Genomic DNA, 52,314 nt, shown 5'->3' on the forward strand with positions numbered 1-52,314 from the left:
GAGCAGGTAGTGCAGCGGCTCGGCGCTCCTGGGCAACGGCGGCTTGCTGGTCTCGATGAGTTCCTCCAGCAACGCCTGTTCGGCGAGGTTGTCCACCAGCTGCAGGGTCGCCACCTGCTCCTGGCTCTCCACCAGGCGCACCAGGCGGCCACGCAGGGGCCCGATGTGTTGCGGGCCCTGGCAGGTCGTCCAGATATCCATGTCCAGCCTTCCTTCGTTGTTGTTGTGAGGGGCGATCAGATCTTGCCGCGTATGGCGTCCAGGTACTCCACCACCCTCACCAGACCCTGCACCTGGCCCATCAGTTCGAGGGGAACGGCGCCCAGGTGGCGGTTCTCGGTGCGCAGGAAGTGGCGCATGTCGTCGAGGTTGCCGCCGAACAGGGCGAACAATGCGCGGTAGGCGCGGATCAGCAGCAGCGCGAGCTCGCCGGTCTTGCTCTGCGGACGGATGCCGCCGCTGTCCGCCCAGCGGGTGATGGCGGTGCGGTGCACACCGACGATGTCGGCCAGTTGCTGCTGGGTCAGCCCGAGTTGCTCGCGGGTATTGAGCAGGGCCTTGGCCAGGACGGCATCGGGATCGAGAGTGGGACGGCTGAGGGCGCTCATGGATTTCCTCCGTGCGTTTGCATCAATATAAAGCAAATATGATGCAAACACACAAATTACAATCCTCTCCTCTTCCGGTGACTCCACCCGTAGAATGCGGCCTTTGCCACCAGGGTCCTCGCCATGGACAAAGCCCGTATCCAGCATCTGATCATCGCCAAGCTCTCGGACGACCTGGAGCTGCTGCAACGTGCGGCGCAGACGGCCTACGAAGCGGCGACCCATGAAGAGAACGTCGCCGAGAACAAGTACGACACGCTGGGACTGGAGGCATCCTACCTGGCGACCGGACAGGCCCGCCGCGCCGCCGAGATCAAGCAGGCGATCAGCCTGTTCCAGGGCCTGGCGCTGCGTGATCACGACCCGGCTCTGGGTATCCAGCTCAGCGCCCTGGTGCGGCTGGGCGCGGAAAACGGTGGCGAGCAGCTACTCTTTCTCGGCCCGGAAGCCGCCGGCCTGAAGGTTGCGACCGAGGATGGGGACATCACCGTGATCACCCCGCGCTCCCCCCTCGGCCAGGCTCTGCTGGGCAAGGGCGCCGGCGCCGAGATCACCCTGGCGATCGGCGGCACCGAGCAATGGTACGAGGTGATCGACGCCCACTGAGGGCGAACGCGCCACGTCCTGATCGGCCCATCGACCCTGTGAGGAGGTTCCATGCCCGCTCGAAAACGCACGCTTCACATCAGCCTCGACCCGGTGAAATTGTTGCTGTGCATCGCCTTGGGCATCTGGCTCGGCTGCCTCGCCGTCGCCGCCACGGCCTGGTTCGGTTATCGGCATCTGGTGGGCGCTGCCTGGGGGCAGGTCGGCCAGGGCACCACGGCGCCCCTGGGCTCGCCGATAGGCCCTCAGCCTGCCCCTGTCCCTCAGGACAATGCGCAGATGTTCGAGCGCTACCAGCAGAACCAGAGCGCGACCCAACAGCGCGACAATGCCCGTATCGAAGAGGCTGAACGCCTGGCCAGCCCCAAATGCCAGTTCTGGACCGCCCAGCTGCGCAACGCTCCCAACGAGAAGGCGCGGCAGAACGTGGAGCGCTTCTGCAACTGAACCCGCCCTGACCGCACGTCATCCGATCAGCACTTTATGCCGCTCGCGCTGCCGAAGTTTTCAAGCACCTGCGCATCCCGTCCGATGAAGAAGCCGGCCAGCCGACCGAAGGCGGGGCCTGTCAGGGAAGCGTCACGGATGCCGGACTAAACTCCAGTTGTGTGCCCATTTGCGGGCACCGAGGCGGTTAGCGATGAGTCCTGAAGCCTTTATCGTGTTGTTGATCCTGGGTTGGCTGCTGGTAGCCGTTGCGATGCTCTGGGCCATGCTCAGAATCACCCACCACCACCATCACCCCACGACCCGAGCGCCTCGCCAGCCCGTGGAACGCCCGGTGAACGAGCACAAGGCCAGGCAGGCGACCGCTCCTCATCACTAAGCCCCTATCTGCTCGCACCCGCGTCATGCCAGTGGTTGCCAGCGCTCCGGACGGCGGAAGCTGTGGGTGACGACACCCCGGATCATCCAGTCCTGCCCGGGCGACAGCCTCAGCGCCGGATAGCGGGCGTTCTCCGCCACGAGCACGCGCTGGCCGTCTTCTTCGTGACGCAGGCGGCGTATGTAGAAATCCCCATCGATCACCGCCACCACCAGGCTGCCATCGGTCGCTACGCGTGCGCGATCGGCCAGCAGCAGGTCCCCTGGGGCGAGGCCGATGCCCTCCATGCTGTCGTCTTCCAGACGGACGGTTAGGGTCTGTGGGATATCGATGCCCAGCAGCTCGTCCAGGCTCAGGCAGCCGTCGAGGCGCAGGCGAACCGGGCCTTTCGCATCGTTTTCATCGATGCCGAGGGTGTAGAGCGGGAGCTTGCTGAATGACGGCCCCAGACGGCCGATGATGCGGACATTACCCATGACGGCGCCTCCTGATACTGTTTTTATATACAGTATTTGTGCGCCCGGTTTTCGTCAACGGGAAGCTTGCGCCGGCGGGCCGGCGCAAGACCCGTCAGGCGTTACTTGATGTAGGCATCACCCCAGCGTTCGACGTTGCGCACGCTGGCTTTGCGCAGCGTGGTGCCCTGGGCTTTCTTCGCAGCGGCGATCTCGTCGTCGATGATCTTGGTCGAGATCGACAGCCAACTGGTGGCGAAGGCCATGGCGTCGCCGTTGATCTCCAGCGCGTCCAGATCGATGTTCGCCGTGTTGTCGCAAGCGTTGTGGTAGCAGGGATCGAAGGGCTGGCCCGCCGCACCGCCATATTTCTGCGCCTGCTCCTCGGTCTTGATGTCCTCGGCGCCGGTGAACAGGCCACCGAAGGCGATGCCATCCTCGAAGAACTGCGCATAGTCGGAGCGGAAGTCGATCTCGGTCCCCTCGAACTGCGCGCGACGCAGCTTGAAGTAGGCCTCGAACAGGTGCTCGATCGCGGCCGAACCGGGCGGGCCCTGCAGACCGAAGGACGAACCGTCGCCGTCATAGATGAAGTTCGCGTAGTTCGGCGAACCGATCATGTCGAAGTTCAGGTAGGCCTTGATCTTCTTCTTCTCCTCGGGAGTGAGGTTGTTGACGTAGTAGGTCGAGCCCACCAGCCCGGACTCCTCGGCGCCCCACCAGGCGAAGCGGATCTTGTTCAACGGATAGGCCTTGCGCAGCAGCACGGCCATCTCCAGCAGCGCGGCACTGCCGGAACCGTTGTCGTTGATGCCGGGGCCCTCGAATACCGAGTCCAGGTGCGCGCCCACCATCACGACGTTCTTCGGATTGCCGTAGCGGGTCTCGGCGACCAGGTTGTAGGTCTGGGTCTTCGAGCGCACCACGTCGACGACCATGCGCAGCTGCAGGCCTGCCGTGCCGGCCCAGGCCGCACCGTTGTCGTAGGTGGCGAAGATCACCGGGATGCCACCTTCGTAGCCATCGCCCAGGGTCACGTTCTCCAGGCCCTTGCGGTCATCCGTGTTGCCCTGGTTGAAGATGATCACCCCCGCTGCACCAGCCGCCGCGGCGTTCTCGGCCTTGATCTCGAAGTTGCAGGTACCGCGCTGGATCAGTGCGATGGAACCGCTGGGGAAGTTGGCGAAGTCCTCCGCCTCGCACCCGCTGGAGGAGGTGTTGCCCGCCCCCAGCGCCACGTCCACGGGCACCACCGGTGCACTCACATCACCGGCCTCGCTCTGCGAGAGGTAGGTGAAGTCGGTCTCCCAGACATAGCTGCCGGGGGTCGGCGTGATCGCATTCAGGGTGCCCGGCCCTTTGGGGTAGTAGGCGGTGAAGGGGAACGGCTGCACCGTCACCTTGTAGCCGGCCTTCTGCAGGGTCTTCTTCACGTAGTCGATGGACGCCTGGTAGCCCGGCTGACCGGCAGCCCGATTGCCGTCGTTGAGGCTGGCGATGTCCTGCAGCGCCTGGAGCCGGGTGAAGACGTTGCTCGCCTGCAGGCAGCGCGGCAGCCCGAGCGGCGTGCCCACCAGCAGCGGCGAATTGCAGATGGAGGGGTTGGGTTTGCCGGGACTCCAGAATTCCTTGAATTCGGCATCTGCGGCGGGGCTTGCAAGGGATGCCGTGGAAACGGCGAACGCGAGGGAACCGACAACACGTCTGAAATTATTTTTCATGCTGACTCCAATCCTTTTGAAGTGGTTGTAGGCAGGCCTGAAATGGCATTGCGCCACTGTCCGGTACTTCCTTCGGACGGCCTAAAACCTAGACTGGAGGGTGTAGCCGGGGTTCTTCGCGCGTGACGGGAAAAACGTGCGCCTTGTCGCTTTTTCGATACAAAAAGGCGCAAGTTGCGACGAACGCGCCGGCAGCTGACTTCAATTTGATATCAGAAAATATTGTGTAGCCGTCATTTCCGAAGCGAGGCGGAATGAGTGACGCGGAAACGGATCCGATGGATGAATGGAGCACTGAATAAGATTTTATGGGCCTCGCTTAGCGAGCCACCGATCTGGGGAGATGTTTACTCACTAACCAGAAATTCACATGAATGGAGTATCTGGTCGGATCCCGCAATATCTCGGTCATCAACGTAGCGAAACGTCGTGACAACCTCTGATGTCCGTGACCGTTGCGGGTAACCAGAAGTCCTGAACGGGGCTTTTGTCATCGCCCGCCGAGCTGCTGGACTAACGCAGTGACTCGTTAACTGCATCCTTGCAGGCGCGATAAGCAATCGCCTGGGACCTTTCGTCAGGTCTAATCGGAGCTCCTGCTTCCACCCCGTCGTATCCCAACTCACCTAAGGTGCAAACGCCCCATAGGGATTCTGTTTTACCGCCTCCATTGTCGAGTTTGATCACCAACTGGGAGTCGGCTACCAGCTCAACCGAGACCACTTTCATAGCGCCGCCGACAAGGTCGAGTGCAGGCGCAGTCAAAGGTACCAAGAGAAACCAGGAAGGAGCCCAAGAGAAAAGCACGCGTTATTTACCTTCCATGGTTTCGCGGAACAAATGTAGCAGAGCACCATGACCGACATCTGGCGGGGCCAGGCACAGGCGTTATGCAAAGGTGGCCGCTTGGCAACTCCCCCACAATGTCCCCAAACGAAAAGGCCCCAGAGGCGTGATCCTCTGGAGCCCTTGTATATGGCGGGAAGAAGGTATTTGAATCCTTGATGGTAGAGCGACTCAATGTGTCTCGTGGCGAGGTCAGAGCAGATTGCAGTCGCGGGACATCGGGGTCTTGGCAACGTCGCCGCGGCCGGTGCAGACCAGGGTCACCTTCATGCCTTTGCGCAGCTCGGCCAAGTCATCCACCTGGTCCTTGTCGAAGGCGAACTGTGGTTCCATGAATTGGTTCACCCCGCCCCTCAGGCTCACGTAGGGTTTGCCGAGGAAATCGGTGTTAATCGCATCCACAGTACCCGTCACCTTGAAGCGCTTGCCCTTGAACTCCTGGTCGGCGGCGACGGTGTTGTCCGCGTAGGCGCGGGCCAGTTCCGAGGCTTTGTAAAGCGGCAGCGCCTCGATTTCGCGGGCTTCCTGCTCGGCTTTCAGTTGGGCGCGTTGCTGGGCAGCCGCGACCGGATCAAAGTCTGGGGATTTGGTGTGAGGCACCTTGTTGACCATAAGGCCCAGCAGACCGATAAACATCCAAGAGAAGCCAACCACACGGGCGGAGCGCGAGTACCCTTTACGCAGCAAGAACCAGGCGAAGATGTACGGCATAAAGAGCACGCCAATGACCATCCAGAAGCCCATGGTGCGCTGGGGCACGGCTGCCACCACGGCAGGCGCGTGCTGTTGGACAGGCGCGCCGCAGCCGGGGCATGCGGCGGCGGCGGAGCTGACGGGTTTTTTACATTCGAAGCACTGGAGCAGAGCCATAAGGTGGTCCTTCACAAATGATTGCAAGTAGCCATTACTAGGCCACGCAGGATATAGACGTACGTCCCAATTTCCAACCCTTCGTCACTGGCAGACACCTTAGAGAGGTTTGGTAAGGTGAAGGTCTTTCCCTCCAATGCTCCACTCACCGCGCTACCATCCCGGTAAACCGCCTTGGACCGCCAGCAGAAAGCCCATGAGCAGCACCCCGGACATCAACCTTCACACCTCCCCGGTAGCCGATTCGGACCTCGACTTCGTGTTCACCTTCGAGCGGCGGCAGGTAGTGGAGCGGGTCATTCGCTTGCAGGCGGGCCGCGCGGTGGAAAGCGCCGATCCCTTCATCGACGATTGGTCCCCGGCCGAACGCCAGGAAGTGAAGGACACGCTGCGGGCTGCACTGGCCAACGGCGGCATGGTCTGCCTGGCGACCCGCCTGGGGCGGGTCGTCGGCTTCGCTTGTGTGGACGGCGCGCCTATAGAACCCACCGGGCGCTACCGGCCATTGAAGGAGTTCCATGTCGAGGCCACCGAGCGTGGCAGGGGCATCGGGCGCCTGCTGTTTGCCCGCTGTCTCGAAGAGGCCCGCCACAAGGGCATCCAGCGCCTGTATGTCTCGTCCCACTCGGCGAGGGAGACGGTGCGGTTCTACCAGCGTCAGGGTTGTGTGGATGCGCAGTGGCTATGGCCGGAGCAGGCTGAGCGGGAGCCTTGCGACTATCCGATGGAGTACGAGGTGGGGCGATGAGCAGCCCTGCCTGTCTGGCATCCCCTTGCCCATGAACCTGGCGAGGCATGGCATCCGCCATTCAGGGATGCCCTGGCGTTCGTCCGGTCCCAACTGGTGGGGAGCACGGCTGGAGAAGCCAGGCGCCCAGGCAGAAGCGATGCAGCGCTCGGCGGAAAGCTGCGGGACACAGCCAGTGGTCACTCGGCGCTGGATGGCGATAAATCTGGATGGGTGTCGTCATAGGCCGGGCTTGTCTGCCCGATCTCGGGTGCAATCTGGCCGCAAGCCAGCCAGAACGCGTACTGGGGATAAGCCTTCACAAGCACGTCGATCTCTTCCGTGCTGACTCTCACCGCGCCTTTGCTGACGCTTCGCCAACGGTCGTGGTTGCCTCCACCCAGTTCGCTGGCCTTTTCCGGTCCCAGCCGCTTGATGAACGCTCGTGCTCTATCGCCCGCTGTCTGCATAAAACGTCTTTAACGTCACCGTCTCAAAACTCAATACCAATAGAGGCTGCGTCTTCCCAGCTCGCCTTGTAGCCCGCTTCAGACAGCTCTTGCAGGACGCTTGGGCGCGCAGCTGGACAGGCATTCTCAGTTTGAATTGGGGGTCTTCTCTGCTCATCCGCAGGAGGATGGACCACCGTGACATTGACGGCAACGGCGCCACCACAATGCCCTTCTGCCAGCCGGAGTCATTCTTCCGATCGCACCAGGAAAGCGCGAGACCATTCAGGAGCTGGGAACACCGTCGTTGCTACTCAGTGCTGGACGACGGCATCTCTGAATGAGCTTCGTCATAGGCCGGGCTCGTTTGCCCGAGCTCGGGCATGACCTCACCAGTCAGCAACCACCACCGGTACTGCGGAAACAACTCGGCGATAGCGAGGATCTCGCTCTCTTTGATTTCCCTATTTCGGGAGGGGTTCTTGAGGTTGTTCCACGTGTAGCGATTGATGCCCGTACGCTCCTCCAACTCCGGGAGGCGCATCTCTGAGCTTTTCAATATTTCAATGACACGCGATTTGATCATGATTATTAGATCGAAAATTGATCTATCCATTTCGGATTCAATGTGAGATTATCCAAATTGCATTTATCCAATTTGGATTTATGCGTGATGGATAATTGCGTAACCGCGAATAGTGATGGAATGAGCATGGAACTGGAAGACCTTGCCCAGGCCACCCTGGCCACCCCTCAGCAGAATGTTGGAGCTGCACCCACCTTCGCAGACTTCATTGATGCTGCCCGCAACACCATCCATAACCGAACGGATCGCAGAGGCATTCCCTCCGACAAACTTCGCGTACTACCGCGACATTGGGAGTGGAAAGCATGAGCGGGCGACCTGTGGACACCAGAACGGCCCTGGCAAACCTGGGACAGACGGTAGTCATGGAGCTGCACTGGGAAGAGGTGCCGCACCCCCTGTTCTGCTGCTGCCACATCGTGGGCGTGGTGGTGCCGGTGGAGGGGATTTGCGAGGAGGGCTACTTCCTGGTGAAGAACGCGCTGGCGCCGGGGCCGTTCCCGGATGAGCTGTTCTGGTCGGACATCCGCCGGATGAAGGTGCTGGTGCAGCGCACCCTGCCAGCGCCAGGCGCGCGCGGGCATGCCTGAAAGCACAAAGCCCCTGGCTCTCGCGAACCAGGGGCTTTGCTGTGTATGGCGGGAAGATAGGGATTTGAACCCTAGGTGCCATTGCTGACACAACGGATTTCGAATCCGTCCCGTTCGGCCACTCCGGCATCTTCCCGAACGGCGCGCATGATACCAGCTGAAAAGCGATTGGCGAAGCCCGCCGTGGCAATTTTTTCGCGTGCATTCAGATGCTTGCGTATTGCCCCGGCCGGCAGCGCCACCGCCGGGGTCAGGCGGTGAGCTTGGTCAGGGCCTCGCGGTACTTGTCGGCGGTCTTCTGTGCGACGTCGGCAGGTACGGCGGGGGCTGGCGGCTCCTTGTTCCAGCCTGTGGACTCGAGCCAGTCGCGGACGAACTGCTTGTCGAAGCTGGGCGGGTTGGTGCCTTCGACATAGCTTTCAACCGGCCAGAAGCGGCTGGAGTCAGGGGTCAGCACTTCGTCCATCAGGGTCAGGGTGCCGTCTTCGTCGATGCCGAATTCGAATTTGGTGTCGGCGATGATGATGCCGCGAGTGGCGGCGTACTCGACAGCAGTGCTGTAGAGGGCGATGGCGGTATCGCGGACCTTGGCGGCCAGTTCCTTGCCGATGATGGCTTCGCACTGCTCGAAGGAGATGTTCTCGTCATGGTCGCCGACAGCGGCCTTGGTCGAGGGGGTGAAGATCGGCTGGGGCAGCTTGGAGGCTTCCTTGAGGCCGGAGGGCAGCTGGATGCCGCAGACGGTGCCGGTCTTCTGGTATTCCTTCCAGCCCGAACCGACGATGTAGCCGCGCACGATGGCTTCGACGGCCACCGGCTTGAGGCGCTTGGCGACCACGGCGCGGCCTTCCACGAGCGGCAGCTCGGCGGCGGGCACCACGTCCTCGACCTTGTCGCCGGTGAAGTGATTGGGCACCACGTCGGCCAGCTTGTCGAACCAGAAGTTGGAGATGGCGGTAAGGATCTTGCCCTTGTCCGGGATCGGCTGCTCGAGGATGACGTCGAAGGCCGAGAGCCTGTCGGTGGCGACCATGAGCATGCGCTTGGCATCGATCTCATAGAGGTCGCGGACTTTGCCGGAGTAGATCTTCTTCAGGCTCAGGGTGCTGGGAGTGGTCATGTCGATTTTCCGCCTCTGTTAAACGAAACAGGCGAAACCTGAGGGGTTTCGCCTATTGTCTCGCCGCCGCGCCCTGCGGCGCGTCGGCTGGAGCCGGGTGGAGGTCAACCGCCACCCGGTCGGTCCGGCCTCAGCCGAGGTTTTCCTGGATCAGGCCCAGCACGCGGCGCGCCACATCGGCGGGTGCCACGGTGTTGATGTCCTTCTCCACGGTGACCTGGACGCTGTCACCGACGCGGGTCAGGCGAACCTGGTAGCGCTCGGCACGGGCCTCGATCTCTTCCTTGCTCGGTGCGCTGCCCCACAGGCGGCTGAAGAAGCCAGGCTCCTGGTCCTTCTCCGCGCCCTCGGCGAGGTTGATGTAGTACACGCCCAAGCTGCGGTTGATGTCGTCGACGCGGACGTCCGCCACTTCCAGGGCACGACCGACGCTGGACCAGGAACGGTCGAAGTCGGCACCCAGGTTGAGGATCGGGTTGCCACTGCCGTCCTCGGACAGGGTCACGCGGCTCGGCGCATCGAAGTCGCGGGCCGCCAGCAGGGAAACGGAACCACCCTGCTCGGCGCTGCGCGCCATGCTGGCGAGCATTTCGTCCATCAGCGCAGCCTCGAGGCTGGGGCTGTCGGAGCGGCTCGGCCAACCGGTATCGGCGCTGCTGCCTGCCGGACGGGTGGTGGTGAGGACGAAGATCTCGCTGGTGTTGCGCTGCACGCCCGGCTCGATACGCACACGGGCACGCACTTCGCTGTCGGGCTCGACACCACTCACACGGCTGCCGAGGCGGCGTGCGAGGGGCGCGGAGAGCTGGTCGAGGCGCTGCCAGGCGGTGCTGAACTCGCCGGTCTGCGGACGCTCGTCGACGACCTTGAAGCCACCGTCCTCGAAGAACTGGCGAGCCACCGGCCAGACCTCGGCCGGGATGCGCTGGGCAACCACCCAGCGCGAGTCGCCGCTCTTCTGCAGGCTGTAGTCGCTGACCTCACCCTTGACTTGCAGGGGCTGCGGGCGTGGGACTTCGTAGTCGGCGTCGCTGCGGCTGTCGGCGACGTTCATCGGCACCGGCAGCAACGGGTCAAGGCGTTTGGATTGGGCATCCGGAGGCAACTGCATGGGCGCGGTCTGGCGCGCTTCCAGGTAGTCGTTGCCGCGGTCGCGGAAGTAGCCATTTTCGCCCCAGAGCCAGCCGCAGCCGCTGGTGCTGGAGATCATCAGGGCGAGAGCGGAGAGTCCGGCCAGTCGCTTCATGCGTAGTAATTCCTCGGATTAAGCCAATACACCGGACTGGCGGAGCGCCTGACGCAGCGGTTCGTGGCAACGCGGGCTGAGCCAGGTCAGCGGCAGGCGGATGCCGTCGGGCATCAGGCCCATCTCGTGCAGGGCCCACTTCACCGGGATCGGGTTCGATTCGATGAACAGCGCCTTGTGCAGCGGCATCAGCTTGTCGTTGATCGCGCGAGCGGTCTCGGCATCGCCACGCATGGCAGCGGCGCAGAGGTCGGCCATCTCGCGGGGCGCGACGTTGGCGGTCACGGAAATGTTGCCCTTGCCGCCCATGAGCATCAGCTCGACGGCGGTGGCATCGTCACCGGAGTAGACGAGGAAGTCCTTGCTCACGCGATCCAGGACTTCCTGGCCGCGCTTGAGATCGCCCGTGGCTTCCTTGATACCGATGATGTTGGAGATCTTCGCCAGGCGCTCGACGGTCTCGGGCAGCATGTCGCAGACGGTGCGGCCAGGGACGTTGTAGAGGATCTGCGGAATCGCGACGGATTCGGCGATGTGGCGGAAATGCTGGTACAGGCCTTCCTGGGTCGGCTTGTTGTAGTACGGGGTCACCAGCAGGCAGGCATCGGCGCCCACGTTCTTGGCGGCGGCGGTGAGGTCGACGGACTCGCGGGTGGAGTTTCCACCGGTGCCGGCGATGACCGGGATGCGGCCATTGACCTGATCCACCACGCGGCGGATGACTTCGATGTGTTCGTTCACATCCAGCGTCGCGGATTCACCCGTGGTGCCGACTGCGACTATGGCGTTGGTGCCTTCCTGCAGGTGGAAATCCACCAGCTTGGTCAGACTCGCCCAGTCCAGTTGACCTTGTGCATCCATGGGCGTGACCAGTGCCACCATACTGCCCGCAATCATGCAACCGCTCCTGCCGGAAAAAGAGAGCCGTAATGGTACTGGTGCCCATTGCCCAGCACAAGCTGACGAGGGTGCCTCAAGCATTCCCCTCGGCAGCGCTTTTCGCTAACCTCTCCGCTTTGATCGACGCGGCTTTGGCCGCCCTCCCCTCGCTTTAGGAATGCTGCATGTCCACCACCCCGCCCCGCGAACAATTCCTTGTGATCAGCGCCCTCGGCGTGAACCCCATGGAGCTGACCAACGTGCTGTGCCGAGCCAGCCAGGAAAACCGCTGCGCCGTGGTCAGCAGCCGCCTGACTCGCCACGGCGAGTACAGCGCACTGGTGCTGCAGGTATCCGGTAGCTGGGATGCACTGGCCCGCCTGGAGGCTGGCCTGCCGGCCCTGGCCAAGCGCCACGAATTCACCACCCAGGTAACCCGCAGCGGCGCCCTGGAGCCCCGCCCGCAATCGCTGCCCTATGTGGCCTACGTCAGCGCGGCCTACCGCCCGGACATCCTCAATGAGCTGTGCCAGTTCTTCATCGATCATCGCGTCGAGCTGGAGAACCTCACCTGCGACACCTACCAGGCGCCGCAGACCATGAGCACCATGCTCAACGCCACCATCACCGTGACGCTGCCGGCGGGCACCCAGATCAGCTGGCTGCGCGACCAGTTCCTCGACTTCGCCGATGCGCTGAACCTCGACGCCCTGATCGAGCCCTGGCGCCCGCAACACCCGTAAGGAGCAAGACATGGCCGTAGCAATCGACCAACCGGTAGCCGACTTCACCGCCCCCGCCACCAGCGGCCAACAGGTGACGCTCTCCGCCCTGAAAGGCAAGCAGGTCGTCCTGTACTTCTACCCCAAGGACAGCACCCCCGGCTGCACCACCGAAGGCCAGGGCTTCCGCGACCAGCACGGCGCCTTCGCCGCCGCCAACACCGTGATCTTCGGCGTCTCCCGCGACGGCCTGAAGTCCCACGAGAACTTCAAGTGCAAGCAGGAGTTCCCCTTCGAACTGATCTCCGACAAGGACGAAGCGGTCTGCCAGCTGTTCGACGTGATCAAGCTGAAGAAGCTCTATGGCAAGGAATACATGGGCGTCGACCGCAGCACCTTCCTGATCGACAAGAACGGTGTGCTGCGCCAGGAATGGCGTGGCGTGAAGGTTCCGGGCCACGTCGATGCCGTGCTCGCGGCCGCCCAGGCGCTGAACAAGGGCTGACCCGCCCCGCCGCAATGAACGAAGGCCGCGAAAGCGGCCTTTTTCATGCCGTCACATCAGCGGCGACGGCCCGTCCTTAAGTGGCCCGCTGCGTGGCCAGGCATCGAGCACAGCCTTGAACAACGTCGCCAGGGGAATCGCGAAGAAGATGCCCCAGAAGCCCCAGAGGCCTCCGAACAGCAACACGGCACAGATGATGGCCACCGGGTGCAGGTTGACCGCCTCGGAGAACAGCAGCGGCACCAGAATGTTGCCATCCAGCGCCTGGATCACCCCGTAGACCACCATCAGGTAGATGAACTGGTCGCCCCAGCCCCACTGGAACAACGCGATCAGCGCCACCGGGACGGTCACCACCACCGCGCCGATGTAGGGCACCACTACCGACAAACCGACCAGCAGTGCCAGCAACGCCGCATAGTTGAGCCCGAGGGATACGAAGGCGACGTAGGTGACACCGCCACAGATGACGATTTCGATCACCTTGCCGCGGATGTAGTTGGCGATCTGCTGATTCATCTCCTGCCACACCTGGGTCATGAGCGCGCGCTCACGCGGTAGGTAGCCACTCAGCCAGCGTAGGATCAGCTCGCGGTCCTTGAGGAAGAAGAACACCAGGATCGGCACCAGTACCAGGTAGATCATCAGGTTGACCACCAGCGGCAGGCTGGAGAGGGAGAAGGTCAGCGCCCACTGGCCGAACTTGCCGACCTCGCTGCGGGTCACCTCGATGGCGTTGAGCACCTGCTCGTCGGTCACCAGGTGCGGGTAGCGCTCGGGCAGCAACAGAAGCAGCGACTGCCATTCGCCGAGCATGCGCGGCAACTCCTTGAACAGGGTGCTGAGCTGCTGCCACAACAGCGGCATCAGCACCACCAGGAACAGCGCCAGGGCCCCGATGAACAAGGCGAAGACCAGCCACACGGCCAGCGTTTGCGGCATGCGCAGGCGTTCGAGGAAATTCACCACCCCCTGCATCAGGAAGGCCAGGACCAACCCTGCCAGGACCGGCGCCAGCATATTGCCGAGGGTGAGGACCAGGGTAAAACCCAGGACCAGGAAGACCGCCAGCACCACCGCTTCTTCATCGGAGAAGTAGCGCTGCACCCAGTCGCGAAGCACCTTGAACATCGGAGTTCCTTGGTAAGCGTAAGCAGGGAGGTTCAGGCCTTGCGCAGCCAGTAGCGATAGGTGCCGCCCTGCTCTTCCTCGTGCAGCAGCATGTGGCCGGCGAGGCGGGCGAAGGCACGGAAATCGCGTTGCGAACCGGCATCGGTGGCAGTGACCTTGAGTACCGCGCCGCTGGGCAGACGGTTGAGTTCCAGCTTGGCCTTGAGCAGCGGCAACGGGCAGTTCAGCCCGCTGGCATCCAGCTCGGCGTCGAAGGTATCGGGACGGCCGGCGGCGTCAGTCATGAGTGTTCTCCAGGAGGGCGCCTAGGATACAGAAGCCCGCACAACCCTGGCCAGCCGACCGGGCAGGAGGCTACAGTTAGCGCTTTGCCGACAAGAGCCCTGTGCATGAATCCGCTGCGCCCCACTCTGCTGACGCTTGCCTGCCTCCTCGCATCGCCCGTGATGGCCGATGACCTGCCGTCCCTCGGCGACTCCAGTTCGGCCATCGTCTCTCCGGAGCAGGAACACCAGCTGGGCCGCGCCTGGCTGAGCCTGTTGCGCGGCCAGGTGGAGCAACTCTCGGACCCGCAGCTCAAGGACTACGTCGAGACCAGCGTCTACCGCCTGGCCGAGACCAGCCAGCTGCAGGACCGCCGCCTGGAATTCGTGCTGCTCAAGAGCCCTCAGCTCAACGCCTTCGCCGCCCCGGGCGGGATAGTCGGGGTCAACGGCGGCCTGTTCCTCTATGCCCCCAACGAAGCCGAATACGCCTCGGTGCTGGCCCACGAACTGGCGCACCTTTCGCAGCGCCACTTCGCGCGCGGCATCGAAGCCCAGCAACGCATGCAGATCCCGGTGATGGCGGCGATGCTCGCCGGCATCGTCGCGGCGGCGGCCGGCGCCGGTGACGCGGGCATGGCGGCGATCATGTCGACCCAGGCCGCGGCGATCCAGGAGCAACGTCGCTTCTCCCGCCAGAACGAACAGGAAGCTGACCGCATCGGCCTGCTCAACCTGGAGAAGGCCGGCTACGACCCCCGGGCCATGCCGAACATGTTCGAGCGCTTGATGCGCCAGTACCGCTACGACTCCAAGCCGCCGGAATTCCTCCTCACCCACCCGGTCACCGAGTCGCGTATCGCCGACACCCGCAACCGCGCCGAACAGCTGCCGCCGGGCGGCGTCGAGAACAGCCTGCGCTACCAGTTGATGCGCGCCCGCGTGCAGCTGATGTTCGAGGAGACCCCGGGGATCTCGGCCAAGCGCTTCCGCGCCCAGCTCGATGCCGATCCCAAGCTGGATGCCGCGCGCTACGGCCTGGCCATCGCGCAGATCAAGAACGGGCAGCTCAACGAAGCACGCGAAGCCCTTGCGCAGCTGCTGGCCAAGGCCCCCAACGAGATCGTCTACAACCTGGCCCAGGTCGACCTGGACATCACCGCCAACCGCCTGCAGGACGCCCAGCAACGCGTCGACCGGCTGCTCGGCCTGTACCCCAACAACTACCCGCTCAAGCAGGCGCGCAGCGACCTGATGCTCAAGCTGAACAAGCCTCAGGAAGCGGAGAAGATCCTCGACGGCCTGATCAAGAGCCGCCCCAACGATCCGGACGTCTGGTACCAGGTGGCCGAGGTGCGTGGCCTCGCCGGCAACACCATCGGCCTGCACCAGGCGCGCGCGGAGTTCTTCGCCCTGGTCGGTGACTACGACCAGGCCATCGAGCAGCTGGATTTCGCCAAGCGCCGCGCGACCAACAACTTCCCGCTCGCCTCGCGCATCGATGCACGCCAGCAGGAAATGATCGAGCAGCAGAAGACCATCAAGAAGATGATGCGCTGACGAAAGCCGCCCATGAAAAAGCCCGGACATGTCCGGGCTTTTTTTGTGCGTGCCGATCAGGCGTTGCCGGCGAGCTTCAACCGCGCAGCCTGGGTGAAGTCGAGCATGCGCTTGAGCGGCTTGACCGCGCGCGGCACCAGCGCGGCATCGACGAATATCTCGTTGCTGCCCTCGCGCAGGCACTGCAGGGTGCGTTCTAGGGTGTTCATGGCCATCCAGGGGCAGTGCGCGCAACTGCGGCAGGCCGCCCCATTGCCGGCGGTGGGCGCCTCGATGAACTGCTTGTCCGGGCACAGCTGCTGCATCTTGTAGAAGATGCCGCGATCGGTAGCGACAATGAACATTTTGTTCGGCAGCGTCTGCGCAGCCTTGATCAATTGGCTGGTGGAGCCCACCGCATCGGCGAGTTCGATGACCGCCTCGGGCGATTCCGGATGGACCAGGATGGCTGCCTCCGGATAGAGCGCCTTCATGTCTTCGAGCTGCTTGGCCTTGAACTCCTCGTGAACGATGCAGGCACCGTCCCAGAGCAGCATGTCGGCACCGGTCTCGCGCTGGATGTAGCGTCCCAGGTGCTGGTCCGGCGCCCAGATGATCTTCTCGCCGTTGTCCATCAGGCTCTCGACGATCTCCAGCGCGCAGCTGGAGGTCACCACCCAGTCGGCCCTCGCCTTCACCGCCGCGGAGGTATTGGCATAGACGACGACGGTACGCTCCGGGTGCTGGTCGCAGAATGCCGAGAACTCATCCACCGGGCAGCCCAGGTCCAGGGAGCAGGTCGCTTCCAGGGTCGGCATCAGCACGCGCTTCTCGGGGTTGAGGATCTTCGCGGTCTCGCCCATGAAGCGTACGCCGGCCACCAGGACCGTCTGCGCCTCGTGCTGGTTGCCGAAGCGGGCCATCTCCAGGGAATCGGACACGCAACCGCCGGTCTCCTCGGCCAGGGTCTGGATCACCGGATCGCAATAGTAGTGGGCCACCAGAACGGCGTTCTGCGCCTTCAGTTCGGCTGCGATCTGCGCCCGGAGCTGCGCCTCTTCATCGGCAGTCAGTTGCCGGGGCTGCTTCGCGGCGAGATGGGCCTGGACGAGAAAACGTTCGGAGAGATGGGACATGTCTGCTGGACCTGCGAGCGCGTTGCGCGAAAGCCTGTTGGGTCACCGCCCGCCGGGCCAGGGGCCACGCGGATCGGGGCGCGGATGATAACGTAGATTAACGCCATTGGGCATGGCAGCGGGAGGGGCTGCGCCCTCCGCGGTCACCGCGCTCGACTTTCCTGCGGACAAACGAAAGCGGGAAGACCTTTCGATCTTCCCGCTTCCGTTGCTCCTCGCGGAGCCCTGTATGGTGGGTCGTGTAGGATTCGAACCTACGACCAATTGGTTAAAAGCCAACTGCTCTACCGACTGAGCTAACGACCCGACGCGGAGCGCATAATACTGATTTTATTCAGGAATTCAACACCCCACCGTAAAAAAATCAGAAATATCTCGTAGGATCCTGCACGCCAGCGGCCGCGAAGCCATCCGCACGTAGCCTGCAGCTGTCGCATTTGCGGCAGGCGCGGCCCTCGTCATCGGCCTGGTAGCAGGACACCGTCAAAGCGTAGTCGACCCCGAGCCTGACGCCCGCCTGGACGATCTGCGCCTTGCTGAGGTTCTGCAATGGCGCCTGCATGCGGAAGCCATCACCCTCCACGCCAGCCTTGGTCGCCAGGTTGGCCATGCGCTCGAAGGCCTCGACGAACTCGGGGCGGCAATCCGGGTAGCCGGAGTAATCCACCGCGTTGACGCCGATGAAGATATCCCGCGCACCGAGCACTTCCGCCCAGCCCAGGGCGAGGGACAGGAATACGGTGTTGCGCGCCGGCACGTAGGTGACCGGGATGCCTTCGGTAGGCGCCTCCGGCACGGCGATGCTGCTGTCGGTCAGGGCCGAGCCGCCGATGCCATTCAGGTCGAGACCGATGACCTTGTGCTCCACCACGCCCAGTTGCCTGGCTACGCGCTCGGCCGCCTGCAGCTCGGCACGATGACGCTGGCCGTAGTCGAAGCTCATGGTGTAGCAGGCGTAGCCTTCGGCACGTGCCATGGCCACGACCGTGGCGGAGTCCAGGCCGCCGGAGAGGAGGATTACCGCTTTCTTGTCGCTCATATCAGTGTCCCGGCTCGTCGTTCCAGAGAATCTTGTGCAATTGCAGCTGCAGCCGTACCGGCAGGTTGTCGGCCACTATCCAGTCCGCGAGGTTCCGCGCGCTCACCTGCTGGTGGCTGGGCGAGAACAGCACCTCACCCGCGCGTTGCTCCAGCCGGTACTCGATCAGCTTGGAGACGGCCCAGTCGTAATCCTCGCGGGAGCAGATGACGAACTTCACCTGGTCGTTGCGGGTCAGCTGGGCGATGTTCTCGTAGCGATTGCGGGCAAGCTCGGCGGAGCCTGGCGTCTTCAGGTCGACGACACGGCTGACGCGCGTATCCACGGCCGAGATGTCCAGGGCGCCGCTGGTTTCCAGCGACACCTCGTAGCCGGCGTCGCAGAGCCGTTGCAGAAGCGGGATGCAGTTGGGCTGCGCCAGCGGCTCGCCGCCCGTCACACAGACGTAGCGGGGCTTGTAGGCAGCCACCTGGGCGAGGATGTCATCCAGGGTGTGGAGCTGGCCGCCATTGAAGGCATAGGCGGTGTCGCAATACTGGCAGCGCAGGGGACAGCCGGTCAGGCGCACGAATACCGTCGGCAAGCCGGTGGTACGCGTCTCCCCCTGCAGCGAGTAGAAGATCTCGGTCAGTCGCAGGGTCTGTTGCATAGGGGCCACGGGCGTAACGGCTAAACAGGCCATCCGCCTCCGTTGCTGGAAGAAGAATAAGAGGGCGGCGATTCTAACGAAAAAACCCGCGACAAGCGCGGGTTTCTCGATGCTCGGAGGCCGTGGATCAGGGCAGGCGCTGGAGATCCCGCTGCGCCAGCTGGGCGGCGGAGCTGCCCGGGTACTGTGCGACGACCTGCTTGAGGATGCCCTTGGCCTTGTCGGTATTGCCCAGGCGCTGCTCGACGTCGGCGAGCTTGTAGAGGGAATCCGGCACCTTGGCGTGCTGCGGATAGACCTGGCTGACCTTGGCGAAAGCCTGGCCGGCGCCCTGCAGATCACCCTTGGCGAGATTGACTTCGCCCAGCCAGTATTGCGCGTTGCCGGCGTACTGGCTGCTGGGGTACTTGCGCAGGAATGCGCCGAAAGCCTGGCTGGCCTTGTCGAAGTCCTTGGCCTTGATCAGGTCGAAGGCAGCGTCGTAGTAGAGCTTTTCCTTCGCCGGATCGCCCGGTTCGGTGCTGGCGGCCGGCTGCTGGGCCGGTGCCGAGGGGGTGCCGGCGGCGTTGATCGCGCCATCGGCAGGGGAATTCTGTTGTGCGGCTGGTGCGCCCGCTGCGCCCGCATTCAAGCGGCTGTCCAGATCCTGATAGCGCTCCAGCGACTCGCGCTTGAGCTGCTCGATCTGGTTCTGCTGTTCTTCCACCATCCCACGCAGGCGGGCGGTCTCTTCCTGCATCTGCTGCAGTTGCATAAACAGCTCGCCTTGCGCGGACACCGGGGCCGAAGCCCCGGATCCGGCATAGGCGCCAGTCGTGCCATAACCAGCGGGCGGGTAACTGTTGCCGTAACCGGCATCGTTTCCGTCCACCACGGGAACCTCAGCAAAGGCAGCCAGGGGCAGGCTGCTGAGGGCCAATACAGTCAAAGCACGACGGCACTTACGCATATCGAATTACTTACGCAGTTCGACGCGACGGTTCTGAGCCCAGGACTGCTCGTCGTTGCCAGTGGCAACCGGACGCTCTTCGCCGTAGGAAACCAGCTCCAGCTGAGCCGGGGAAACGCCCTGCAGAACCAGGTAGCGCTGAACGGCCTTGGCACGACGCTCGCCCAGAGCCATGTTGTACTCGCGGGTGCCGCGCTCGTCGGTGTGGCCTTCCAGAACGACGCGAGCGCCGTTGCCTTTCAGGTCCTTGGCGTGTACGTCCAGAGCGCGCATGGCTTCCGGCTTCAGGTCGGAGCTGTCGTACTCGAAGTAGAAGGTGGTGATGGCGCGCAGAGCGGCTTCTTCGCTCAGGCTGCCGTCAACACCGCTGTTGCCGCTGTTGTAGCCAGCGTTCGGGTCTACAGCGCCCTGACCGGAATCGTCGCCGCCCTTGGAGGAGCAACCAACTGCAACAGCCATGGCCAGAGCCAGAGCAGCGAACTTACCGAATTTGATCATTTCCATCATGTAACTCCTAATGAGCCCCAGTGTGTTTAGCAAAACAAAAGTGGATACCGCGTCAGTTCAGGTACGGCGACCAGGACGGTTCGCGGATATCGCCTTGAACGGTTGGAATCGGGAGTCGCACGCGCCCGTTTGTGGACACGAGCATCAGCACTCCCCGGCCCTGCTGGCGGGTGGCGTAGATTAGCATGGTGCCGTTTGGCGCAACAGTGGGCGAGTCATCCAGAGTGGTGCCGGAAAGGATGCGCGGAGCACCGCCACGGACCAGGTCCAAAGCCGCCACCTTGAAGTTGGTGAAGCCGTCCTGGCGATGGATCATCACCAGGGTCTTCTCGTCAGCCGAGAGCTTCGGGTTGGCGTTGTAGTTGCCGACGAAGGTCACGCGCTGCGGCTCGCCGCCATTGATATTGGTCTTGTAGATCTGCGGCTTGCCGGCACGATCCGAGGTGAAATAGATGGTCTGGCCATCTGCGCCCCAGAAAGGTTCGGTGTCGATCGCCATGTGGTTGGTGACGCGGCGCAGCTGGCGGCTGCCCAGGTCCATCACGTAGATCTCCGGGTTGCCGTCCTTGGACAGCACGAACGCCAGGCGATTGCCTTCCGGCGACCAGGCCGGCGCGCCGTTCAGGCCCTCGAAATTGGTGATCTGCTCACGGCGACCGGTGTCGATGTGCTGGATGAAGATACGCGGGCGCTTCTGCTCGAAGGAGACATAGGCGATGCGGCGGCCATCCGGTGCGTAGCGCGGCGACAGGATCGGCTCACGGGATTGCAGCAGGGTCACGGCGCGCTGGCCGTCGTAGTCCGAGCGCTGCAGGGTGTAGCGGGTGTTGTTCACCGAGAAACGCTCGGCGGTCACGTAGAGCATACGGGTGGAGAACGCACCCTTCACGCCGGTGAGCTTCTCGAAGGACTGGTCGGCCACGTAGTGCGCCATGTCGCGCAGCTGGTCGGTGGAGCCGCTGACGCTGCCGGCGAACACCTGCTGCTCGGTGGCGACGTTGAACAGGGCGAACTGCACCTGCAGGCGGCCGCCAGCCGGAGCAATGTTGCCCACTAGCACGTACTGGGCGCCAAGGGCTTTCCAGTCGCGGTAGATCACTTCGCTGGCCTGGGTCGGCAAGCTGATCATGTTCTGCCGTGGGATGGGCTCGAAGTAGCCAGAGTTGCGCAGGTCATTGCCGATGATCTCGGACATGTCTTCGGGCAGGACGTTGCCGCCCTGCCAGCCGAAGGGCACTACGGCGACGGGAACCGCGCGATCAGCGCCAGTGCGCACCAGAATGTTCTTTTCTTCGGCCTGAGCGACGCCAGCCAAGAAGAAAAGAGTTAACAGAACACCTTTAAGAATCTTCATCACAACGCTAGGTCCTCAGGCGTGAATGTCATCTTGAATGAACGATAGGGATTGAAGTCTGCGGGACTCATACCCTGCATCTCGGTTATACGACCCACATTCTTCACTGCGCTGATGGCCGATTGGTCGAATGCCGAATCACCACTGGAGCGCGATATCGAAGCGTTGGTGATGGTGCCGTCCGGCAGCATATTGATCTGAACAACGACCGACATGCCATTGCGCGCCGACGGTGGCCTTGTCCACAACTCCGATACTCTAGAACGAATCAGGTCGTCATAATTACCCGCCGTCTTGTCACCCACCTCATCGGCCAGCGCTTGCTCGCGCTCTACCTTATCGGAGAGCAATTCGGCGAGCGCGGCAGCCTTCTTCTCATCATTCGATTTGCGCTTGGCCTCCTCCGCTGCCTTTTTCTTCGCGGCTTCGGCGGCGGCCTTCTTCTTCGCATCCTCGGCAGCCTTCTTCTTGGCGGCCTCGGCTGCAGCTTTCTTCTTCGCCTCTTCAGCGGCTTTCTTCTTGGCCTCGTCGGCAGCCTTTTTCTTGGCTTCCTCTTCCGCCTTCTTCTTGGCGATGTCGGCTTGCTGCTTCTTGGCTTCCTCGGCCTTCTTGGCGTCATCCGCCTTCTTCGCTTCGGCTGCCTCTTCCGCTTTTCGAGCTTCCTCGGCTTTCTTTTGTTCCGCCGCCTTGGCCGCAGCGACCTTCTGCTGCTCCAGCTTCTGCTGCTCGGCCTTCTTCTGCTCCATCTGTTCGGTTTCGTACTGCGGAGCGGCGGCCTTCTTGGCTTCGCCGGCGATCTTCTGGTTGGTCTGGGTGGTCGCCTGGCTCTGCGATTTCAGCTGATAGAGCGTAGCCTGCACGATCGGGCGCGCTGGCGGCAGTTCAGGGGTGAAGGCGAAGCTGACGAACAGCGTGCCGAAGATCAGCACGTGCAGGCCTATGGCCCAGACCGCGGGCCAGAAATAGCTTTCCGATGGGGAGCGTTCGCTCTGCTGCTGCATCAGGGCGCCTCGGTGATCAGCCCGACATTACCTACGCCGGCCTGCTGCAGGCCGCCCATGACGGCCATCACGGAGCCGTAGTCGACGGCCTTGTCGCCCCGGACGAAGACCTGGACCTTCTTACCCTGGCTGGTGTTCTGGCTCATGATCGCGGTGACAGCTTGCACCAGCTGCGGCAGCGTGCTGGACGTCTCGCTGGCCTTGCCCTGGTCCGGGTCCACTTCCTCGCCCATGTTCCAGTAGTAGCTCTTGTCGGCCTTGATCGAGATGGTCAGGACGCGGGAGTCGTTGTCCTGCGGCAGCGCCTCGCTGGACACCTTCGGCAAGTCGACCTTGACGCCCTGGTTGAGCATGGGCGCGGTCACCATGAAGATGACCAGCAGCACCAGCATCACGTCGATGTAGGGCACCACGTTCATCTCGGCGACCGGCTTGCGTTTTTGGCGAATTCTGGCCATGGCGTGAAACCTGTCCTCTATGTGAACCTGCGTCTTATTCGTCGCTGGTGTGCACCTTGCGGTGCAGGATGGCCTGGAACTCGTCGGCGAAGGTGTAGTAGCGACCGATCAGGGTCTCGCCACGAGCGGAGAAGCGGTTGTACGCGATGACCGCCGGGATCGCCGCGAACAGGCCGATGGCGGTGGCGATCAGCGCTTCGGCGATGCCGGGAGCCACGGTGGCCAGGGTTGCCTGCTGCACCTGGGCGAGGCCACGGAAGGAGTTCATGATCCCCCAGACGGTACCGAACAGGCCGATGTAGGGGCTGGTGGAGCCGACGGTGGCGAGGAACGGCAGGCTCTGCTCGAGCTTTTCTTCCTCACGGGAAATGGCGACGCGCATGGCACGGGCCACGCCTTCCATCACCGCATCCGGATCGACGCCGGGCTGCTGGCGCAGGCGGGAGAACTCCTTGAAGCCGGCGCGGAAGATCTGCTCGACGCCGGAATCCGGGTCGGGGTTGCTGCCGGCCTGGCGATACAGCTTGGACAGGTCGATGCCCGACCAGAAGCGCTCCTCGAACGTCTCGAGGGACTTCTTCGCCGCGCGCAGCAGGTTGCTGCGCTGGAAAATCATGATCCACGAGGTGACCGAAGCGGCCACCAGAGTGAGCATGACCAGTTGCACCACGATGCTGGCGTTGCTGATCAGGCTCCACATGGAGGTATGGTCGACGACGTTGGCTTCCACGCTTAGTCTCCTGCAGGGGGTTGGCCCGGTACGGCGGCGAAGGCTGAACGCAGCGCTTCGGGGATCGCCCGGGGTTTCAAACTGTCGGCGCGCACACAGGCCACCAGGAACTGCCCTTCACAGAGCAGCGCATCATCCATAGCCCGCCTCACCTGTTGACGAAAGCGCAGGCTGGCACGGTTCAATTCGATCACTTCGGCGCTGATGGTCAGCTCGTCGTCGAGCCTGGCGGGAGCGTGGTAACGCGCCTCGGCCGAATGCACGACGAAGAGCAGGTTCTCCCCCACCAGCTCGGACTGGGCAAAACCCAGGCTTCGCAGGCACTCGGTGCGAGCCCGCTCCATGAACTTGAGGTAGTTGACGTAATAGACGATGCCACCGGCATCGGTGTCTTCGTAATAGACGCGGCTCCGATGCACGAAAGGCTGGGCCCCATTTTGCGCGCGCATACTCTAGTGCTTACTCCAAAGGTTGCCAATCAGGCCGGACACTGTTTTTTCACCCCCAGCGCCCGCCGCTCGGTTCGACAGCGATTTCCCCTATTCGTCCCCCGCCCCGAACAAATCGTCGGTGGGTGACTCGGCCATGCGCTTGGGCAGGTTCAAGCCGAAGTGCAGGTAGGCGTGACGGGTGACCACGCGCCCACGGGGGGTGCGCATGATGTAGCCCTGCTGGATCAGGTAGGGCTCCAGCACATCCTCGATGGTGTGGCGCTCCTCGCTGATCGCAGCGGCCAGGTTGTCGATGCCCACCGGGCCACCGTCGAACTTGTCGATCATCGCCAGCAGCAGACGCCTGTCCTGGTGGTCGAAGCCACGCTCGTCGACATCCAGCAGGTTCAGGGCCTGGTCGGCGATCACCCGCGTGATCTGGCCCTTGCCACGCACTTCCGCGAAATCGCGCACACGGCGCAGCAGGCGGTTGGCGATGCGCGGGGTGCCACGGGCACGACGGGCGATTTCGAAGGCTCCCTCGGGCTCGATGTGCAGCCCCAGGATGCCGGCGGAACGGGTGACGATGCTGGTCAGGTCCTGGGTGCTGTAGAACTCCAGGCGCTGGACGATGCCGAAACGGTCGCGCAGCGGGTTGGTCAGCATGCCGGCGCGCGTAGTGGCGCCGACCAGGGTGAAGGGCGGCAGGTCGAGCTTGATCGAACGAGCCGCAGGGCCTTCGCCGATCATGATGTCGAGCTGGAAGTCCTCCATTGCCGGGTACAGCACCTCTTCGACGATGGGCGACAAACGGTGGATTTCATCGACGAAAAGCACGTCGCCGGACTCCAGGTTGGTCAAGAGCGCAGCTAGGTCACCGGGGCGCTCCAGCACCGGGCCGGACGTGCTCTTGATCGAGACACCCATTTCCTGGGCGATGATGTTGGCCAGGGTGGTCTTGCCGAGGCCCGGCGGGCCGAAGATCAGCGTGTGGTCGAGGGCCTCGTTGCGCCCGCGGGCCGCCTGGATGAACAGCTCCATCTGCTCGCGCACGGTCGGCTGGCCCACGTAGTCGGCAAGGCTCAGCGGGCGGATGGCGCGGTCCAGCTGCTCGTCGCGGTCGCGGCTGCTGGCGGTTATCAGGCGGTCTGCTTCGATCATGCGGTGTTACACCATTCCTTTCAGGGCGCGGCGGATCAGTTCTTCGCTGGACAGCCCTTCTTCCTTGATGGCGGCAACGGCACGGCTGGCTTCCTGGGGCTTGAAGCCCAGGGATATCAAGGCGCTCAACGCATCGCTCTCGGCGCTGGAAACCTTGGCGTTGAGCGGCTCGACCACCAGGGTGGAAATGCTCGGCATGGTTTCCCAGGCCTTGAAACGGTCCTTCAGCTCCACCAGCAGGCGCTCGGCGGTCTTCTTGCCGACACCCGGGATCTTCACCAGGGTCGAGGTGTCCTGGGCCTGCACGCAACGCACCAGCTCGTCCACTTCCAGCCCGGACATCAGCGCCAGGGCCAGCTTGGGGCCGACGCCATTGAGGCGGATCAGCTCGCGAAACAGCTCGCGCTCGCGCTTCTCGAAGAAGCCGTAGAGCAGGTGCGCGTCCTCGCGCACCACCAGGTGGGTGTGCAGGGTCACGGGCTCGCCGGTCGAGGGCAGGCGGTAGAGGGTGGTCATGGGCACTTCCAGCTCGTAGCCGACGCCATTGACATCGAGAATCAGGTGCGGCGGCTGTTTTTCCGCCAGGGTGCCACGCAAACGTCCAATCACGAAGTGCGTCCTTATATGGGGTTACAAACGGAGCCGTCCGCCGCGGCGCTTGGCGGTGGCGAGGCCGTGCGGGATCAGGCTCTGCCGGTGATGCGCATGGCACAGGGCGATGGCCAGGGCATCCGAGGCGTCGATCTGGGGCTTCTGCACCAGCTTGAGCAGGTGCATGACCATCATCTGCACCTGCTGCTTGTCGGCGCCGCCGGTGCCGGCGATGGCCTGCTTGACCTGGCTGGCGCTGTACTCGGCCACCTCCAGCCCCTCCTCGCTCGCGGCGACGATGGCGGCGCCACGGGCCTGGCCCAGCTTGAGCGCGGAGTCGGCGTTGCGCGCCATGAAGACCTTCTCTATGCCCATGGTCACCGGCCCGTAGGTCTGGATGACCTCGCGCACGCCACGGAAGACGATCAGCAGGCGCTCCTGCAACTCGCCACTGCCGGTGCGGATGCAGCCGGACGCGACGTATTCACAACCGCGCCCGGTGTCGCGGACCACGCCGTAACCGGTGATGCGCGAACCAGGGTCGATACCGAGGATGAGGGTCATTGCAGCTCTATATCAGGTGCCCAAGTAAAAAAGCCGAAGCGTCCGCTCCGGCTTTTTCGTGTCAGCCCAGCTGGGCCATCACATCGTCGGGGATGTCCACGTTGCTGTAGACGTTCTGCACGTCGTCCAGGTCCTCGAGCATGTCGATGAGCTTCATCACCTTCTGCGCGGTTTCCAGGTCGGTGATCGGCGCGGTGATCGAGGGGATCATCGCCACTTCGGCCTCGTCGCCCTTGAAACCTGCGGCGGTGAGCGCTTCGTTGACACTGAGGAAATCGGCGAACGAGGTGTAGACCTCCACCGAACCGTCGTCCGCTGCGACCACGTCGTCGGCGCCCGCTTCCAGGGCCGCTTCCATCAGGGCGTCTTCATTCACGCCAGGGGCGTAGCTGATCTGGCCCTTGCGGTCGAACATGTAGGCCACCGAACCATCGGTACCGAGGTTGCCGCCGCACTTGCTGAATGCGTGGCGCACTTCGGCGGCGGTGCGGTTGCGGTTGTCGGTCATGGCTTCGACGATGATCGCCACGCCGCTCGGCGCGTAACCCTCGTAGCTCAGCTCGACCATGTTGTCGGCTTCGTTGGAACCGGCGCCGCGGGCGATCGCGCGATCGATGGTGTCGCGGGTCATGTTGGCGGTGAGCGCCTTGTCCACGGCCAGGCGCAGACGCGGGTTGTCCGCCGGGTTGCCGCCGCCGTGCTTGGCCGCGACGGTCAGCTCACGGATGAGCTTGGTGAAGATCTTGCCGCGCTTGGCGTCCTGACGCTCCTTGCGGTGCTTGATGTTGGCCCATTTGGAATGACCCGCCATAACTGACTCCGTGCTTTCTGGTGGCGGCGGCGCATCGGGCGCCGCCGTCGGGGTGGAACGATTTACTCGGCCTTGGGCTGTTCGCGCAGGCGGATGTGCAGCTCGCGCAGTGCCTTGCCATCCACGGTACCCGGCGCCTGGGTCATGACGTCACCGGCGCTCTGGGTTTTCGGGAAGGCGATCACTTCGCGGATCGAGGCGGCGCCGGTCATCAGCATGACCAGGCGATCCAGGCCGAAGGCCAGGCCGCCGTGCGGCGGGGCGCCGTACTTCAGCGCGTCGAGGAGGAAGCCGAACTTCTCTTCCTGCTCGGCATCGTCGATGCCCAGTACGCGGAACACCGCCTGCTGCATGGACTTGTCATGGATACGGATGGAGCCGCCGCCCAGCTCGGTGCCGTTGAGCACCATATCGTAGGCACGGGACAGCTTGCCGGCCGGGTTGGCCTCCAGCTCCTCCGGGGTGCACTTGGGCGCGGTGAACGGGTGGTGCAGCGAGGTCAGGCTGCCGTCGTCGTTCTCTTCGAACATCGGGAAGTCCACGACCCACATCGGCGCCCACTCCTTGGTGAGCAGGTTGAGGTCATGGCCGACCTTGATGCGCAGCGCACCCAGGGCGTCGCAGACGACCTTGGCCTTGTCGGCGCCGAAGAACACGATGTCGCCATCGACCGCACCGACGCGGTCGAGGATCACGTTCAGGTTGGGCTCGGCGATGTTCTTGACGATCGGCGACTGCAGGCCGTCCACGCCCTTGGCGCGCTCGTTGACCTTGATGTAGGCCAGGCCCTTGGCGCCATAGATGCCGACGAACTTGGTGTAGTCGTCGATCTGCTTGCGCGGCATGCTCGCGCCGCCCGGCACGCGCAGTGCGGCGACACGGCCCTTCGGATCGTTGGCAGGACCGGAGAAGACCTTGAACTCGACGTCTTTCAGTTGATCGGCGACATCGACCAGTTCCAGCGGGATGCGCAGGTCGGGCTTGTCCGAACCGTAGCGGCGCATGGCTTCCTCGAAGGGCATGTGCGGGAACTCGTCGAACTCGACGTCGAGGACTTCCTTGAACAGCTGGCGCACCATCTTCTCGGTGATGGCGATGATGTCGCTTTCGTCGAGGAAGCTGGTCTCGATGTCGATCTGGGTGAATTCCGGCTGGCGGTCGGCACGCAGGTCTTCGTCGCGGAAGCACTTGGCGATCTGGTAGTAACGGTCGAAGCCGGCAACCATCAGCAGTTGCTTGAACAACTGGGGCGATTGTGGCAGGGCGAAGAAGTTACCCGGGTAGGTACGGCTCGGTACCAGGTAATCGCGCGCGCCTTCCGGAGTCGGACGACCGAGGATCGGGGTCTCGACATCGAGGAAGCCGTTCTCGTCCAGGTAGCGGCGGATGCTGCTGGTGATGCGCGCACGCAGCTTCAGCTTGGCGGCCATTTCCGGGCGACGCAGGTCGATGAAGCGATAACGCAGGCGGGTCTCTTCGCCGACGTCGGAGTATTCGTCCAGCGGGAAGGGCGGGGTCTCGGCCTGGTTGAGGACCTCGAGCTCGTAGCCCAGCACTTCGATGGCGCCGGATGCCATGTTGGCGTTGACGGCGCCAGCCGGGCGCGGGCGCACCTTGCCGGTGACCTTGACGACGTATTCGCTGCGCACGCGGTCGGCCTTGGCGAAGGTCTCGGCGCGATCCGGGTCGAACACGACCTGGGCCAGGCCTTCACGGTCACGGATGTCGAGGAAGATGACCCCGCCGTGGTCACGGCGACGGTGGACCCAGCCGCAAAGGGTGATTTCCTGGCCGTCCAGGCTCTCGTTCAGTTGGCCGCAATAGTGGCTGCGCATCATGGTCGTGTTTCGCTTCTCTTGAGTCTTGAATTCATCGGGCCGCCAGTGTGCGTGCCGTCGATGACCGCGGGCGGGCGGTGACTCGCCGCCGGGCATCGGGACCACACTGCCGCAGGCCAGGGACCGGTGGCAAAGGGGCGGATTATATATGGTTAATCGATACCGCGCAGCCGCCCGCCGGAAGCCTTTCTATACTCAAGAGCCCGAGCCCGTGGAGGACGCCCATGGCCACGCCGCGCCCCGTCGACATCACCGCAGACCTCCTGGATGACTTCCGCCAGGAAACCCGCGAACAGTTCTCCCGCTGCGAGCACCTGCTGATCGAGCTGGAACGCCACCCCGATGACGACGAACGCCTGCGCGAACTGTTCCGCCTGGTGCACACGCTCAAGGGCAACCTCGGTTACGTCGGCCTGGACCGCCTGAACATCCTGCCGCAGGCCCTGGAGGACGTACTCGCCAGGCTGCGCGAAGGCAGTCTGGCCTTCGACAGCCTGCTGGGCGACATCCTCCTTCTTCTGCAGGACCGCCTGCGCGCGCAGATCGAGCAGGCGCTGAGCGGCGACACCCGGGAACAGGAGGATGTACGCCCGCTGAGCAAGGCCCTCAGGACCCTGGCCAGCGCCCCCGCCCAACGCCAGGCGGAACTGCGCAGCGCCCTGCTGCACCGGCTGGACCCGAGCACCCGCCTGCTACCCCCGGAACCCGAGGCGAAGAGCGGCGGCCCCTTGGCTCGCCACGACCTGGAGGACGAGCCCGACCTGCGTTTCTTCGTCGAACTCATGGCCGCGGCGGAGAACCGCTCGCGCTTCTGGCTGGGCCGTGGCCAGCGCCAGCTGGAACTCGCCCTGGCGATGAACGAGCGCGCCGGGCGCCCCGTATCGCCACGCCAGCTGGCCGCCGCCGTGTGCCTGCACGACCTGGGCATGGCGCTGCTGCCGCTGGAACTGCTGCACAAGCAGGACCCCCTGAACCATGACGAGCGCCGGCGCATGCAATCCCACCCGCGCATGGGGGCGGAACTGCTCAAGCGCATGCCGCAATGGGAGGACGCCGCCGAGATCATCCTGCAGCACCAGGAGCACGCCGACGGCAGCGGCTACCCCAAGGGCCTGCGCGAAACGGAGATCAGCCCCGGCGCACTGATCCTGAACATCGTCGACACCTTCGACGCCCGTACCCACGAACGGGCCCACCAGACCCTGAGCAAGCGCCCGCTGCTGCGCGCCATCCTCGAAATCAACGGCCTGGGCGGCAGCCAGTTCAGCGCCTACTGGGTCGACATCTTCAATCTCTGCCTGCAGGAAGACCCCACCCTCGCCCACCTTTGACTCGGTTGTCGCCCCCACGGCGCCTGACTAAGCTGCCCACGCAGCCCGACCACTCGCGGCGGGGCAGAATGAATCGAGGAGTCCAGATGCAGGCGCTAGCAGGGAAGGTCGCGGTGGTGACGGGGGCGGGATCGGGCATCGGCCGGGCACTGGCCCACCAGTTGGCTGCCGAGGGCTGCCACCTGGCGCTGGCGGATCTCGATCGGGAAAATCTCGCCGAGGTTGCCCGGGAACTCGATCGCCACGACCTCAAGATCACCACCCACCTCCTGGACGTGGCCGAGCGCGCAGCGGTCTATGCCTTCGCCGACGAGGTGCTCGCGGCGCACGGCAGCGTGCAACTGGTGATCAACAATGCAGGCGTCGCCCTCTCGCAGACCGTCGCGGAACTGCGTTACGACGACTTCGAATGGATCATGGGCATCAACTTCTGGGGCGTGGTGCATGGCACCAAGGCCTTCCTGCCCCACTTGCTGAAGAACAACGAAGGGCAGATCGTCAACGTCTCCAGCATCTTCGGCATCATCAGCCTGCCCACCCAGGGTGCCTACAACGCCAGCAAGTTCGCCGTGCGCGGCTTCACCGAAGCCCTGCGTCAGGAACTGGCGCACACCGGCGTACGCGCCACCTGCGTGCACCCCGGCGGCATCCGCACCAACATCGCCAGGGCCGCGCGCTTCTACCAGGGCCCGGATGGGCGCCAGGACGCCGCCCGCGCCGCCGCGCAGTTCGACAAGGTGGCCCGCACGACGCCCGAGGAAGCGGCCCGGGTGATCATCGAAGGCATCCGGCGGCAGCGCCCGCGCGTTCTCATCGGGGCCGACGCGCGCCTACTCGACCGCATCCAGCGGCTGCTACCGGCCGGCTATCCACGCGTCCTGGCAAGACTGCTCGGCCGCCGTTGAACCTCCCGGCGATCGATAGCCTCAAAGCATCGCAACGATTGACACACGCCAGGATCGACCCTGGGGCGCTCTATGCTAGGCTCTGCCGCATCACGGGCCCCAGCCAGGCCCCGGCCACTGAGAGGAGTAAAGGCATGGAAATCAATATCGGAATCGCCGAACAGGATCGCGCCGCGATCGCCGAGGGCCTGTCCCGCCTGCTGGCGGACACCTACACCCTCTACCTCAAAACCCACAACTTCCATTGGAACGTCACCGGGCCGATGTTCAACACCCTGCACCTGATGTTCGAAGGGCAGTACACCGAGCTGGCGCTGGCCGTGGACTCCATCGCCGAGCGCATCCGCGCCCTGGGCTTCCCGGCACCCGGCACCTATGCCGCCTACGCGCGCCTGTCGTCGATCAAGGAAGAGGAAGGCGTACCGTCTTCGGACGACATGATCCGCCAACTGGTCCAGGGCCAGGAGGCCGTCGTGCGCACCGCTCGCGGCATCTTCCCGCTGCTGGACAAGGTCAGCGACGAGCCGACCGCCGACCTGCTGACCCAGCGCATGCAGGTCCATGAGAAGACCGCCTGGATGCTGCGCAGCCTGCTCGCCAGCTGACCCTGACGGACGTGTGCAAAGGCCCGGTTCTCCGGGCCTTTCGCTATGCGCAAAAGCCTGCCTGAACTATGCTCTGGCAATCCGCTCCCGACACAGTGACGCGAATGAGTCAGCCGCCGAAACCTCCCCTGCTCATCGAGCTATTCCCCGAAGAAACCCGCGAGGCAGCCGAGTTGCTGAAGCAGGCGGTACCCCTCATGGTGCGCCACGACATTCCGCCGAATCCCGTCCACTACGCACTCTGGTACACCTACAGCAAAGGCCTGGAGCCGGACCTCAACCGGCGCCTGGACAAGATCGTCAAGGACTTCGACAGCTTCCCGCCCGACTCGGCCATCAAGCTGTTCCGTGACTACATCATCCGCGGAGAACTCGACGCCGCCCGCGCCGGGCAGCAACAGGTCATCGAACTGGTCGACGACATCGAGTCCGGCGTGAGCCGCAGCGTGGTGGGCAGCACCGCCTATCAGCACAGCCTCACCCTCGGCCTCGCCGCGCTGCACGATCCGATCATCGACGACCTGCCCAGCGTCCTCGGCGAACTGCAGCAGAGCACCCAACTGATGCAGGAGCAGCAGGAGCAGTTCCTCTACCGCCTGCGTGCCGCCCAGTCGGAGATCCAGAACCTGCGCAACCAGCTGGAGAAAGCGCAGATGGCGGCGACCCTGGACAGCCTGACCCAGGTGTTCAACCGCCACGCCTTCACCCGCCTGCTGGAGCAGGCCCTGGCCAGCACCCATGAAGGGCTGGCCCTGGTGATGCTGGATATCGACCACTTCAAGCAGTTCAACGACCACTTCGGTCACCCGCTGGGGGACCGCGTGCTGCAGCATGTCGGCCAGTTGCTGCGCGAACTCCTGCCACCCCGTGCCATGGCGGCACGCTACGGCGGCGAGGAGTTCTGCGTGGTGCTGCGGGATTGCCACGACCTGGCCACCGCCCACCAGTTCGCCGAAACCCTGCGCCAGAAATTCCAGGCCCTGCGGGTGAAGGTACGCCGCACGGACCAGATCCTCGACACCATCACCGCGAGCTTCGGCCTGGCCCTGGCAGAGCCCGGCGACAACCTCGAAAGCCTGCTGACCCGCGCGGACGATGCGCTCTACCAGGCCAAGCGCAATGGCCGCAACCAGGTCCATCCGCAAGCCCCGGAAGCGGCCCTAACCGCTTGATTTGAGTAGCCCTCCTCTTTGCTGTTAAATACGGCCCGGTGCTCCCGGCCTCAAGTTGCCGAGGCCCGGAAACGACCGCCCAGCCCAGCCCTCCCTTCATCTGGATACGCTGCTGGACGGTCTTTCCGATGTGAGCGTTATCAAGGTGAGTCCATTGAACATGTTGAAGATCGTCCATCTGCTGACGGGCGCTGCCGCCCTGCTGTTGTCCTTCATTCCCAGCCTGCGAACCGATGCCCTGCCCTACCTGCAACAACCCGATGCCATCTACCTGGCGCTGCTCGGTGCGCTCAACCTGCTACTCGCACCTGTAGTGCCTACCTGGGCCAAGGGCCTGCACAACCAGCTGCAGGGCGTCGTCTCCGCCCTGCTGGTCCTTGCCGTCGTGCTGCAGACCCTCATCCTGCTGGCGCCGCTGTCCACCATCGGCGACCAGCCCGCCATCCTGCTCAGCCTGCTGACCGTCATCGCCGCCGTTCTGCTGCACCTGGCGATCAACCTGCGCAAGGTAACCCAGGCCGCACCGCTGCCCCAGGACATGTCCAACCGCGAGACGGGCACGGTGAAGTGGTTCAACACGTCCAAGGGCTTCGGCTTCATCTCCCGCGACTCCGGCGATGACATCTTCGTGCACTTCCGTGCCATTCGCGGCGAAGGCCACCGGGTGCTGATCGAAGGCCAGCGCGTGGAGTTCTCCGTCATGCAACGCGACAAGGGCCTGCAAGCCGAGGATGTGATCGCCGCGCTACCCGGCCGTCGCTGAATCCGGCAGTAAAGAAAAGCCCGCCAGATGGCGGGCTTTTTCATGCCTTCAATAATGAGGGGGCGGTGCCTCTTCCTCACCGCCGCCGAATTGACCGAGCAGTTCATCCTGGCGCTTGGCCAGCGCGGCAAGCTGGAGCTGCAAACGCTCGACCACCCGCTGCTGCGCTACCAGCACGTCGTTGAGCGCCTGGATGGTGTCGTCCTGAAAAGCCAGGCGGGTCTCCAGTTCGTTGATACGTGCTTCCAGGCTCATGGCTCGACCTCCGCGAAGCGAAAGTCTCCGGTCAGCACCAGGCGCAGCCTCGCCATCACCTCAGCGACCTGCTCCGGCGAATAGGGCTGTGCCGGATGGCGGCCCCAGACCGGAGCCGGCCAGGCGGCATCCTCGCGACGCCGCACGATGACATGCATGTGCAACTGGCTCACGACGTTGCCGAGGGTGGCGACGTTCATCTTGTCGGCACCGAAACTGTCCTTGAGCACCTCCGCCAAGCGCGTGGTTTCGTTCCAGAGGCGAAGCTGATCGTCGGCGTCGAGCTGGAACAGCTCGCTGACCTCCTCGCGGCGGGGCACGAGGATGAACCAGGGGTAGTGCGAGTCATTCATCAGCAGCAGGCGGCACAGGGGGAAATCCCCCACCGGCAGGCAATCCTGCTGCAGTCTCTGATCCAGGGCGAACATAGCGACCTCTCCTGTTCTACCGGGGTGAGCCCCGAGCTTAGTCCCGCCCCGGCGACAGGCAAAGCTGAACGACGAGGTGGAAAACGGCGCGCAGGATACCCAAGGAATCCGGGCAGCGGAATCATCGCAACGCCTTCCTTTATATGGAGGCAGAGCCGATGCGTTCCGAAAGTGCGCACTGGTTACCGTGACGCACCAAAATCGTCCACCCACATCCCGACCGTTACCCACCTTCACACTCGCACCACGCCGGAGCACGGGCCTAACCGACACGGCGTGACACCGCAACCCCCGGAAAGCACAAAAAGGCCGCCCAACCGGCCATTCGCCAGCCACCACGGCAGAGCGAGCCGGATGAGGATGCTGCTCAGGAACACGCCATCCGTCTCACGCCGATAAATTTTCCTGGCGACAACCCCAGTTTGAGCACGGTTGTTGCTTTAGACCGAACAAGGTCGCAGCAGGCACGCCGCCTTCGGAGTGCTGCCAGAAGGCTGTCGAACAGCCATCGGAAGCGCAAAACCAATGGAGGACGGAAGTGCAGGCTTAGTTGCCCTAAGTGCCTGGCCAGACCGCATAAAAATACGAAACGAAGGGATTGCAAGGCGAAAACTACGAATATGCGACATGCTCACACCAAATTTGCGACATGGCCGTGAAGATTTCGTAAGGAATAGAGTTGAACTATCGCCAACATAGACGTCGTGCTATAAGTTAGCGCCGACACAAAAAGAAAGAACCGCCTTCCATATATAAGAAAGCGGCGAGAATCTTCAAAACCAAAGGAGCAATCACAATGCAAGTGATGAAGTGGAGCGCACTGGCCCTGGCCGTGACCGCCGGTACCACCCAACTGGCATTCGCCAGCGCCCAGGACGAGTCCAAGGGCTTTCTGGAAGACAGCAAGCTGTCCGTTCTGAACAAGAACTACACCTTCTACCGCAACTTCCTGAACAACCCCGGTGGCCAAAACTACCGTAACGAGACTGCCCACGGCATCATGGCCGACTACCAGTCCGGTTATACCCAAGGCACCGTAGGTTTCGGCGTGGACGCTCACGGTATGTTGGGCATCAAGCTCAACAGTGGTAACGGCACCAATGGTACTGGCCTGATGCCTACCGGCTCTGACGGTCGCTCTCAGGATGATTACTCTTACGCTGGCGGCGCTGTAAAAGCCCGTATTTCGAACACCGAGCTCAAGTACGGCAATCTGATGCCGGCCAACCCCGTGTTCGCAGTGGGCACCGCCCGTCTGTTCCCCGGCTCGGCTGAAGGCTTCCAGGTCCTGAGCAGCGAGATCGAAGGCCTGAATCTCGAAGCCGGCCACTTCACCTCCATTCGCGACGGTAGCGCCTCTACCAACCGCGACGGAAGAATCACTCTCTCCTACGACTTCGGCGGCATCGTTGACGCTAAAAATGTTGACTACCTCGGCGGCTCGTATGCGTTGTCCGACAACTTCAGCGTTACTCTGTACGGCTCCGAATTCGAAGATGTATGGCGCCAGTACTACGGCAACGCGAACTACAACATCCCGCTGAGCGATACTCAGGCACTGAGCTTCGACTTCAACATCTACCGTACTACTGACAAAGGTCAGAGCCTGGCCGGTGATATCGATAACACCACTTGGTCGCTCGCTGCGGCTTACTCCATTGGTGCTCACAAATTCACCTTGGCGCACCAGCGCGTGAATGGCGACGAGCCCTTCGACTACCTGTCCATGGACGGTGCGAACTCTGGCGACTCGATCTTCCTGGCGAACTCCGTTCAGTACTCCGACTTCAACGCTCCGAACGAACGCTCCTGGCAAGCTCGCTACGACCTGAACATGGCTGAGTTCGGCGTCCCAGGCCTGAGCTTCATGGCTCGCTACATCACCGGTGACGACATCGACGGCACCAAAATGGACCCGAACGGCGTCTATGCCGGCAACTTCGGTGGCGATGACGAGAAACACTGGGAGCGCGATCTGGAAGCCAAGTATGTAGTGCAAGAAGGCTCCGCCAAGGATCTGTCGTTCCGTGTGCGCCAAGCCACCCACCGCGCCACTGGCTTTGACTCCGATCTGGATGAAGTCCGCGTGATCATCGAGTACCCGCTGAGCATCCTGTAATACAGGCCCAGCTATTACTTCGATGGAAAGAGCCCGGCTTATGCCGGGCTCTTTCTTTATATATGCCTACACGCGCGCAGTTGAAGGGCATCATTAAAACTTGTCGAATCAGTCAGATTGGCAACGCATAAGTCCCGGTTACATGGGCTACCAACTCTTCCTCCATTCCCTGCGAATATAGCGACACCTCGCACACCGCCTGCCTCCTGCTCAATCTGAGTATCCGGGCCTCCGCCATCAGGTCCAGCGGCTGTGGCCGGGCCAGGAAGTTGATGTTGAGGTTGCTGGTCACGGCCATCTCCACCCGCCCGAGGCGCCCCAGCACCACCGCATACATCGCCGCATCGGCCAGCGCCATGAGGGTCGGGCCGGAAAGCGTGCCGCCCGGGCGCACCAATTTGGGCTGGAACGGGACCCGCGCCAGTGCACCCGTCGCGTCCAGGCGCTCGATACGCAAGTCGATATCCTCCGCCATCGGCACCCCCGTGCGGATCAATGCCTCCACCTGCCCAGCACTCAAACCGCCCATCGCCCCTCCCCTTTTCGATTACCGGGCCGCAACCTGTACGCGCCCCAACGAGCGCCGTACAATGCCGAGCCAATAAAACCCATCGCAACCGACGAAACGGCCAAACATGCGTACCAGTCAGTACCTGCTCTCCACCCTGAAGGAAACCCCCACCGACGCGGTGGTGATCAGTCATCAGTTGCTGCTGCGCGCGGGCATGATCCGCAAGCTGGCCTCCGGTCTCTACACCTGGCTGCCGATGGGCCTGCGCGCGCTGCGCAAGGCCGAAGCGATCGTACGTGAGGAAATGAACGCCGCCGGCGCCCTCGAGGTGCTGATGCCGGCCATCCAGCCCGCCGAGCTCTGGCAGGAATCCGGCCGTTGGGAACAGTACGGTCCCGAGCTGCTGCGCCTGAAGGACCGTCACGGCCGCGACTTCTGCGTCGGCCCGACCCACGAGGAAGTCATCACCGACCTCGCGCGCAACGAGCTGAACAGCTACAAGCAGCTGCCGATCAACCTGTACCAGGTACAGACCAAGTTCCGCGACGAAATCCGTCCGCGCTTCGGCCTGATGCGCGGCCGCGAATTCATCATGAAGGACGCCTACTCCTTCCACAGCACCCAGGAATCCCTGCAGGAAACCTACGACGTCATGTACGGCGCCTATTGCAAGGTCTTCACCCGCCTGGGCCTGAACTTCCGCCCCGTGCAGGCCGACAACGGCTCGATCGGCGGCAGCGGCTCCCATGAATTCCACGTACTCGCCGAATCGGGCGAGGACGACATCGTCTTCAGCGACAGCTCCGACTACGCCGCCAACATCGAGAAGGCCGAAGCCGTACCGCGTGAAACCGCTCGTGGCGCTGCCACCGAGGAACTGCGCCTGGTCGACACCCCCGATACCAAGACCATCGCAGCCCTGGTCGAGAAGTTCGGCCTGCCCATCGAGAAAACCATCAAGACCCTGGTCGTCCACGGCGCCGAGGAAGGCACGCTGGTCGCCCTGATCGTCCGTGGCGACCACGAGCTGAACGAAATCAAGGCCTCCAACCAGGCCCTGGTCGCCAGCCCCCTGGTGTTCGCCAGCGAAGAAGAACTGCGTGCCGCCATCGGCGCCGGTGCCGGCTCCCTCGGCCCGTTGAACCTGCCGATGCCCTGCATCGTCGACCGCTCCGTAGCCCTGATGAGCGACTTCGCCATCGGCGCCAACATCGACGACAAGCACTACTTCGGCGTCAACTGGGAACGCGACCTGCCCCTGCCGGAAGTCGCCGACCTGCGCAACGTCGTCGCCGGTGACCCCAGCCCGGATGGCAAAGGCACCCTGGTGATCAAGCGCGGCATCGAAGTGGGCCATATCTTCCAACTCGGCACCAAGTACAGCGAGGCGATGAAGCTCAGCGTGCTCGGCGAGAACGGCAAGCCCGTCACCCTGATAATGGGCTGCTACGGCATCGGCGTTTCCCGCGTCGTGGCCGCCGCCATCGAGCAGAGCTACGACGAGCGCGGCATCCTCTGGCCGGACGCCCTGGCGCCCTTCCAGGTCGCCCTGGTGCCGCTCAAGTACGAGACGCCGGCGGTCAAGGAGGCCACCGACAAGCTCTATGCCGACCTCACCGCCGCCGGCATCGAAGTGCTGCTGGACGACCGCGACAAGAAGACCAGCCCCGGCGTGAAATTCGCCGACATGGAGCTGATCGGCATCCCCCACCGCATCGTGGTGAGTGAGCGCGGCCTGGCCGAAGGCAACCTGGAATACAAGAGCCGCCGCGAGACCGATAGCCAGGCTGTCGCCGTCGACGAGGTTCTGTCCTACATCACAGCACGCGTCCGTCGCTGATCGAGAAGAAATGTTCAAGCGTAGTTCCATCCGCCTCACCGGCGCCGCCCTCGGCGGCGCCCTCTTCCTCAGCGGCTGCGCCAACCACCTGCCCCAACGGGCCGAACACGAGGAGCGCGTCGAGCGCAAGCTGCTGAGCCATGAGCTGCAGATCGATGTCGGCGAGCCACGTGTGCTGGAACTGCCGCAACGCCGCGTGCGTGTGAACGAACAGAAGACCTTCGAGGTGACCGAGTTCGAGGTCACCCGTCGCTACGACCGCTACACGCCCTACCAGCCCTGGCGCGAGATCTACGAGATCCCGCTGGGCGCCGTGGCCGTGGTGGCCGGTGTCGGTGCCAACGTGCTCAACGTGGTGCTTTTGGGCAGCCTGCCCGATACCGCGACCAAGGACTGGATCAGCTACGGTTTTGCCGGCCTCAATCCCTTCATGAACGTCGAGTCCAATGGCCGCTCCGAACAGAACCTGGCCGATATCGACGAGCAGCAGCGCGACAAGCGCGTCGAATACTCCAGCCTGCCCTGGGCCGAGCGCCCGGTGCTGGTGACCGCCGGCAAGCAGAGCAACGAGCTGCTCACCGACCGCCACGGCGTCTTGCGCCTGAACCTGCTCGATGGCCCCTTCGCCGAGCAGGACACCAGCCGCATCGGCAAGCTGCTGCTCAGCGTGGAAGACCCGCTCGACGGCACCCGCTCCGAATCCAGCCTGATGGTCAGCCGCTCCCTGCGCGGCAAGCTGCAGGAAGCCCACGCACTGATCTTCGAGGACCTGGAGGACGATGAAGTGCCGCAGTGGGTGCATCGGGTCAAGCGCCTGTCCGAGCTGGGCCTCGAAGAGGAAGCCAGCGAGCTGGAACAGAGCCTGATCGAACTGACCCGCAACGACCCCGAGCTGCAGCAGGAATTCCTCAAGGCCTTGATGAAAGACGCAGGGCGCCTGGCCGCCGACCCCGGCGAAAGCGACTGACCCCAGCATGCCCGCGCCCTGGCCAACGCTGCTCCTCAGCGGCCTGCTGGCGCTGGCGGCCCCCGCCTTCGGAAGCCTGCGCCAGGCGCCGGAGCCCGAACTGCGGCAATTGCTGCAACGCACGGTCGCCGAGGCGGACAGCTTCGGCGATCGATTCGACGCCGAAGTCTGGCTTCTCGACATGTCCACCCGCCTGAAGCGCTACGTGCCCGACCCGGCCGAGCGCCTGGAACTGCTCAGGCTGGTGCACCACGAGGCGAGCAAGGCCGGCCTCAGGCCGGACCTGGTGCTGGCGCTGATCCATACGGAAAGCCGTTTCGACCGTTTCGCCATCTCCGCAGTGGGCGCCCAGGGCATGATGCAGGTGATGCCCTTCTGGAAGGCCGAGCTGGGCCGCCCCCAGGACAACCTCACCGACAACGCCACCAACCTGCGCTACGGCTGCACCATCCTGAGCTACTACCTGAAGAAGGAACGGGGGGACATCAACCGGGCACTGGCGCGCTACAACGGCAGCCTCGGCGAAAGCTGGTACCCGGCCAAGGTGGTCGGGCTGTGGCAGGACATCTGGTACGTACGCCCCTAGCGGCGCACGATGAAACCGGCGATCCCTTGCAAGGGCTGCTCCTGCAGCTCGACCGCCGTGACCTTCGCCCCGCCGGGGCCCTGCTCGAGCCAGGCTGCCAGTTCGCGCACCGCCGGTTCCTCGCCCTCGAACAGCACCTCCACGCGACCGTCCGCCAGGTTGCGCACCCAGCCATCCAGATCGAGGCGGTCCGCCTGTTCCTGGGTCGACTGGCGGTAGGAGACACCCTGGACCTTGCCGCTCACATAGCCGTGCAGACAGATGCGCGCCATGCTCATTCCCCTTCCTTCAGAGCGACCAGGCGCTCGTTGAGCCCGGCGGCGGTCTGCTCACCCATCAGGCGCTCGCGCACCTTGCCCTGGGGATCGATGATGTAGGTCACCGGCAATGCCTCGCTGCGCGGCAACTGGTAGCGCTCCGCAGGGTCCTGGGCGAGTACCGTGAAGGTGATGCCCATCTGCTTCGCGGCCTTCTCCAGTTCGGCCCCTTGCAGGCCGTCGAAGTTCACGCCCAGTATGCGTACGCCCTTGCCCTCGGACTGGCCGGCCAACGCGTTGAGCTCGGGGATCTCCGTGCGGCAGGGGCCACACCACTCCGCCCAGTAATTAATCACCAACCACTGGTTTTCGAGGCCGGCAGTCGCTACCTTCTGTCCATGTTGGTCGAGGCCGATATCGTCCGAACAGCCTCCCAGCAACAGCCCGGCACCCATGAGAATGAGCGCCCCGAAAACAGCCTGGAGTCGTGATCCCATGCAATCGATCCTCGTATATGCAGGGTTGATATGACGCTGGATGCCCTGTGCCTGGAAGTGCCGGACATCCTCGAAGAGGACACCCCTATCCTGGCGGGCCTGAACCAGTTCCTCGCCGACGCCCGCCAGCAGCCGCAGGACGGCGCATTGCAGCAGGTGCTCGGCCAGCTGTTCCGGCTCAATCGAAGTGCGGTGACCTTACTCGAAAGACAGCGCGCGCTGCAAAGCTTCAGCGAGGAATACCGCCACTACGCCACGGCCTATGAGCACGGCGCCCTGCCGCCGATGCTGTTCCTGCGCCTGTGCAGTGAACTGGCCGCCGGCTTCAAGCGCCTGCTGCTGCAGATCCTCCAGGGTCGCCAGCCCTCGCTGCCGCACCTGGCCTGGTGCCTGTACATGGCCCAGCACTTCATCGCGCAGACGCTGATGCGCCACTACCAGCACTACCAGGAGCCGCCCGGCGCGCTGTGGCGCGACAGCCACTTGCTGTACTGGATCGGCGAGCACCAGGGCTGCCTGGACGAGCCGGTCGCCGCCGCTTTCCGCCCGGTTCCGGCCAGCACCCTGCGTGGCCTCTACCAGCAGGTGCTGCTGCTGGCCCTGAGCAACCCCTTCCACCTCACCGAGGGCGAGTGCACCCTGCTGTTCGGCGCCCTCGCGCCCCTTGCCGGGCTGGCCCACCTGCTGCCCTGGGACCAGGAAGACGAGAGCGAGGGCCCGACCATCGATCTCACCGACGCACAGCCCTACGTGCCTTACGATCGCCAGCAGGCGCTGACCGGCGGCCCCTACCTGCGCCGCATGGAACTGGGCCCGCTGCTGATCGCCCTGCACGAACCCGCGCCCCTGCGCAGCGCCGCCGAGCACGACCTGCTGGAACGCGTGAGGCAGAACTGGCTGGGACGCCAGCAGCGTCGCCACCCCCGCACCGAATACGAAGGCTCCTGCAGCATGGTGGTAGGCCTGCCCGCCATCCATGCCCAGCTGCTGGCCCAACGTCCGGTCAGCCTCGATGCCCAGATGCTCGACGCCAGCGCCGGCGGTGCCCGCCTGCTGTGCCACTCGGACCAGGGCCCGCAACTGCCGGTAGGCCAACTGACCCTGTTGCTCAACAGCGGCACCCCGACGCTGGCCCTTGTGCGCTGGCGACACACCAACCAGGAAGGCCTGCACCTGGGCCTGCGCTACCTCAAGGGCCTGCCGCGCCCGGTCTGGCTGCGCCGCGCCCCCAATTCGCAGACCCACCCCGGCGTACTGCAGAGCACCCCCGCCCCCGGCAACGGCTGGCACCACGGCCTGTGGCTGCCGAAGGACCAGTTCGTCAGCGGCGAACACCTCTGGCTGCAACTCGCCAGCGTGCACAACCAGGCCATCCTGCCGCTACCCGAGCCCAACCTCAGCACCTCGATGGTCACGCGCTATCCGCTGAAAATGGCCTGATCGGCGAAAGTGCGAGACCGGTCACGCCGCCCATCGGCCAAGCGCACAGTTTCGTCCGCGTGCCCTCCTTATAATTCCCCGCACTAACCGTACGAACGTACCGCTATCAGCCTGGAAATATCGCCCAATGTCCCAGAACCAAGACAAGCTGATCGGCCCCGTGCCTTCCCGCATCGTCGAGGCGGCTCGCCTGATCGTCACCCCCTATGAAGGGCGGGTCGCCGAGTTCAACGTCGCCGCCTGGCTGCAACTGCCAGGCCTGGCCAACCTGCCGGTTTCGCTGCTGATCAACTACCGCGACGGCGAGATCCGCCGCGAAGTCTCGGTGGACCACGGCAAGGTCAACGCCCACGGCAAGATCCTGCTCTCGGGCATCGCTCGCATGACGGTCAAGCACAAGATCGAAGACATGCAGGTCCGCCTGAGATCGGCGGTGCCCGTCCAGGGCCTGCTGGTGGAGGAGCTCTTCGTCCAGGCCGTGGAGCAGGCCGGAGCCGACAGCCGCCAAGCCCTCGCCTGAGAACGCCAGGCTGCAACGAAAAACCCCGCGCCTGTCGCGGGGTTTTTCATTGGCGTTCGGCTCAGGCGCGTGCGGCGCCGTTGCTTGGGGTGGGCGGCTCCTGATCCTCGTCCCGACGGGCTTCGGGCACGGGGGTGGGCGGCACCAGGGATTCGGGCCATTGCGAGAACTGCAGGCCGGTGATCCGGTTCAGACGCTCGAGCGCCTCCTGCGGATCACGCTCGTGAAGATGGACGACTTTGCCCTTGGCCTTGCTCATAGAACACATACTTCCTTGGCTAATCCCTGTCTGATAGCAGAGTGACAGCAGACTCTGCCTGAGATTGCCAGAAACGTGCCACATTCTGCCAGCAGCGCCTTCGGGCCCTGGCAGCGGCCCTGTCGCTGGGGAGCCGCTGGCAATGTGCCGCAAACTGCCTTTTTTTGTCACTCGGGCGCAGGCCGCAGCCAGCCGGCCAGGCTCCCGTCGAACAAGGCCTGTTGCTCCTGGTGCACCCCCTCCAGCGCGGCCTTCAACGGTGGGTACCAGGCCTCGTCCAGATGCGCCGGCAGTTGCGATGGGCGCGGCAACGGCCAGGGGCAATGGCTGAGCAACTGGTGCAGGCTGTAGTGGTTCAGGTCACGCGACAGCACCCAGGAGCCGCCTCCCACGCGGCACGCCAGGTGCTGGCTTTCGAGCAGCTCCATCAGCTCCAGCCACTCATCTTCTGGCAGCAGCCAGCCGGCACGTTGCGCATCCAGGTGCCGCGTGGGCAGGCCTCGCTGCTGGCGGTCGTGCATGACCCGCAGCACGCCCATCAGCACCAGCAGGCGCGGCATCGCCTGGCGCCGCCAGTGGCGTGAGCTGGTGAGGTTGCATACCAGCTCCGCGCCGAACAGCACGATGAGCCAGGACACGTAGATCCACAGCAGGAACAGCGGCACCGTGGCGAAGGCACCGTAGATCAACTGGTAGCCCGGGAAGAAGCTCACGTAGAGACCGAACAGCGCCTTCGCCGACTCGAACAGCAGCGCGGTGAAAGCGCCCCCGGTCAATGCATGGCGCAGCGGTACACGGGCATTGGGCACCGCCGCGTAGAGCAGCGTGAACGCCGCCACGTTGAACAGCAGCGGCGTGAAGCCGAGGAGGATGCGGGTGCCGGCGATCTCGTTGAGGCTGGAAAGCATCGACAGCGAGGTGATGTAGGTGCTCACCGCGAACCCCGTCCCCAGCAGCAGCGGCCCCAGGCTGAGAATGGCCCAGTACAGGAGGAAGCTGGACACCCCGCGCCGTGGCTGGCGCACCCGCCAGATCGTGTTGAAGGCCTTCTCGATGGTCACCAGCATGGTGAAGGCCGTCACCGCCAGCAGCGCCACGCCCACCCAGGTCAGGTGCCGCGCCTGCAGCGTGAAGCCCTGCAGGTATTCCTGCACCGCCTCGCCGGTCGATGGCACGAAGTTGTGGAAGATGAAACGCTGGATCTGCTCGCCCATGCCCTGGAAGGCCGGGATCGCCGAGAGCATGGTGAAGGTCACCGTCATGATCGGCACTACGGCGAACAGGCTGGTGTAGGTCAGCGCTGCAGCGCTGTTGAAACCGTGGTCGCTGATGAAGCGATGCAACAGGAAGCGCCAGAACTCTTCCACGTCTTTGATGCGTTGGCGCATTCCATCTCCTTAATGCTGGGTGCCCTGTCCGCCGGCCGACTCGACACGCAAGGTTCAGGCCTGCGCCCGGACGCGGTTAGAATAGCCGCCTCCCACAAGGCCTTGCGACCCCCGCCATGACCGAAATGACGCTGTATCACAATCCCCGCTGCTCGAAATCCCGCGGCGCCCTGGAACTGCTCGAGGCGCGAGGCCTCTCGCCGCATATCGTGCGCTACCTGGAAACCCCGCCCAGCGTCAGCGAGATCGAGACCCTGCTGCGCCGCCTCGGCATCGGCGCCCGCCAGTTGCTGCGTACCGGCGAGGACGACTACAAGGCGCTCGGCCTGGATGACACCCAACTCGACGACGCCGCGCTGATCGCCGCCATGCATGCCCATCCCAAGCTGATCGAGCGCCCCATCCTGGTGGTCGGCGAGAAGGCCGTGATCGGTCGCCCGCCGGAGAAGGTCCTGGAGATCCTGCCTTGAGCACGCCCTACATCCTGGTTCTCTACTACAGCCGCCATGGCGCCACCGAACAGATGGCCCGGCAGATCGCCCGTGGCGTGGAGCTGGGCGGCATGGAGGCGCGCCTGCGCACCGTGCCCGCCGTCTCCAGCGAATGCGAGGCGGTGGCCAGCGACATCCCCGCCGACGGCCCGCTCTACGCCAGCCTCGACGACCTGAAGAACTGCGCCGGCCTCGCGCTCGGCAGCCCGACGCGCTTCGGCAACATGGCCGCGCCGATGAAGTATTTCCTCGACGGCACCAGCAGCCTCTGGCTCAGCGGCGAACTGGTCGGCAAGCCGGCCGGCGTCTTCACCTCCACCGCCAGCCTGCACGGCGGGCAGGAGACCACCCTGCTGTCCATGCTCCTGCCGCTGCTGCACCACGGCATGCTGGTCACCGGCCTGCCCTACAGTGAACCGGCCCTGCTATCCACCAGCGGCGGCGGCACCCCCTACGGACCCAGCCACTACGCCGGTGCCGACGGCAAGCGCGCCCTCGACGAACACGAAACCACCCTTTGCCGCGCCCTGGGCCAACGCCTGGCCACGACGGCGATCCGCCTGGAGAAGCCCCGTGGCTAAGAAACCCAAAGTGCTCCCCGAACTGGACTGGCTCGCCCCGCGCCTGGCCATCAGCCGAGCCCTCAGCCTCATCGCCTTCTTCGGCCTGGCCTTGCTGCTGGTGGTCTGGACCCTGGTGTACGCCGAACTCAACGGCGCCCGCCCCTGGGTGGTACTGAGCATCGAGCTGCTGCCACTGGCGCTGCTGGCGCCGGGCATGGTCCTCGGCAACGCCCGCGCGCATGCCTGGGCCTGCTTCGTGATCAACCTGTACTTCATCCAGGGCGTGCTGGCTGCCACCGACCCGAACCGCGCGCTGTTCGGCTGGCTGATGGGCGGGCTGAGCCTGCTGCTGTTCTGCGCCGCGCTGCTCTACACGCGCTGGCGCTTCCAGTACAACCGCAAGCTGGCCGGGGAAAACTGAGCAGGGACGCGAAGCGGCGCGGCCAGGGCCGCGCCGGGGTTCACCAGCCCAGGGTTTCCTTGAGGAAGGGGATGGTGAGCTTGCGCTGGGCCTGCAGGGAGGCCTGATCGAGACGTTCGAGCAAGTCGAACAGGGCGCTCATGCTGCGCGAGCCGCGGGTGAGGATGAAGCGCCCGACCTCATCGGTCAGGTGCAGGCCACGGCGCGAGGCACGCAGTTGCAGGGCGCGCAGCTTGTCCTCGTCGGACAGCGACTGCAGCTGGAAGATCAGCGCCAGGGTCAGGCGCGACTTCAGGTCCGGCAACTTCACCGCCAGCTCCCGCGGTGCGGTATTGGCCGCCAGCAGCAGCTTGCGACCCGAATCACGCAGGCGGTTGAACAGGTGGAACAGCGCCTCCTCCCAGTCCGCGCGCCCGGCTACCGCATCCAGATCATCGAGGCAGACCAGCTCGCACTGCTCCAGGTTGTCGAGGATCGCCGTCCCGTATGGCGCCAGCTCCGCCAGCGGCAGGTAGACCGCCTGCTCGCCCCGCTGCTCGAAGCGCAGGCAGGCCGCCTGCTGCAGGTGGCTGCGACCGACGCCCTCCCCGCCCCAGAGGTAGATCAGGCTTTCGGTCCAACCGGCATCGGCCTCGCAGAGGCGCTCGACATAGCCGAGTGCCGCGGCGTTGGCGCCGGGGTAGTAGTTGGCAAATGTCGCGTCGTCACGCAAGCGGATGCCGAGGGGAAGCTGAATGGGTTTCATGCCGAGTCGCTGGGTTCGTCGGAACCGCTGCCGGTCTCTCCGTAAAGTTGGGAAAGTTTATAGAAATCATGCGCATGGCGCAGCAAAACCATGATCACGGCGGCCACCGGCAGTGCCAGCAGCACACCGGTGAAACCGAACAGCTGGCCACCGGCGAGGATGGCGAAGATCACCGCCACCGGATGCAGGCCGATGCGATCGCCCACCAGCAGCGGGGTCAGCAGCATGCCCTCGAGCAACTGGCCGACGCCGAACACCACCGCGACGCCGATCAGCGGATACAGGTCGAAGCCGCTGAATTGGAACAGCGCGGCCGCCACGGCGGCACCGAAGCCGACCACGAAGCCCATGTAGGGAACGATGCTGGCGAGCCCGGCGAGCAGGCCGATCAGCAGCCCGAGATCGAGCCCGATGGCCATCAGGCCCACGGCGTAGATGGTCCCCAGCGCCAGCATCACCAGCAACTGGCCACGGATGAAGGCGCCGAGTACCTCGTGGCACTCACCGGCGAGCTTCACCACCAGCCCCTCGCGGGCACGCGGCAGGAGCCCGCGGAGCTTGGCGACCATCAGGTCCCAGTCGCGCAGCAGGTAGAAGCCAACCACCGGGATCAACAGCAGGTTGCCGACCCAGCCCACCAGCGCCAGGCCCGAGGCGGTGGCACTGGCCAGCAGCACGCCGACCACGTCGGTGGTCTGGCCCAGGTGGCCGCTGATCACTTCCTTGAGCTTGTCGAAGCGCCAGAACCCCTGCGGCAGGCCCAGCTTGGCCTGCACCCAGGGCAGCGCGCTGTTCTGCAGCCAGTCGAGCATCTGCGGCGCCAGCTCGTAGAGGCGCACCAGCTGGCGGCCGAGCATGGGCACCAGCACCAGCAGCAGGGCCAGGAGGATCAGGCTGAACAGGGTGAATACCGCCACCACGCCCCAGGTGCGTGACAGCCCCAGGCGCTCGAGGCGATCCACCAGCGGATCGCCCAGGTACGCCAGGAGCATGCCGATCAGGAAGGGGGACAGGATCGGGTGCAGCAGGTACAGCAGCCAGCACAGGAGCAGGACGCCCCCCAGCCAGAGCCAGCGACGCGAATCGGTCATGGAGAAACCTCAGCCTTGAGTTGCGGGAGCGGCCGTCCGGGCCCTCACCAATGGAATCGCAATACCGGGTCGCGCGGCTGCACCTGCGGTGCCGGCGCCGCCCCCGGGGTGGCAGGAGCCTGGCCTGCATCCACCGGAGCGGCTTCGGGAGCGGACTCCTGCAGGCCGCTCAGGGCCAACTGGGCACGCAGTTGCTCGCCGCTGGCGTTGATCTGGTAGCGCAGCAGGTCGCCCTCGACCTGCACCAGGCGGGCGCCGAAAGGCTCCAGCGCGCGGGACAGTTCGGCGTAGCGCGCGAGGTCGGCGCCCTTCACTTCCAGGACCTGGCTCTGGCCGACACCCGCCGCCACGACGAAGCGCGGCGCCAGGCGCTGGCTCACGGCGAGCAGCACGGCGTCGGCGACGGCGGCCTGGTCGGCTCCCTCGACGTTGCCCTGGTCGCGGTTGTCGCCCAGCCACAGGTGCCACTGGGCCTTCCACTTGCCATCGGCCTCGCTGGCCAGCACGGCGAGCAGGGCGTCGGCGGAATAACGCTCGGAGGCCGGACGCAGCGCCTCCGGGTCGGTCGCCACCAGAGCCTCGGGCGTGGCCACCAGCTGTTCGCTGAGATCCGCCAGCGGCAGGCGCAGGGGCAGGCCACGGTGCTGGGCGGCATCACGCAGCGGCTTGGCCGCCTCCTGGGCATCCCCCACCAGGCTCGCGCCGTCGCTGCCCTGGTTCAGCCACCAGGCGAGGATCGCCGGGCGATTGGCGCCCCACAGCGGAACGCCGGCCTGGCGCAGGGTGCGCTCGGTGGTCACCGGGTCGAAGTCCACCAGCAGGGACTGGCCCTCGTAGCCGAACTGGCTGATCAATTGCTGCGGATTCTTGCGCGCCTCGGCCAGGGCCGGGTTATCCAGCGCCTTGGCATCGCCCGCGAGACGGATGACCAGGGTCTCCAGCGCGCGATTCAAGGCCTGGTCACGCTCGGCCGGCTGCTGCGAGGCGACGGGTTCGCGCACCTGGTAGAGGCCGCCGACCGTTTCGGCGAAGGCCGGCAGGCTGGACAACGGCAGGCAGACCATGAGCAGGCGGGCGATCAGGCGCATTGGGACTCTCGACATTCTGTTGGACGGCGGCTGGCCGCGAGTGAAGGGCTATACCTTAAACAGGCCCAACCTCACCGGCAACGGGCCGGATACCGGGCGAGCACTTATTTGAACGCTTTTCGCCAACACCGACCGCTGCCGATGGCCGCTGTGGGTCAAGCCTGATAAAATCGCGCGCCTTCGCAAACCGGCAGCCAGACTTGCCGGTCGATCCTCGAATTTCCCCTATAGGCCTGGATTTATGAGCAAGCAACCCTCCCTGAGCTACAAGGACGCTGGTGTGGACATCGACGCGGGCGAAGCCCTGGTCGAACGCATCAAAGGCGTGGCCAAGCGCACCGCGCGCCCTGAAGTGATGGGCGGCCTGGGTGGCTTCGGCGCCCTCTGCGAAATCCCGGCCGGCTACAAACAGCCCGTGCTGGTCTCCGGCACCGACGGCGTCGGCACCAAGCTGCGCCTGGCGCTGAACCTGAACAAGCACGACAGCATCGGCCAGGACCTGGTCGCCATGTGCGTGAACGACCTGGTCGTCTGCGGCGCCGAGCCGCTGTTCTTCCTCGACTACTACGCCACCGGCAAGCTCAACGTCGACGTGGCCGCCACCGTGGTCACCGGCATCGGTGCCGGCTGCGAACTGGCCGGCTGCTCGCTGGTGGGCGGCGAGACCGCCGAGATGCCCGGCATGTACGAAGGCGAAGACTACGACCTGGCCGGCTTCTGCGTCGGCGTCGTGGAAAAGGCCGAGATCATCGACGGCTCCAAGGTCGCCACCGGTGACACCCTGATCGCCCTGCCCTCCTCCGGCCCGCACTCCAACGGCTACTCGCTGATCCGCAAGATCATCGAAGTCAGCGGTGCCGACATCGAGAACGTGCAGCTCGACGGCAAGCCCCTGGCCGACCTGCTGATGGCGCCGACCCGCATCTACGTGAAGCCGCTGCTCAAGCTGATCAAGGACACCGGCGCGGTGAAGGCCATGGCCCACATCACCGGCGGCGGCCTGACCGAGAACATCCCGCGCGTCCTGCCCGAAGGCGCCCAGGCGGTGATCGACGTCGCCAGCTGGACCCGCCCGGCCGTGTTCGACTGGCTGCAGGAGAAGGGCAACGTCGACGAGCGCGAGATGCACCGCGTCCTCAACTGCGGCGTCGGCATGGTCATCTGCATCGCCCCCGAGCAGGTCGAGGTGGCCCTGGAAACCCTGCGCGCCGCTGGCGAGCAACCCTGGGTCATCGGCCAGATCGCCGCAGGCGCCGAAGGCAGCGAACGCGTCGTCCTGAACAACCTGAAAAGCCACTGATGTCCGACCGCTGTGATGTGGTGGTGCTGATCTCCGGTTCCGGCAGCAACCTCCAGGCCCTGATCGACAGCAGCTCCAACGCCGACAGCCCGGCACGCATCCGCGCGGTGATATCCAACCGCGCCGATGCCTACGGGCTGGAGCGCGCCCGCCAGGCGGGGATCGCCACCCGGGTGCTCGACCACACGCAGTACGCAGGCCGCGAAGCCTTCGATGCGGCGCTGGTCGAGGCCATCGACGCCTACGCACCGCGCCTGGTGCTGCTGGCGGGCTTCATGCGCATCCTCACCCCCGGCTTCGTGCGCCACTACCAGGGGCGCCTGCTCAATATCCACCCGTCCCTGCTGCCCCTGCACAAGGGCCTGCACACCCACCAGCGTGCGCTGGAAGCCGGCGATGCGGAGCACGGCTGCAGCGTGCATTTCGTCACCGAGGAACTCGATGGAGGCCCTCTGGTCGTACAGGCGGTAATCCCGGTAGAGTCTGGCGATACGCCGGAAAGCCTGGCCAGACGGGTGCATGCCGAGGAACACCGTATCTACCCGCTGGCCATGCGCTGGTTCGCCGAAGGTCGCCTGCACCTGGGCGAGCAAGGCGCGCTACTGGATGGCCAAGCGCTGCCCCCTTGCGGGCAGCAACTGCGTAACTAGGAGATTTTGCCGATGCGTCGTGCCCTGTTGTTGCTCCTCGCCCTGTTCACCCTGCCGGTCACGGCGGCCGAGCTGAAGCCCTTCGAGGCCAGCTACACCGCCGACTGGAAGACGATGCCCATCAGCGGCACCGCCGGGCGCAGCCTGAAGAAACTGGACGATGGCCGCTGGCAGCTGGATTTCGAGGCCTCCATGCTGGTGGCCAGCCTCACCGAAACGAGCGTGTTCCGCCTGGAGAACAATGCCTTCCTGCCGCAGACCTACCGCTTCAACCGCAGCGGCCTGGGCAAGAGCAAGCAGATCGAGCTGGATTTCGACTGGGGCGAGAAGCAGGTGATCGGCAGCGATCGCGGCAATCAGGTGCGCGTACCGCTCAACCGTGGCCTGGTGGACAAGTCCACCTACCAGCTGGTGCTCCAGCACGACGTCGCCGCCGGCAAGAAGAGCATGAGCTACCAGGTGATCGACGGCGACGAGGTCGAGACCTACGACTTCCGCGTGCTCGGCGAGGAGAAGGTGGAAACCAAGGCCGGCACGGTCGACGCCATCAAGGTCGAGCGCGTGCGCGACCCCACCCAGAGCAATCGCAAGACCGTTCTCTGGTTCGCCAAGGAATGGGGCTACCTGCTGGTGCGCCTGAACCAGGTGGAGAAGGACGGCAAGGAATACCAGATCATGCTCAAGGAAGGCACGGTCGACGGTCGCAAGGTCGAAGGCGCCCAGTAAGGCGCGAGCGACACCGAGAAGCCGGGCCGATGCCCGGCTTTTTCATGCCCTTACAAAGGTGGGCTGGCAGCGTGCCGACGGGGGTATAGGATGATCGGAACCCTGGATCGAGACTCCCGCCCGAGGAGGCCGAGATGAGCCAATACCTGCCCCTGTCCTGCGAGCTCTACGACTTCATCGAGATCGCCTGCATGCACCGCTATCAGTTGCTGATCGAGCTGGACGACGGCGCCAGCCTCGAAGCCCGCGCGGTGAGTACCGAAACCACGCCGGCAAAGGAAGAGTTCTTCATCGTCCAGGGCGAAACCGGCCGCGAGCGCCTGCGCCTGGACCACATCGCCGCCATCACCCCGCTGACCGAAGGCGCGAGCTTCGGCCGGGTACTGCTGGGCAACCAGATCTGCTGATGATCCACCTCCCGGGCCGAGTCGGGTTACAGGCAATCCCTGTAGGTCGGGTACAACCCGACAAGCAGCGAGCACCGGGCT

Annotated in this window: 63 protein-coding genes, 2 tRNA genes and 1 pseudogene (1 of these 66 cut by a window edge); 27 read left to right on the forward strand and 39 right to left on the reverse strand. The window is 64.4% G+C overall.

Features of this window, described 5'->3' with window-relative positions; all coding sequences use genetic code 11:
- Together HSX14_RS22515 and HSX14_RS22520 are read right to left on the reverse strand one after the other, a co-directional pair.
- Positions 1-201, reverse strand: the 5' end (the start) of a protein-coding gene (locus tag HSX14_RS22515) for an RES family NAD+ phosphorylase (RefSeq protein ID WP_111264583.1). It extends 552 nt beyond the left edge of the window; the window shows 201 of its 753 coding nt (coding positions 1-201); the start codon lies at positions 199-201; the stop codon falls past the left edge of the window.
- 35 nt (positions 202-236) lie between these two features.
- The gene (locus HSX14_RS22520) at positions 237-608 is read right to left on the reverse strand and encodes an antitoxin Xre/MbcA/ParS toxin-binding domain-containing protein (protein WP_111264584.1); all 372 of its coding nucleotides are present in this window, start codon (positions 606-608) and stop codon (positions 237-239) included.
- Between the two features lie 123 nt (positions 609-731).
- Between HSX14_RS22520 and HSX14_RS22525 the strand changes: the two genes are divergently transcribed.
- Complete coding sequence (locus tag HSX14_RS22525) at positions 732-1,214, forward strand: GreA/GreB family elongation factor (protein WP_173171936.1); 483 nt, start codon at positions 732-734, stop codon at positions 1,212-1,214.
- A 51-nt stretch (positions 1,215-1,265) separates the two neighbouring features.
- Positions 1,266-1,661 (forward strand): hypothetical protein, encoded by a 396-nt coding sequence (locus HSX14_RS22530; RefSeq protein ID WP_173171933.1) that lies wholly within the window; start codon positions 1,266-1,268, stop codon positions 1,659-1,661.
- A gap of 402 nt (positions 1,662-2,063) precedes the next feature.
- Here the strand turns inward: HSX14_RS22530 and HSX14_RS22535 are convergent, their stop codons facing one another.
- The 3 genes from HSX14_RS22535 to HSX14_RS22545 all read right to left on the reverse strand — a co-directional run bounded on the left by HSX14_RS22535 (position 2,064) and on the right by HSX14_RS22545 (position 5,932).
- Positions 2,064-2,516, reverse strand: coding sequence for a LexA family protein (locus HSX14_RS22535; RefSeq protein ID WP_173171931.1), 453 nt, complete (start codon positions 2,514-2,516; stop codon positions 2,064-2,066).
- Between the two features lie 101 nt (positions 2,517-2,617).
- On the reverse strand, positions 2,618-4,216 hold the full coding sequence (locus tag HSX14_RS22540; RefSeq protein ID WP_173171929.1) for a M28 family metallopeptidase: 1,599 nt from the start codon (positions 4,214-4,216) through the stop codon (positions 2,618-2,620).
- 1,038 nt (positions 4,217-5,254) lie between these two features.
- On the reverse strand, positions 5,255-5,932 hold the full coding sequence (locus HSX14_RS22545; protein ID WP_173171927.1) for an OB-fold protein: 678 nt from the start codon (positions 5,930-5,932) through the stop codon (positions 5,255-5,257).
- A 196-nt stretch (positions 5,933-6,128) separates the two neighbouring features.
- Here HSX14_RS22545 and HSX14_RS22550 point away from each other — a divergent pair, with 196 nt between their 5' ends.
- Positions 6,129-6,680: a GNAT family N-acetyltransferase gene (locus tag HSX14_RS22550; RefSeq protein WP_173171925.1), complete on the forward strand. Its 552-nt coding sequence runs from the start codon at positions 6,129-6,131 to the stop codon at positions 6,678-6,680.
- A 179-nt stretch (positions 6,681-6,859) separates the two neighbouring features.
- Here the strand turns inward: HSX14_RS22550 and HSX14_RS22555 are convergent, their stop codons facing one another.
- Both HSX14_RS22555 and HSX14_RS22560 read right to left on the reverse strand, forming a co-directional pair.
- Positions 6,860-7,129, reverse strand: coding sequence for a DNA-binding protein (locus HSX14_RS22555; RefSeq protein WP_173171923.1), 270 nt, complete (start codon positions 7,127-7,129; stop codon positions 6,860-6,862).
- Positions 7,130-7,418: 289 nt separating this feature from the next.
- Complete coding sequence (locus tag HSX14_RS22560) at positions 7,419-7,694, reverse strand: helix-turn-helix domain-containing protein (RefSeq protein WP_173171921.1); 276 nt, start codon at positions 7,692-7,694, stop codon at positions 7,419-7,421.
- A gap of 126 nt (positions 7,695-7,820) precedes the next feature.
- Here HSX14_RS22560 and HSX14_RS22565 point away from each other — a divergent pair, with 126 nt between their 5' ends.
- Together HSX14_RS22565 and HSX14_RS22570 are read left to right on the forward strand one after the other, a co-directional pair.
- Positions 7,821-8,003, forward strand: a complete 183-nt coding sequence (locus HSX14_RS22565) for a hypothetical protein (protein WP_173171919.1) — start codon at positions 7,821-7,823, stop codon at positions 8,001-8,003.
- Between the two features lie 56 nt (positions 8,004-8,059).
- Positions 8,060-8,284: a hypothetical protein gene (locus HSX14_RS22570; protein WP_228723487.1), complete on the forward strand. Its 225-nt coding sequence runs from the start codon at positions 8,060-8,062 to the stop codon at positions 8,282-8,284.
- Positions 8,285-8,330: 46 nt separating this feature from the next.
- Here the strand turns inward: HSX14_RS22570 and HSX14_RS22575 are convergent.
- The 4 genes from HSX14_RS22575 to dapA all read right to left on the reverse strand — a co-directional run bounded on the left by HSX14_RS22575 (position 8,331) and on the right by dapA (position 11,547).
- Positions 8,331-8,420 (reverse strand) — tRNA-Ser (locus HSX14_RS22575).
- A gap of 114 nt (positions 8,421-8,534) precedes the next feature.
- A complete protein-coding gene (locus tag HSX14_RS22580; protein WP_173171915.1) occupies positions 8,535-9,404 on the reverse strand; it encodes a phosphoribosylaminoimidazolesuccinocarboxamide synthase in 870 nt (289 codons plus the stop codon).
- Between the two features lie 130 nt (positions 9,405-9,534).
- Positions 9,535-10,650, reverse strand: coding sequence for an NlpB/DapX family lipoprotein (gene bamC, locus HSX14_RS22585; protein WP_173171913.1), 1,116 nt, complete (start codon positions 10,648-10,650; stop codon positions 9,535-9,537).
- Positions 10,651-10,668: 18 nt separating this feature from the next.
- On the reverse strand, positions 10,669-11,547 hold the full coding sequence (dapA, locus tag HSX14_RS22590) for a 4-hydroxy-tetrahydrodipicolinate synthase (protein ID WP_111263826.1): 879 nt from the start codon (positions 11,545-11,547) through the stop codon (positions 10,669-10,671).
- A gap of 167 nt (positions 11,548-11,714) precedes the next feature.
- Between dapA and HSX14_RS22595 the strand changes: the two genes are divergently transcribed.
- Both HSX14_RS22595 and HSX14_RS22600 read left to right on the forward strand, forming a co-directional pair.
- Positions 11,715-12,272, forward strand: coding sequence for a glycine cleavage system transcriptional repressor (locus HSX14_RS22595; protein ID WP_111263827.1), 558 nt, complete (start codon positions 11,715-11,717; stop codon positions 12,270-12,272).
- Between the two features lie 10 nt (positions 12,273-12,282).
- Entirely contained in the window at positions 12,283-12,756 is a 474-nt protein-coding gene (locus tag HSX14_RS22600; RefSeq protein WP_173171911.1) for a peroxiredoxin, read from the forward strand.
- 51 nt (positions 12,757-12,807) lie between these two features.
- Here HSX14_RS22600 and HSX14_RS22605 read toward each other — a convergent pair whose 3' ends face one another.
- Both HSX14_RS22605 and HSX14_RS22610 read right to left on the reverse strand, forming a co-directional pair.
- Positions 12,808-13,887, reverse strand: coding sequence for an AI-2E family transporter (locus HSX14_RS22605; protein ID WP_173171909.1), 1,080 nt, complete (start codon positions 13,885-13,887; stop codon positions 12,808-12,810).
- Positions 13,888-13,919: 32 nt separating this feature from the next.
- Complete coding sequence (locus HSX14_RS22610) at positions 13,920-14,171, reverse strand: sulfurtransferase TusA family protein (RefSeq protein WP_173171907.1); 252 nt, start codon at positions 14,169-14,171, stop codon at positions 13,920-13,922.
- Positions 14,172-14,276: 105 nt separating this feature from the next.
- On the opposite strand from HSX14_RS22610, the gene HSX14_RS22615 reads away from it, so the two are divergent.
- Positions 14,277-15,710, forward strand: a complete 1,434-nt coding sequence (locus tag HSX14_RS22615; RefSeq protein ID WP_173171905.1) for a M48 family metalloprotease — start codon at positions 14,277-14,279, stop codon at positions 15,708-15,710.
- A gap of 56 nt (positions 15,711-15,766) precedes the next feature.
- Here HSX14_RS22615 and nadA read toward each other — a convergent pair whose 3' ends face one another.
- From nadA to aspS, 16 genes are all read right to left on the reverse strand, one after another.
- Positions 15,767-16,825 (reverse strand): quinolinate synthase NadA, encoded by a 1,059-nt coding sequence (nadA, locus tag HSX14_RS22620; RefSeq protein WP_173171903.1) that lies wholly within the window; start codon positions 16,823-16,825, stop codon positions 15,767-15,769.
- A 230-nt stretch (positions 16,826-17,055) separates the two neighbouring features.
- Positions 17,056-17,131: transfer RNA gene (locus tag HSX14_RS22625), tRNA-Lys, on the reverse strand.
- 58 nt (positions 17,132-17,189) lie between these two features.
- Entirely contained in the window at positions 17,190-17,864 is a 675-nt protein-coding gene (gene queC, locus HSX14_RS22630; RefSeq protein WP_173171901.1) for a 7-cyano-7-deazaguanine synthase QueC, read from the reverse strand.
- Position 17,865: 1 nt separating this feature from the next.
- Positions 17,866-18,513, reverse strand: coding sequence for a 7-carboxy-7-deazaguanine synthase QueE (gene queE / locus HSX14_RS22635; RefSeq protein ID WP_173171899.1), 648 nt, complete (start codon positions 18,511-18,513; stop codon positions 17,866-17,868).
- Positions 18,514-18,640: 127 nt separating this feature from the next.
- Positions 18,641-19,462, reverse strand: coding sequence for a tol-pal system protein YbgF (ybgF, locus tag HSX14_RS22640; RefSeq protein ID WP_173171897.1), 822 nt, complete (start codon positions 19,460-19,462; stop codon positions 18,641-18,643).
- 6 nt (positions 19,463-19,468) lie between these two features.
- The gene (gene pal, locus HSX14_RS22645) at positions 19,469-19,966 is read right to left on the reverse strand and encodes a peptidoglycan-associated lipoprotein Pal (protein WP_111263836.1); all 498 of its coding nucleotides are present in this window, start codon (positions 19,964-19,966) and stop codon (positions 19,469-19,471) included.
- A 55-nt stretch (positions 19,967-20,021) separates the two neighbouring features.
- The gene (gene tolB / locus HSX14_RS22650) at positions 20,022-21,323 is read right to left on the reverse strand and encodes a Tol-Pal system beta propeller repeat protein TolB (RefSeq protein WP_173171895.1); all 1,302 of its coding nucleotides are present in this window, start codon (positions 21,321-21,323) and stop codon (positions 20,022-20,024) included.
- Positions 21,323-22,324: a cell envelope integrity protein TolA gene (tolA, locus tag HSX14_RS22655; protein ID WP_173171893.1), complete on the reverse strand. Its 1,002-nt coding sequence runs from the start codon at positions 22,322-22,324 to the stop codon at positions 21,323-21,325. The genes tolB and tolA overlap by 1 nt, the downstream gene beginning before the upstream one ends.
- Positions 22,324-22,782, reverse strand: coding sequence for a protein TolR (gene tolR / locus HSX14_RS22660; RefSeq protein ID WP_111263839.1), 459 nt, complete (start codon positions 22,780-22,782; stop codon positions 22,324-22,326). Before tolR ends, tolA begins: the two co-directional genes overlap by 1 nt.
- A 34-nt stretch (positions 22,783-22,816) precedes the next feature.
- Entirely contained in the window at positions 22,817-23,512 is a 696-nt protein-coding gene (tolQ, locus tag HSX14_RS22665; RefSeq protein ID WP_173171891.1) for a protein TolQ, read from the reverse strand.
- 2 nt (positions 23,513-23,514) lie between these two features.
- Positions 23,515-23,961, reverse strand: a complete 447-nt coding sequence (ybgC, locus tag HSX14_RS22670) for a tol-pal system-associated acyl-CoA thioesterase (protein ID WP_173171889.1) — start codon at positions 23,959-23,961, stop codon at positions 23,515-23,517.
- A 90-nt stretch (positions 23,962-24,051) separates the two neighbouring features.
- Positions 24,052-25,104: a Holliday junction branch migration DNA helicase RuvB gene (ruvB, locus tag HSX14_RS22675; RefSeq protein ID WP_173171886.1), complete on the reverse strand. Its 1,053-nt coding sequence runs from the start codon at positions 25,102-25,104 to the stop codon at positions 24,052-24,054.
- Positions 25,105-25,110: 6 nt separating this feature from the next.
- Complete coding sequence (gene ruvA, locus HSX14_RS22680) at positions 25,111-25,713, reverse strand: Holliday junction branch migration protein RuvA (protein ID WP_111263843.1); 603 nt, start codon at positions 25,711-25,713, stop codon at positions 25,111-25,113.
- A 21-nt stretch (positions 25,714-25,734) separates the two neighbouring features.
- Positions 25,735-26,259: a crossover junction endodeoxyribonuclease RuvC gene (gene ruvC / locus HSX14_RS22685; RefSeq protein ID WP_111263844.1), complete on the reverse strand. Its 525-nt coding sequence runs from the start codon at positions 26,257-26,259 to the stop codon at positions 25,735-25,737.
- A 61-nt stretch (positions 26,260-26,320) separates the two neighbouring features.
- A complete protein-coding gene (locus tag HSX14_RS22690) occupies positions 26,321-27,070 on the reverse strand; it encodes a YebC/PmpR family DNA-binding transcriptional regulator (RefSeq protein WP_111263845.1) in 750 nt (249 codons plus the stop codon).
- A 62-nt stretch (positions 27,071-27,132) separates the two neighbouring features.
- Positions 27,133-28,908, reverse strand: coding sequence for an aspartate--tRNA ligase (gene aspS / locus HSX14_RS22695; protein ID WP_173171884.1), 1,776 nt, complete (start codon positions 28,906-28,908; stop codon positions 27,133-27,135).
- A gap of 224 nt (positions 28,909-29,132) precedes the next feature.
- Between aspS and HSX14_RS22700 the strand changes: the two genes are divergently transcribed.
- The 6 genes and pseudogenes from HSX14_RS22700 to HSX14_RS22720 all read left to right on the forward strand — a co-directional run bounded on the left by HSX14_RS22700 (position 29,133) and on the right by HSX14_RS22720 (position 33,684).
- The gene (locus tag HSX14_RS22700) at positions 29,133-30,239 is read left to right on the forward strand and encodes an HD domain-containing phosphohydrolase (RefSeq protein WP_173171882.1); all 1,107 of its coding nucleotides are present in this window, start codon (positions 29,133-29,135) and stop codon (positions 30,237-30,239) included.
- A gap of 86 nt (positions 30,240-30,325) precedes the next feature.
- Positions 30,326-31,144, forward strand: coding sequence for an SDR family NAD(P)-dependent oxidoreductase (locus tag HSX14_RS22705; RefSeq protein WP_173171880.1), 819 nt, complete (start codon positions 30,326-30,328; stop codon positions 31,142-31,144).
- Between the two features lie 134 nt (positions 31,145-31,278).
- A complete protein-coding gene (locus tag HSX14_RS22710; protein WP_111263849.1) occupies positions 31,279-31,749 on the forward strand; it encodes a Dps family protein in 471 nt (156 codons plus the stop codon).
- A 104-nt stretch (positions 31,750-31,853) separates the two neighbouring features.
- Positions 31,854-32,921 carry a GGDEF domain-containing protein gene (locus HSX14_RS22715; RefSeq protein WP_173171878.1) on the forward strand — a complete coding sequence of 356 codons (1,068 nt, stop codon included), beginning with the start codon at positions 31,854-31,856 and terminating at the stop codon, positions 32,919-32,921.
- Between the two features lie 160 nt (positions 32,922-33,081).
- A pseudogene (locus HSX14_RS31480) lies at positions 33,082-33,357 on the forward strand (cold shock domain-containing protein membrane protein); the annotation flags it as partial.
- A 102-nt stretch (positions 33,358-33,459) separates the two neighbouring features.
- Complete coding sequence (locus tag HSX14_RS22720; RefSeq protein ID WP_164488216.1) at positions 33,460-33,684, forward strand: cold shock domain-containing protein; 225 nt, start codon at positions 33,460-33,462, stop codon at positions 33,682-33,684.
- 48 nt (positions 33,685-33,732) lie between these two features.
- On the opposite strand, the gene HSX14_RS22725 is transcribed toward HSX14_RS22720, so the two are convergent.
- Complete coding sequence (locus HSX14_RS22725; protein ID WP_173171876.1) at positions 33,733-33,939, reverse strand: SlyX family protein; 207 nt, start codon at positions 33,937-33,939, stop codon at positions 33,733-33,735.
- Positions 33,936-34,367, reverse strand: coding sequence for an HIT family protein (locus HSX14_RS22730; protein ID WP_173171874.1), 432 nt, complete (start codon positions 34,365-34,367; stop codon positions 33,936-33,938). The genes HSX14_RS22725 and HSX14_RS22730 overlap by 4 nt, the downstream gene beginning before the upstream one ends.
- A gap of 796 nt (positions 34,368-35,163) precedes the next feature.
- Here HSX14_RS22730 and HSX14_RS22735 point away from each other — a divergent pair.
- Positions 35,164-36,486, forward strand: coding sequence for an OprD family porin (locus HSX14_RS22735; protein ID WP_173171872.1), 1,323 nt, complete (start codon positions 35,164-35,166; stop codon positions 36,484-36,486).
- A gap of 112 nt (positions 36,487-36,598) precedes the next feature.
- Here the strand turns inward: HSX14_RS22735 and HSX14_RS22740 are convergent, their stop codons facing one another.
- Entirely contained in the window at positions 36,599-37,006 is a 408-nt protein-coding gene (locus HSX14_RS22740; RefSeq protein ID WP_173172435.1) for a PaaI family thioesterase, read from the reverse strand.
- 115 nt (positions 37,007-37,121) lie between these two features.
- Here HSX14_RS22740 and HSX14_RS22745 point away from each other — a divergent pair, with 115 nt between their 5' ends.
- From HSX14_RS22745 to HSX14_RS22755, 3 genes are read left to right on the forward strand one after another with little or no spacing between them, the layout of a single operon-like run.
- Complete coding sequence (locus HSX14_RS22745; protein ID WP_111263855.1) at positions 37,122-38,837, forward strand: proline--tRNA ligase; 1,716 nt, start codon at positions 37,122-37,124, stop codon at positions 38,835-38,837.
- Between the two features lie 10 nt (positions 38,838-38,847).
- Positions 38,848-39,804 (forward strand): hypothetical protein, encoded by a 957-nt coding sequence (locus HSX14_RS22750; RefSeq protein WP_111263856.1) that lies wholly within the window; start codon positions 38,848-38,850, stop codon positions 39,802-39,804.
- Between the two features lie 7 nt (positions 39,805-39,811).
- Entirely contained in the window at positions 39,812-40,390 is a 579-nt protein-coding gene (locus HSX14_RS22755) for a lytic transglycosylase domain-containing protein (protein ID WP_173171870.1), read from the forward strand.
- Here the strand turns inward: HSX14_RS22755 and HSX14_RS22760 are convergent.
- Together HSX14_RS22760 and HSX14_RS22765 are read right to left on the reverse strand one after the other, a co-directional pair.
- Positions 40,387-40,662 (reverse strand): acylphosphatase, encoded by a 276-nt coding sequence (locus HSX14_RS22760; RefSeq protein WP_173171868.1) that lies wholly within the window; start codon positions 40,660-40,662, stop codon positions 40,387-40,389. The genes HSX14_RS22755 and HSX14_RS22760 overlap by 4 nt on opposite strands.
- A gap of 2 nt (positions 40,663-40,664) precedes the next feature.
- A complete protein-coding gene (locus HSX14_RS22765) occupies positions 40,665-41,144 on the reverse strand; it encodes a TlpA disulfide reductase family protein (protein ID WP_111263858.1) in 480 nt (159 codons plus the stop codon).
- A 30-nt stretch (positions 41,145-41,174) separates the two neighbouring features.
- Between HSX14_RS22765 and HSX14_RS22770 the strand changes: the two genes are divergently transcribed.
- Complete coding sequence (locus tag HSX14_RS22770) at positions 41,175-42,584, forward strand: PilZ domain-containing protein (RefSeq protein WP_173171866.1); 1,410 nt, start codon at positions 41,175-41,177, stop codon at positions 42,582-42,584.
- 127 nt (positions 42,585-42,711) lie between these two features.
- The gene (locus tag HSX14_RS22775; RefSeq protein WP_173171864.1) at positions 42,712-43,104 is read left to right on the forward strand and encodes a hypothetical protein; all 393 of its coding nucleotides are present in this window, start codon (positions 42,712-42,714) and stop codon (positions 43,102-43,104) included.
- Between the two features lie 61 nt (positions 43,105-43,165).
- Here HSX14_RS22775 and HSX14_RS31485 read toward each other — a convergent pair whose 3' ends face one another.
- A complete protein-coding gene (locus HSX14_RS31485; RefSeq protein ID WP_111261707.1) occupies positions 43,166-43,363 on the reverse strand; it encodes a hypothetical protein in 198 nt (65 codons plus the stop codon).
- Positions 43,364-43,530: 167 nt separating this feature from the next.
- Positions 43,531-44,751, reverse strand: coding sequence for a YihY family inner membrane protein (locus tag HSX14_RS22785; protein WP_173171862.1), 1,221 nt, complete (start codon positions 44,749-44,751; stop codon positions 43,531-43,533).
- Between the two features lie 116 nt (positions 44,752-44,867).
- Between HSX14_RS22785 and arsC the strand changes: the two genes are divergently transcribed.
- The 3 genes from arsC to HSX14_RS22800 are packed head-to-tail and all read left to right on the forward strand — an operon-like array spanning position 44,868 to position 46,226.
- Entirely contained in the window at positions 44,868-45,221 is a 354-nt protein-coding gene (arsC, locus tag HSX14_RS22790; RefSeq protein WP_173171860.1) for an arsenate reductase (glutaredoxin), read from the forward strand.
- Positions 45,218-45,823 (forward strand): NAD(P)H:quinone oxidoreductase, encoded by a 606-nt coding sequence (gene wrbA, locus HSX14_RS22795; protein ID WP_111261710.1) that lies wholly within the window; start codon positions 45,218-45,220, stop codon positions 45,821-45,823. Before arsC ends, wrbA begins: the two co-directional genes overlap by 4 nt.
- Positions 45,816-46,226: a DUF2069 domain-containing protein gene (locus HSX14_RS22800; protein ID WP_173171858.1), complete on the forward strand. Its 411-nt coding sequence runs from the start codon at positions 45,816-45,818 to the stop codon at positions 46,224-46,226. Before wrbA ends, HSX14_RS22800 begins: the two co-directional genes overlap by 8 nt.
- 40 nt (positions 46,227-46,266) lie before the next feature.
- Here HSX14_RS22800 and hda read toward each other — a convergent pair whose 3' ends face one another.
- From hda to HSX14_RS22815, 3 genes are read right to left on the reverse strand one after another with little or no spacing between them, the layout of a single operon-like run.
- Positions 46,267-46,971 (reverse strand): DnaA regulatory inactivator Hda, encoded by a 705-nt coding sequence (gene hda, locus HSX14_RS22805; protein WP_173171855.1) that lies wholly within the window; start codon positions 46,969-46,971, stop codon positions 46,267-46,269.
- Complete coding sequence (locus HSX14_RS22810) at positions 46,968-48,062, reverse strand: AI-2E family transporter (RefSeq protein ID WP_173171853.1); 1,095 nt, start codon at positions 48,060-48,062, stop codon at positions 46,968-46,970. Before HSX14_RS22810 ends, hda begins: the two co-directional genes overlap by 4 nt.
- A 44-nt stretch (positions 48,063-48,106) precedes the next feature.
- Complete coding sequence (locus HSX14_RS22815) at positions 48,107-49,150, reverse strand: DUF2066 domain-containing protein (protein ID WP_173171851.1); 1,044 nt, start codon at positions 49,148-49,150, stop codon at positions 48,107-48,109.
- A gap of 241 nt (positions 49,151-49,391) precedes the next feature.
- On the opposite strand from HSX14_RS22815, the gene purM reads away from it, so the two are divergent.
- The 4 genes from purM (at position 49,392) to HSX14_RS22835 (ending at position 52,233) form a co-directional block, all read left to right on the forward strand.
- Positions 49,392-50,450, forward strand: a complete 1,059-nt coding sequence (gene purM, locus HSX14_RS22820; protein ID WP_173171849.1) for a phosphoribosylformylglycinamidine cyclo-ligase — start codon at positions 49,392-49,394, stop codon at positions 50,448-50,450.
- Entirely contained in the window at positions 50,450-51,100 is a 651-nt protein-coding gene (purN, locus tag HSX14_RS22825) for a phosphoribosylglycinamide formyltransferase (protein WP_173171847.1), read from the forward strand. The genes purM and purN overlap by 1 nt, the downstream gene beginning before the upstream one ends.
- A gap of 12 nt (positions 51,101-51,112) precedes the next feature.
- Positions 51,113-51,826, forward strand: a complete 714-nt coding sequence (locus HSX14_RS22830; RefSeq protein ID WP_173171845.1) for a DUF3108 domain-containing protein — start codon at positions 51,113-51,115, stop codon at positions 51,824-51,826.
- A gap of 134 nt (positions 51,827-51,960) precedes the next feature.
- Positions 51,961-52,233, forward strand: a complete 273-nt coding sequence (locus tag HSX14_RS22835; RefSeq protein WP_173171843.1) for a Rho-binding antiterminator — start codon at positions 51,961-51,963, stop codon at positions 52,231-52,233.
- The last annotated feature ends 81 nt before the right edge of the window (positions 52,234-52,314 follow it).

This window comes from Pseudomonas tohonis (assembly GCF_012767755.2).
Lineage (GTDB): Bacteria > Pseudomonadota > Gammaproteobacteria > Pseudomonadales > Pseudomonadaceae > Metapseudomonas > Metapseudomonas tohonis.

What these genes read in the sequence shown, in the direction of transcription:
- HSX14_RS22755 (WP_173171870.1), top strand. Translation starts at nt 39,812, where the DNA reads ATGCCCGCGCCCTGGCCAACGCTGCTCCTCAGCGGCCTGCTGGCGCTG.
- bamC (WP_173171913.1), bottom strand. Translation starts at nt 10,650, where the DNA reads ATGAAGCGACTGGCCGGACTCTCCGCTCTCGCCCTGATGATCTCCAGC.
- tolA (WP_173171893.1), bottom strand. Translation starts at nt 22,324, where the DNA reads ATGCAGCAGCAGAGCGAACGCTCCCCATCGGAAAGCTATTTCTGGCCC.
- HSX14_RS22715 (WP_173171878.1), top strand. Translation starts at nt 31,854, where the DNA reads ATGAGTCAGCCGCCGAAACCTCCCCTGCTCATCGAGCTATTCCCCGAA.
- ruvB (WP_173171886.1), bottom strand. Translation starts at nt 25,104, where the DNA reads ATGATCGAAGCAGACCGCCTGATAACCGCCAGCAGCCGCGACCGCGAC.
- ybgC (WP_173171889.1), bottom strand. Translation starts at nt 23,961, where the DNA reads ATGCGCGCGCAAAATGGGGCCCAGCCTTTCGTGCATCGGAGCCGCGTC.
- purN (WP_173171847.1), top strand. Translation starts at nt 50,450, where the DNA reads ATGTCCGACCGCTGTGATGTGGTGGTGCTGATCTCCGGTTCCGGCAGC.
- HSX14_RS22785 (WP_173171862.1), bottom strand. Translation starts at nt 44,751, where the DNA reads ATGCGCCAACGCATCAAAGACGTGGAAGAGTTCTGGCGCTTCCTGTTG.
- HSX14_RS22765 (WP_111263858.1), bottom strand. Translation starts at nt 41,144, where the DNA reads ATGGGATCACGACTCCAGGCTGTTTTCGGGGCGCTCATTCTCATGGGT.
- HSX14_RS22830 (WP_173171845.1), top strand. Translation starts at nt 51,113, where the DNA reads ATGCGTCGTGCCCTGTTGTTGCTCCTCGCCCTGTTCACCCTGCCGGTC.
- HSX14_RS22550 (WP_173171925.1), top strand. Translation starts at nt 6,129, where the DNA reads ATGAGCAGCACCCCGGACATCAACCTTCACACCTCCCCGGTAGCCGAT.
- ruvC (WP_111263844.1), bottom strand. Translation starts at nt 26,259, where the DNA reads ATGACCCTCATCCTCGGTATCGACCCTGGTTCGCGCATCACCGGTTAC.
- HSX14_RS22570 (WP_228723487.1), top strand. Translation starts at nt 8,060, where the DNA reads ATGGAGCTGCACTGGGAAGAGGTGCCGCACCCCCTGTTCTGCTGCTGC.
- HSX14_RS22530 (WP_173171933.1), top strand. Translation starts at nt 1,266, where the DNA reads ATGCCCGCTCGAAAACGCACGCTTCACATCAGCCTCGACCCGGTGAAA.
- HSX14_RS22560 (WP_173171921.1), bottom strand. Translation starts at nt 7,694, where the DNA reads ATGATCAAATCGCGTGTCATTGAAATATTGAAAAGCTCAGAGATGCGC.
- HSX14_RS22815 (WP_173171851.1), bottom strand. Translation starts at nt 49,150, where the DNA reads ATGCGCCTGATCGCCCGCCTGCTCATGGTCTGCCTGCCGTTGTCCAGC.
- HSX14_RS22735 (WP_173171872.1), top strand. Translation starts at nt 35,164, where the DNA reads ATGCAAGTGATGAAGTGGAGCGCACTGGCCCTGGCCGTGACCGCCGGT.
- HSX14_RS22810 (WP_173171853.1), bottom strand. Translation starts at nt 48,062, where the DNA reads ATGACCGATTCGCGTCGCTGGCTCTGGCTGGGGGGCGTCCTGCTCCTG.
- HSX14_RS22520 (WP_111264584.1), bottom strand. Translation starts at nt 608, where the DNA reads ATGAGCGCCCTCAGCCGTCCCACTCTCGATCCCGATGCCGTCCTGGCC.
- hda (WP_173171855.1), bottom strand. Translation starts at nt 46,971, where the DNA reads ATGAAACCCATTCAGCTTCCCCTCGGCATCCGCTTGCGTGACGACGCG.
- HSX14_RS22605 (WP_173171909.1), bottom strand. Translation starts at nt 13,887, where the DNA reads ATGTTCAAGGTGCTTCGCGACTGGGTGCAGCGCTACTTCTCCGATGAA.
- dapA (WP_111263826.1), bottom strand. Translation starts at nt 11,547, where the DNA reads ATGATTGCGGGCAGTATGGTGGCACTGGTCACGCCCATGGATGCACAA.
- HSX14_RS22545 (WP_173171927.1), bottom strand. Translation starts at nt 5,932, where the DNA reads ATGGCTCTGCTCCAGTGCTTCGAATGTAAAAAACCCGTCAGCTCCGCC.
- HSX14_RS31485 (WP_111261707.1), bottom strand. Translation starts at nt 43,363, where the DNA reads ATGAGCAAGGCCAAGGGCAAAGTCGTCCATCTTCACGAGCGTGATCCG.
- purM (WP_173171849.1), top strand. Translation starts at nt 49,392, where the DNA reads ATGAGCAAGCAACCCTCCCTGAGCTACAAGGACGCTGGTGTGGACATC.
- arsC (WP_173171860.1), top strand. Translation starts at nt 44,868, where the DNA reads ATGACCGAAATGACGCTGTATCACAATCCCCGCTGCTCGAAATCCCGC.
- HSX14_RS22535 (WP_173171931.1), bottom strand. Translation starts at nt 2,516, where the DNA reads ATGGGTAATGTCCGCATCATCGGCCGTCTGGGGCCGTCATTCAGCAAG.
- tolB (WP_173171895.1), bottom strand. Translation starts at nt 21,323, where the DNA reads ATGAAGATTCTTAAAGGTGTTCTGTTAACTCTTTTCTTCTTGGCTGGC.
- HSX14_RS22615 (WP_173171905.1), top strand. Translation starts at nt 14,277, where the DNA reads ATGAATCCGCTGCGCCCCACTCTGCTGACGCTTGCCTGCCTCCTCGCA.
- HSX14_RS22835 (WP_173171843.1), top strand. Translation starts at nt 51,961, where the DNA reads ATGAGCCAATACCTGCCCCTGTCCTGCGAGCTCTACGACTTCATCGAG.
- HSX14_RS22595 (WP_111263827.1), top strand. Translation starts at nt 11,715, where the DNA reads ATGTCCACCACCCCGCCCCGCGAACAATTCCTTGTGATCAGCGCCCTC.
- pal (WP_111263836.1), bottom strand. Translation starts at nt 19,966, where the DNA reads ATGGAAATGATCAAATTCGGTAAGTTCGCTGCTCTGGCTCTGGCCATG.
- HSX14_RS22745 (WP_111263855.1), top strand. Translation starts at nt 37,122, where the DNA reads ATGCGTACCAGTCAGTACCTGCTCTCCACCCTGAAGGAAACCCCCACC.
- HSX14_RS22710 (WP_111263849.1), top strand. Translation starts at nt 31,279, where the DNA reads ATGGAAATCAATATCGGAATCGCCGAACAGGATCGCGCCGCGATCGCC.
- aspS (WP_173171884.1), bottom strand. Translation starts at nt 28,908, where the DNA reads ATGATGCGCAGCCACTATTGCGGCCAACTGAACGAGAGCCTGGACGGC.
- HSX14_RS22730 (WP_173171874.1), bottom strand. Translation starts at nt 34,367, where the DNA reads ATGTTCGCCCTGGATCAGAGACTGCAGCAGGATTGCCTGCCGGTGGGG.
- HSX14_RS22555 (WP_173171923.1), bottom strand. Translation starts at nt 7,129, where the DNA reads ATGCAGACAGCGGGCGATAGAGCACGAGCGTTCATCAAGCGGCTGGGA.
- HSX14_RS22770 (WP_173171866.1), top strand. Translation starts at nt 41,175, where the DNA reads ATGACGCTGGATGCCCTGTGCCTGGAAGTGCCGGACATCCTCGAAGAG.
- queC (WP_173171901.1), bottom strand. Translation starts at nt 17,864, where the DNA reads ATGAGCGACAAGAAAGCGGTAATCCTCCTCTCCGGCGGCCTGGACTCC.
- HSX14_RS22690 (WP_111263845.1), bottom strand. Translation starts at nt 27,070, where the DNA reads ATGGCGGGTCATTCCAAATGGGCCAACATCAAGCACCGCAAGGAGCGT.
- HSX14_RS22610 (WP_173171907.1), bottom strand. Translation starts at nt 14,171, where the DNA reads ATGACTGACGCCGCCGGCCGTCCCGATACCTTCGACGCCGAGCTGGAT.
- HSX14_RS22700 (WP_173171882.1), top strand. Translation starts at nt 29,133, where the DNA reads ATGGCCACGCCGCGCCCCGTCGACATCACCGCAGACCTCCTGGATGAC.
- HSX14_RS22525 (WP_173171936.1), top strand. Translation starts at nt 732, where the DNA reads ATGGACAAAGCCCGTATCCAGCATCTGATCATCGCCAAGCTCTCGGAC.
- HSX14_RS22750 (WP_111263856.1), top strand. Translation starts at nt 38,848, where the DNA reads ATGTTCAAGCGTAGTTCCATCCGCCTCACCGGCGCCGCCCTCGGCGGC.
- HSX14_RS22775 (WP_173171864.1), top strand. Translation starts at nt 42,712, where the DNA reads ATGTCCCAGAACCAAGACAAGCTGATCGGCCCCGTGCCTTCCCGCATC.
- ybgF (WP_173171897.1), bottom strand. Translation starts at nt 19,462, where the DNA reads ATGCGTAAGTGCCGTCGTGCTTTGACTGTATTGGCCCTCAGCAGCCTG.
- HSX14_RS22540 (WP_173171929.1), bottom strand. Translation starts at nt 4,216, where the DNA reads ATGAAAAATAATTTCAGACGTGTTGTCGGTTCCCTCGCGTTCGCCGTT.
- HSX14_RS22600 (WP_173171911.1), top strand. Translation starts at nt 12,283, where the DNA reads ATGGCCGTAGCAATCGACCAACCGGTAGCCGACTTCACCGCCCCCGCC.
- HSX14_RS22565 (WP_173171919.1), top strand. Translation starts at nt 7,821, where the DNA reads ATGGAACTGGAAGACCTTGCCCAGGCCACCCTGGCCACCCCTCAGCAG.
- HSX14_RS22705 (WP_173171880.1), top strand. Translation starts at nt 30,326, where the DNA reads ATGCAGGCGCTAGCAGGGAAGGTCGCGGTGGTGACGGGGGCGGGATCG.
- HSX14_RS22580 (WP_173171915.1), bottom strand. Translation starts at nt 9,404, where the DNA reads ATGACCACTCCCAGCACCCTGAGCCTGAAGAAGATCTACTCCGGCAAA.
- HSX14_RS22760 (WP_173171868.1), bottom strand. Translation starts at nt 40,662, where the DNA reads ATGGCGCGCATCTGTCTGCACGGCTATGTGAGCGGCAAGGTCCAGGGT.
- tolR (WP_111263839.1), bottom strand. Translation starts at nt 22,782, where the DNA reads ATGGCCAGAATTCGCCAAAAACGCAAGCCGGTCGCCGAGATGAACGTG.
- HSX14_RS22720 (WP_164488216.1), top strand. Translation starts at nt 33,460, where the DNA reads ATGTCCAACCGCGAGACGGGCACGGTGAAGTGGTTCAACACGTCCAAG.
- queE (WP_173171899.1), bottom strand. Translation starts at nt 18,513, where the DNA reads ATGCAACAGACCCTGCGACTGACCGAGATCTTCTACTCGCTGCAGGGG.
- nadA (WP_173171903.1), bottom strand. Translation starts at nt 16,825, where the DNA reads ATGTCCCATCTCTCCGAACGTTTTCTCGTCCAGGCCCATCTCGCCGCG.
- HSX14_RS22725 (WP_173171876.1), bottom strand. Translation starts at nt 33,939, where the DNA reads ATGAGCCTGGAAGCACGTATCAACGAACTGGAGACCCGCCTGGCTTTT.